Raw genomic sequence first — 55,844 nt, 5'->3', positions numbered from 1 at the left:
TTGGTCATCTGATAGGCCACTTCATCCGGGACATCCTCGCGCGTCACCAGGATATTGGTGATGGCCACGGTGGGCACGGCGTCTGTTTGTCCGTCGTAGGTGTTGGCCGGGATTTGTGCGCTCAAGTAGGCCGGGTTGCCGATTTTTGCCACGACATCGGTGGGAATCGACACGTAGTTCAATGCCATGGTCGACGCCAGGTCACGAATCGCGGCCATGCCCAGGCCGGAAGACTGCAACGTGGCATCCAACTGGCGGTTCTTGATCAGGTCCACCGACTCGGCGAATGGCAGGTATTGCACCTTCATATCGCTGTAGGTCAGGCCCGCCGCCTTGAATATTGCCCGGGCGTTGAGCTCGGTGCCGGATTTCGCCGCGCCGACCGAAACGGTCTTGCCCTTGAGGTCGGCCAGGGTCTTGATGCCCGATTCCTGGCTGGCGACGATTTGTATGTAGTTGGGGTAGGCGCCGGCGATGGCCCGCAACTTGGTCAACGGAGCCTTGAAGCCGGCGTCTTCCACCCCATTCTTGGCGTCCGCCACCGAGTCGCCCAAGGCAAACGCCAATTCCCCGCGTCCGGCTTGCAGCAGGTTCAGGTTTTCCACCGAAGCCTTGGTGGCCTGGACCGACGTCTTGGAATCCTTGATGCCGCTGCTGTAGATCTGCGAGAGCCCGACGCCAATCGGGTAATACACACCGCTGGTGCCCCCGGTCAGGATATTGATGTACACCGGGGCGGCATGAACGGTGGTAGTGATTATCAAGGCTGCGGTGGCGGCCAGGAGCGTGAAGCGCTTGTTGATTCGCATGGAGACTCTCCGTCTTGTTATGGCTTTTGCAGAGTATTTCCACTGTAGTCGAAACGGGCCTGATGGCGAGTCGGCAAGTCCGATGTGTCGATCAAGCCATGCTGGAGCCTGGCGCTGCGCTGCTGCCGCGCACGGTCAGCTCGAACGGCAACAGCACGTGCCGCTGTGGGATAGGGGTTTTCTCGATCAGGGCGATCAGCATCTCTACGGCTTTGTGACCAAAGGTTTCAGCCGGCTGGGAAATGGTGGTCAGCGGCGGATCGCAATACGCGGCGAAGGGGATGTCATCGAAGCCCACCAGGGAAATGTCCTCGGGCACCCGCAGGCCCATCTGTTTGATGCGCTTGAGCGCGCCGATGGCCATCTCGTCGTTTTCGCAGAACAGCGCGCTCGGGCGCTCGGCCAATGCGAGCATGGTTCCGGCACCGTCGTATCCGGCCTTGAGGGTGAAGTCGCCGTGGCAGATCAGCTCGGGGTCGATGGCGATGCCGGCGTTGCGCAGGGCATCCCGATAACCGGCCACGCGGTCGAGGGTCAACGGGCTGCTGCGGGGGCCTTTGATAATGCCGATGCGGCGGTGGCCGAGCCCGATCAAGTGATCGGTCATGGCCTGGGCGGCGCTGCGGTTGTCGAGGCTGATGGTCGGGTAGGGGGCGTCCTTGACCACTTCGCAGGCATTGACCAACGGCAACGCGTCGGTGCCCGGCGGCAGTGAAACGAAAGGGTCGCACGCCCGCAGTTGGATCACCCCGTCAGCCTGGTGGGCATAGACCAGCGCGGCGAATTCCTGCTCGATGGCTTCCCGGCCCTGGGTGTCGCACAGCAGCAGTCGATAGCCGGCCGCTTGCGCCGCCTGTTGGGCGCCGCTGATGACCCGGGCGAAAAAGGTGTTGGCGATTGCCGGGACCAGGATCACCAGATTGCCGGTGCGCCGGGAGCGAAATTGCACCGCCATCAGGTTCGGCCGATAACCGGCCTGCGCCACCGCCGCGTTGACCTTGTCCCGGGTCTCGGGCAGCACGCGCTCGGGGGATTTCAGTGTTCTGGACACCGTGGCCACCGAAACACCGGCCAGCCGGGCCACCTCACGGATATTCGACAAGATCACCTCGATTCGGCGCCTGCGGAGGCAGGCATGGCCGCGAGCTTACCGCAGGTTCGACGCCTGACAAATGTTCTCGGTGTCGCTTGGGGTTTGACACGCGGCAAAACCGAGCCTAGATTTCTCGCCATGATGTAACCGGTTACATATCCAGTCCGGACAGAAGAGAGTCACGATGAATCCTGTAGCACCGAAAATAAGAATGGGCTTCGTCGGCGGCGGAGCAGGGGCGTTCATCGGCCGGGCCCACCGTCAGGCCGCGGGCCTGGACGGTAGTTTCGAACTGGTGTGCGGCGCGTTCAGCCGCGACCCCGACAATAACCGTGAAACCGGCGGCGCCCTCGGGCTGGCCGCGTCCCGTTGCTACCACGACTGGCAACAGATGCTTGACGCCGAAGCGCTGCTGCCGCTGGACCAACGCATGGAGCTGCTGGTGATCGTCACACCCAATCACCTGCACGCGCCCATCGCCCGCCAGGCGTTGAAGGCCGGTTTCCACGTGTTCAGCGAAAAGCCCGCGGCGCTGAACCTCAAGCAATTGCTGACGCTCAAGGACGACCTGCAAGGCAGCCGCCGCCTCTATGGTCTGGCCCATACCTACTTGGGATATCCGATGGTCTGGCAGGCGCGGGAGATGGTGCGCTCGGGCGTGATCGGCCAGGTGCGCAAAGTGTTCGTCGAGTATCCCCAGGGCTGGCTCAGCCAGGATCTCGCTGCTCGAGGCAACAAACAGGCGGAGTGGCGCGACGATCCCGCACAATCCGGGCTGGGCGGTTGCATCGGCGACATTGGTACCCATGCGTTTTCCCTGGCGGAGTTCGTCGTGGACCAACCCGTCCAACAGCTCTGCGCCGCCCTGGGCACGCATGTACCGGGCCGGCAACTGGACGACGACGCCGCGATGCTGCTGAAGATGGGCGGGGACGTCAGCGGCGTGTTGATCGCCAGCCAAGTCTGCACCGGTGAAGAAAACCCCTTGAAGCTCCGCGTCTATGGCGACAAAGGCGCGCTGGAGTGGCGCCAGGAAGAACCGGCGAGCCTGATCCATCGCGCCTTCGATCAGCCTTTGCGCATCCTGCGTAGCGGCATCGGCCAACCTTGGCTGTGCGAGGCGGCGACTCGTCGCATGCGGCTGCCAGCGGGGCATCCCGAGGGTTACCTGGAAGCCATGGCCAACCTATATGGCGATTTCGCCCGGGCCATTCGTGGTCGAGTCGAAGGCCCTGACGTGCCTGGCGTACCCGGCATTGAAACCGGCTTGCGCGGCATGGCGTTCATCGAAGCCGCCATTCTCAATCACCGTGGCGATGCCAAGTGGACCGCAGTGCAAACTGGAGAGTCGCTGCTGTGAATACTCCCGACGAAACACTGAGCGGCCTGCGCGGCCCGGCTATTTTCCTGGCGCAGTTCATGGCCGATGAAGCGCCGTTCGACACCTTGGCCAACATCGCCCAATGGGCCGCGTCCCAAGGCTACAAAGCCATCCAACTGCCGACCCTGGGCAGCCGCTACATCGACTTGGCCCGGGCTGCCGAGAGCCAGGAGTATTGTGACGAACTCAAGGCCACCTGCGCCCAGGCCGGTGTGCAGATCAGTGAGCTCTCGACGCACTTGCAAGGGCAACTGGTGGCCGTGCACCCGGCGTTCGACGCGCTGTTCGACGACTTCGCCCCGGCCCACCTGCGCGGCCAACCCCAGGCACGCACCGAGTGGGCCATCGAGCAGCTGAAACTGGCCGCTCGTGCCAGCCAGCGCCTGGGCCTCACGGCGCACGCGACGTTTTCCGGGGCGCTGCTGTGGCCCTATATGTACCCGTGGCCGCAGCGACCGGCGGGCCTGGTGGAGCAAGGTTTTGCCGAGCTGGCCCGGCGCTGGCTGCCGATCCTCGACTGCTTCGACGCGGCCGGTGTGGATCTGTGCTATGAAATCCACCCCGGCGAGGACCTGCACGACGGCGCCTCGTTCGAGCGTTTCCTCGAAGCCGTCGATCAGCATCCGCGCGCAGCGATCCTCTACGACCCCAGCCATCTGTTGCTGCAACAGATGGACTACCTGGGCTTCATCGATCGCTATCACGAACGCATCCGCATGTTCCACGTCAAGGACGCCGAATTCCGTCCCGATGCCCGTTCCGGAGTCTACGGCGGTTATCAGGGCTGGGTGGATCGTCCCGGCCGGTTCCGCTCATTGGGCGATGGCCAGATCGATTTCAAATCAATCTTCAGCAAGTTGACCCAATACGATTTCAACGGTTGGGCGGTCCTGGAATGGGAGTGCTGCCTGAAGGATTCGCAACAGGGCGCGGCCGAAGGCGCGGCGTTCATCCAGCGGCACATGATCAGCAAGACCCGCAAGGCGTTCGATGATTTTGCCGGCGTCACGGCGGATGAAGATTCCAATCGGCGGCTGTTGGGGTTGCCCCCGAAGCCAATGACATAACCCCTGTGGCGAGGGAGCAAACTCCCTCTCCACAAAAGCAGGCCACAAAAGCGGCACAAGGCTTTGTTTCAACAAGAACAACAATAAAACGGTGACTGTCATGACCACGATGAATGCACGCCTGAGCGTGATGATGTTCCTGCAGTTCTTTATCTGGGGCGGCTGGTTCGTCACCCTGGGGACTTTCCTGTCCAATACCTTGGGCGCCAGCGGCGGGCAGATCGGCATGGCTTTCGCCACCCAATCCTGGGGCGCGATCATTGCGCCGTTCGTGATCGGCCTGATCGCCGACCGCTACTTCAATGCCGAGCGCATCCTGGCGGTGCTGCACCTGATCGGCGCGGTGTTGCTGTATCAGCTCTATTCGGCGGCGGATTTCAGCGCTTTCTACCCCTTTGTGCTGGCGTACATGGTGATCTACATGCCGACGCTGGCCCTGGTCAATTCCGTGGCGTTCCGGCAGATGCGCGACCCGACGCTGGAGTTCTCGCGCATCCGGGTCTGGGGCACGCTCGGTTGGATCGTCGCCGGCGTGGTGATCAGTTTCGTGTTCGCCTGGGACTCGCGCGAAGCGATTGTGGCGGGCGGCCTGCGCAATACATTCCTGATGGCGGCAATCGCTTCGCTGGTCCTCGGGCTCTACAGCTTCACGCTGCCCGGCACGGCGCCGCTCAAGGAGCAAGCGAGCGCCGGCAGCGTCAAGCAATCGCTGGGGCTCGATGCATTGGGGTTGCTCAAGGACCGCAGCTACCTGGTGTTCTTCATCGCGTCGATCCTGATCTGCATCCCCTTGGCGTTCTACTACCAGAACGCCAACCCGTTCCTCGCCGAAACCGGCATGACCAACCCGACGGCGAAGATGGCCATCGGGCAGGTGTCAGAGGTGCTGTTCATGTTGCTGCTGCCGCTGTTCATCCAGCGCTTCGGCATCAAGTTGGCGCTTTTGGTGGGCATGTTGGCCTGGGCGCTGCGCTACGTGCTGTTTGCCTATGGCAACAATGGCGACCTGGCCTTCATGCTGTTCACCGGCATCGCGCTGCACGGCATCTGCTATGACTTCTTTTTTGTCACGGGACAGATCTACACCGACGCCAAGGCGCCAAAACACCTGCGCAGCTCGGCCCAGGGGTTGATCACCCTGGCGACCTATGGCGTGGGAATGTTGATCGGTTTCTGGGTGGCGGGGCAGGTGACCGATCACTTTGTGGTAGAGGGCGGCCACGATTGGAACAGCATCTGGTTGTTCCCGGCCGGTTTTGCGCTGGTGGTGCTCGTGTGTTTCCTGTTGACCTTCAGCGGCCGGCAAGTGGCCGTGACGCCGTCCAAGGCTTGAATAGGAAGAACGTCAGTCACTTGTGACTGACGTTCAGCTTGGTGTAGGTCACTTTCCCGCCTTCATTGGTGTTGCCCTTGTTATCCAGGGTGTAGACGCCGGCCTTGAAGTAGAAATCGTAGCCTTGCCAGGACTTGTCCAGCTTCACCTGTTTGCCACTCTTGCCGATCAGCATCGTGAGCTGGCCTTGCTTGTCCATTTGCAGCGTGTACGAGAACGATTTGTTCAACGGCACCTTGGGCACGGTCAAGATCACCGGGCTTTTCTTGTCCTTGGGCTTGAAGCGGTATTCCACGTCGATGTTGCCGACGCCCTTTTCATAGCGATAAACCAGTTTCAACAACGGCGTCGGCGCCTCCTTGGCGTGAATCTGCGCCACCACCACACGGCCTTCCGAAGGCACCTGGTTTACCGACAGCTCCCCCTTGAGGGTGTTGGTGCCGCTGTTGTAGCGCCAATTGCGGTGTTTCCCGTCTTTGCTGGTTTCCCGCAGTTCGGAGCGCGGGTAGTTGCTGTTACCGGTATGGGAGCCGGTGACGGGCGCCCAGAAGACGATCCTCTGGCCGTTATTGTCGAAATACTTGTTTTTCAAAGTGGGCATGGCTTTTGTCGCCACGACCTGCGCGGGTGTTTGCACCGGCAGGGTAACGCTCCAGACAGTCACGTCAATCATGATGAAATCCTCCAACGGGACCGGCCGTATCTGGCGGTCGTCAAGACAGTAAATTGCCTTCCGTGGCGCAGTTTTCATGCTATCGACGGGAGTCTGCTTCGCTGGAGGCCCAACTGACGGATGGCTCTGCAATGAGCCTTTGAGCCCCTAAACAGGCGGAATGACGTTGTGTCTTTTTGTTGCTGATCGGTTAGAGTACGCGCCGCCCGAGAGATGGATCCCGGGCGTTTTCCTATGGAGCGTCAAATGAACCACTTCAGCAAAGTTGTCGCCTGTGCCCTGTTCGGCCTGGCCCTGGCGGGCTGCACCGGCACCCCGATGAAAACCAAGCAGTACGACAGCAGCCAATACACCGTGGTCGGCCACAGTGAAGCCAAGGCCACTGGCCTGTTGCTGTTCGGTGTGATCCCGATCCGCCAGAACAACCGCTTCGTGCGCGCCCAGGATGCGGCGATCAAGGCCAAGGGCGGCGACGCGATGATCAACACTCAGGTCCAGGAAAACTGGTTCTGGGCCTGGGTCCTGACCGGCTATACCACCTCGGTGTCGGGTGATGTGGTCAAGCTGAAGAACGTTCAGTAAGCCTGACCAGGTAAGTACGCTTACCCGTGGCGAGGGAGCAAGCTCCCTCGCCATAAAAGCTTGTTCAAGCCGTTACTTTCCTCCCACCACCATATGACTGAACGGCTCGACATACGCCTGCAACGTCACCAGCCCGCCCACCAGAATCGCCAGCACCACCGAGTGGAAAAACACGTAGCGCAGGATTTCCCCTTCGTGGCCGTACCAGCGCGTTGCGGTAGAGGCGACCACGATCGACTGGGCGTCGACCATCTTGCCCATGACCCCGCCTGAACTGTTCGCGGCGGCCATCAACACCGGGCTGATGCCCAACTGCTCCGCCGTCACCCGTTGCAAACCGCCGAACAGCACGTTGGACGCCGTGTCCGAACCGGTCAGCGCCACGCCGAGCCAGCCCAGCAGGGTGCCGAACATTGGGTAGAAAATCCCCGTCGCGGCGAAGGCCAGGCCCATGGTGGCGTCCAGGCCCGAATAGCGCGTGAGGAACCCCAGCGCCAGCATCGCCACGATGGTGATCAACGAATAACGCACCACCCACAGCGTTCGCAGGTACTGGCGCGCCAGTTGCGGGATGGAATAGCCCATCAGCAAACCGCCGAGAATCGCTGCCAGGAAGATGCCGCTGCCGGTGGCGGTGAACCAGTTGAACTTGTACACCGCTTCCTCGGTTTTAGGCTGGGGCACCACGGGCGGGACCTTTTCGATCTGCTGGTGGATGGTGCCGAACGTCACCAGCGGCGAGAAGATCGGATTCGCCTCGCGCATCGGCTTGCCCTGGGGATCGAGCCGGGCCGATTGGGTCTGGGAATCGATGGCCGGGCGCGTATCGAACAGATTCTTGAAGCCTTGGGTGCCCCAGGCAAATACGAACACCGTAAGGATGATCCATGGCATCCATGCGCGCAGCACGGCGGGACGGGCGTCGCTGTCGAAAGCGCCGGTGGCGACCGGTTGCTGTTGCTCGCTCGCGTCGATCTTCGAGTCATCGTGCCGACCGGTCAACGCCGCCGAGGTGTGGATCGTGGCCGGTTTCCAGACCTTGAGAAACCCGGTCAGGCACGCCATGGAAATCAACGCGGCGATCACATCCACCAGCATCGGCCCGTGGTAGTTCGACACCAGGAATTGCGGAATGGCGAAGCTGACGCCGGCCACCAGGATTGCCGGCCAGACCTCCAGCATCTTGCGCCAGCCGGCAAACGCCCAGATCAGCCAGAACGGCACGAGCACGGAGAAAAACGGCAGTTGCCGACCGACCATCATCGACAACTCCATCTCATCCAGCCCAGTGACCTTGGCCAGCGTGATGATCGGCGTGCCCAGTGCACCGAACGCCACCGGCGCGGTGTTGGCGATCAACGCCAGGCCCGACGCGGCAAGGGGCGAAAAACCCAGCCCGATCAGGATCGCCCCGGTCACCGCCACCGGCGTGCCAAAGCCCGCCGCGCCCTCGAAGAACGCACCGAAACAAAAGGCGATCAGCAGCAATTGCAGGCGCCGGTCATCGGTGATGCGCGCCAGGGAATCCTGCAAGACCTTGAACGAGCCGTTCTCGGTGGTCAGCCGGTGCAGGAAAATGATGTTGAGCACGATCCAACCGATGGGTAGCAGCCCATTGGCCGCGCCATACAACGCCGCCGAACCGGCCATGTCCGCCGGCATGCCGAAAGCGAAGATCGCAATGAGTAACGCCGAAGCCAGGGCATACAACGCCGCCAGGTGCGCCTTGATATGAAAGAACGCCAGGGACGCCAGCATCACCACCACCGGGACCGCCGCCAGTAGCGTCGACAGCACCGCATTACCGAAGGGATCGTAGACTTGTTGCCAGACCATGTTCCACCTCTGCTTTTTATTGTTGGAAGTGCAGGCCCCGGGGGGATTGGCAGAGAAGTATAGGCGGGGATTTACCAGGCGATTGCCTGCCAGCCCCCCGTGGCGAGGGAGCTTGCTCCCGCTGGGTGGCGAAGCCGCCTCAAAAAGTTTCTGCCTTGGCAAAAGCTTGGGCCCGCTGCGCAGGCCAGCGGGAGCAAGCTCCCTCGCCACGGAGGTGATGTGCCCGGCTAGCGAGCTTCGACGTTATCCAGGGCTCGATTGGCGAGCATGGCGCCCAGTTCGATCAGTTGCAGGATGCCCAGGGCAACGTGCCGTCGCGAGCCGTCCAGGTCGAACGCCAGGTCATTGATCATGGCGTTGGCCGAGGCGAGGGTTTCGCTGAGGTTGGCGAGCAGGGCTTCGGTGTCGATGCCGTCGATGAGGGTGAAGAGTTGGGTGGGTTCGGTGTTTGGCGGGTTTGGGGTTGCTTTGAACATGGATGAATCTCCAAATCTTAAATTAGGAGCCATCACTCTCTCGCTACCAAACGAAGGGTGGCGGCCATACGCGGGTTGGTAGACCGGTGACTTGGAAACCGGCGCGTCCAAAGACGCCCTGCGCATGACCGCCATAACAGATACCGAAAAGGCCTGTAAGACAGGGGCTATGCGTCAAGTCAAAGGTCGGGCTACCAAACCCGATCGCTGATTTTCAGCGACCGAGCAACAGTAAAGCCCGACCCCAAGGCGCACAAGCCGGCGGATTCTGGCGTAGTTGTAGGTAACGGCGCAAGACGACGTAGCCTGATGCAGAAGGATCCTACAACTGAATAAACACAGTCCCTGATGAGCAGGGAGTCTGGCTTGGCAATGCACCCGTGGCGAGGGAGCTTGCTCCCGCTGGGTGGCGAAGCCGCCCCAAAAATTTCTGCCTTGGCAAAAAGCTTGGGCCTGCTTCGCAGTCCAGCGGGAGCAAGCTCCCTCGCCACGAAAGCGTTTCGCAAGGCCACAAATACTGTGCACTCAGCGCTTCGCCGCCATCGCCGTCACTTCCACCCGCATCCCCTCGACCGCCAACGCCGCAACGCCCACGGCGGCGCGCACTGGCCAGGGTTTGGCGAAGAAGCGTTTGTACACCTCGTTGAACGCCGCGCGATCGGCCATGTCGGTGAGGTAGATGGTCAAGTGCAACACACGGTCCATGGAACTGCCGGCACGTTCCAAGGCGGACTTGAGCGCTTGCAACGTGCACTCGCTCTGCAGGGTGATGTCACCCAGCTCCAGGCTACCGTCGGCGCGGGTCGGGATCTGGGTAGAAACCAGCAGGCCGCCGAAACCGGCGACGTCGCAAGAGATGGAGTCTGTGTCCGGGTCTGGGGTGAACGTGATGTCGTGGTTCGCCATGGAAGTCTCTAGCTCGAAAAAGAAAAGGGGCCAGTCGCTGCAAAAGCGACTGGCCTGCCAGTTTAGCGTCGATCCTCGCGCCGCTAGCGATTTCCTTCACTTCATCGGGCGACCGTCAGCGCCGGCCCTGGACCATCCGCTTGGCGGTCAGCACGTGTTCCAGTTGCGGTTCAGTGACCGCTACATGCGCGGCCATGTGCCGGGCCTGTTCCCAATCCAGCTCAGGGCGCAACCATTCGAGTGCATTCTCGCCCGTGAAGGCCAGCAGCCGCTGTTGTTGATTGGCAATGTCACCGTAGGTCACCAAGGCCAGTCCGTCACAGCCGTTCGGCCTTTCGCTGGCCTGGGCCAGGGCCGCGAGAAAAATGGGTGACGATTGTCTTGAGGTCGTATAGCTCAGGCGCTTGGCCTGGTGTTGCGCGGCCGTGTCCGAAGCTTCGTACCAGCCGTCCACCGCCACCAGCACGCGACCGTCGCGCTTGATCCGGTCAAACACTTTGGAGCGCATCACCAGGTGCAGGGGCAGGTGGGTCAGCGGCGGCATCGTGCCCATCGACCAGACCGGCGACCACCCCCAGCGAACCTTGATGCACTCCAGCCGCCCGCCACGGTTGCGGATGGCGCTGACCTGCATGTTCGGCTTGATCACGGTTTGTCGGTCATGAAGCGTGGGCTCCGCCGCGGCGTGAAGACAATCAGCCGAAAGGCTTGGGGAGTGGCTGGCGCCGAACGTTTCCCGCTGGGCAAAAAACGCCAGGGAGTCCTTGGAAGAAACTGGTTGAACGAAACATTCACACATCACGAAAACTCCAGGCAGACATAGGCAACACCCCGCCGTGACAGCCGCTGGTCCGAGCCATGATCGGTTGGCTGCGGCGGTGTTATGTACCTCCGAGCCGGGGCTTCAAAGCTTGGTTCGAAAATCCTGATCCTGACCGGATGAGCGGAAAATCAAACGGCATTTCATCCCCTTATCCGACCGCTCATCGTCTCGGTGCAGAGCCGCGCATTTTCCAAGGGTCGTTCGTTTTGCTACCCGATGCCGCGTATCGACGTCGGGTGGGCCTTACTCACTTTTAAAGGACAACCGCCCGTGAGTGAAACTGATCTTGAGATGGAATTGAAAGCCTGGCGATTGTTGCTTGAGGACGATGCGTATCGCCTGGACTTTCCTGAGGATTATTACGACACGTTGATTCGGCGTGCTGATGAATTGGTGCTGCACGAATTTATCAGCCTGGAGGATTGGCAGTTGCTCAAGGACGCTGCGGACCAGGCTTATCGGCTGACGGTTGAGGTGCTTTCGCGCAATCAGCGCGATTGTTTGAATGTGGGGGGGATGCGGTTGCCTCGGGGGTGAATTTCTTTGCCGATTTTCGCTGCTGGTTTTGGTGTGTATATCCGGTTTTTTGGTAGCGGCTGCTGGCGGTTTCGCTCTGACAGCGACTCACTTTTGTGAAGCGCAAAAGTGAGTCGCCGTAAGGGCGGAACCATAATCAGCTACCAAAAAAACGGATATGCACACCACCCACGCGTCCCTGAGCTAAATCAACTCACCCCTGCTCAATACTCCGCAAAACCACCTCCCGCGGCTCGATCCGAGGGAAATTCAAGCACTGCCAACGCCACGCATCTTCTAGCATCCGCTCAAGCCCATGCCGCGCCGTCCAACCCAATTGACCGGCCGCTTTTCCCGGGTCCGCCCAGCAACGAGCAATATCACCAGGTCGCCGCGGTTCGAAAGCCAGCGGCACCGTCACCCCAGTGACCCGCTCGAAAGCACTGACCACCTCCAACACCGAATAACCGCGCCCGGTGCCCAGGTTCCAGATATGCACCCCAGTCTGCTCGCGCAAGAACTCCATGGCTCGCAAATGCCCCTCGGCCAAGTCCATCACATGGACATAGTCCCGGATCCCGGTGCCGTCTGGCGTCGGATAGTCGGAGCCGAAGATTCGCAGCACATCGCGCTCGCGATTGGCTACCTGCAGCAGGTAGGGCAAGAGGTTGTTGGGCGTCTGCGTTGGCGTCTCTCCCAACTGACCGGAAAAGTGCGAGCCGATGGGATTGAAGTAGCGCAGTAGCCCCACGGACCAGCGCCCATCGGACGCCGCCATGCTTCTCATGACGTGCTCGGCCATCAATTTCGACTGGCCGTACGGATTGGTTGGCTGACCCGTTGGGCACGTTTCGGCGATGGGCATCTGGGTGCAGTCGCCATAGACCGTCGCCGATGAGCTGAATACCAGCTTGAACACGCCCGCGTCGGCCATGGCCTGGCACAGCGTGACGCTGCCGCTGACGTTCGTTTCGAAATACCTCAACGGCTCGCGCACACTTTCACCCACGGCCTTGAGCCCGGCGCAATGGACGACGGCCTCGATGGGGTATTCCTTGAAGACGTTATCCAATGCCCGACGGTTGCGCACATCGGCGTGGATGAAGCCCGGCTCACGGCCCACTACCTTCGCAATGCGCTGCACTGTCGTTCGGGAGCTGTTGCAGAGGTTGTCGAGGATCAGCACCGCGTCGCCCCGGTTCATCAACTCGACCGCCACGTGAGCACCTATATAACCCGCACCACCTGTCACCAAAATCATCACTCGATCCCCCTCGGTTATCCCTGTCCTGGTGTCTGTTGGGCAAGACACTCGGCGTTGTCCGGCGGTCTCTCTCGGCAGTGGTGCGCGTTTGAGACATCAGCCTGTTCTGTTGAGGGTGGTGGCGAGTGCAAGGAGTTCAGAGCAGTTGACTGATCGGTGTGTGCACTTTGTCGGCTGGCTTCAACAAGATTTGGAACGGCATCGAAATCGCCTTTCTCCAACGTCCACAAGGCAGCGCGTGAGGGATGTGTTCAAGCCTTGTCTGGCAGGCAGAGCAGTGCCAGATCCCCGCCAGGAATTGTGCTCGGTCCAGCATCGGTCTCTAGAAAAGGAAACTCATATGAATCAACAAGAACAGCTTCTTCCCCAACACGGCGCCGCTGCCGCCACGGGCTTGCGACCTACGCTTCTGTGCCTGTCGCACTTGCGCTGGGGCTTTGTCTACCAGCGTCCCCAACACGTGATGTCGCGATTGGCCAAGGATTACGACGTGCTGTTTTTCGAGGAGCCGATATTCGAGGGCCGGCAGTTCGCGCACCTGGAAACCTACGCGGTGGCTGAGGGTGTGACGGTGTTGGTGCCCAGGCTTCCCGAAGGGCTGGATGAAACCCAGGTGATAGACGCGCAGCGTGAGTTGCTCGATGCCTGGCTGGCCGAGCACTGGCCGAATGAATTGATTCTCTGGTACCTCACGCCGATGAGCCAGGCCTTCACCGATCACCTGGAGCCCAATGTAGTGATCTTCGATTGCATGGACGAGCTCTCGGCCTTCAAGTTCGCGCCGCCCGCGTTGGTGGAAATGGAACGTCGGTTGATGGCCAAGGCCGATGTGGTGTTCACCGGCGGCTACAGCTTGTGGGAAGCCAAGCGGCAACATCACGACAACGTCCATGCCATGCCCAGCAGCGTCGACATCGCGCACTTCGGCGCAGCCCGGCAGCCGATTCCCGACCCGGCGGACCAGGCCGATATCGGCCATCCGCGGCTGGGTTTCTTCGGCGTCATCGATGAGCGTTTCGATATCGAGCTGGTCGGCGAGCTGGCGGCGCTGCGGCCTGACTGGAACATTGTATTGATCGGGCCGGTGGTGAAGATCGATCCGCAGACGTTGCCGCGCCTGTCGAATATCCATTACCTGGGCGCCAGGCAGTATGACGAGCTACCGGCTTATCTGGCGGGATGGGACGTGGCGTTGATGCCGTTCGCCCTGAACGAATCCACCCGCTTCATCAGCCCCACCAAGACGCCCGAATACCTGGCGGGTGGTTGTCCTGTGGTATCTACGCCAATTCGCGATGTCGTCAATGGCTACGGCGAGAGTGGGGTGGTGGCCATTGCCGATTCACCCCAGGGGTTCATCGACGCGATTCAGGCCGCGTTGGACTTGCGGACCCAGCCAGGGGTGATTGCGCAGTATGCCGACAAGGCGCTGGACGGCATGTCTTGGGACAAGACCTGCGCCCAGATGAAGGAGCAGATCGAATGCCAACGATAACCCTCGATACCCTCGGCTCCCTCGGTACATTCCAGGACAGCGCGCGGTATGACTATCTGATCGTGGGTGCCGGTTTCGCTGGCAGCGTGTTGGCCGAGCGGCTGGCCGAAGGGTTGGGCAAGCGCGTCCTGCTGGTGGATCGTCGCGATCACATCGGTGGCAATGCATACGACCACCTGGACGAGGCGGGCGTGTTAGTCCACCGCTACGGGCCGCACATCTTCCACACCAATGCCCAGCGCATTGTCGATTACCTGTCGCGGTTCACTGAATGGCGACCGTACGAGCATCGGGTCCTGGCCCAGGTCGATGAGCATCGCGTGCCGATTCCCATCAACCTGACGACGCTCAATACGCTGTTCGGGCTGTCCATGGATGAAGAGGAAGCCGAAGCGTTCCTGGCCCAGCGGGCAGAACCTGTGGACTCGATCCGCACCTCCGAAGACGTGGTCATCAACCAGATCGGCCGCGAACTCTACGAGAAATTCTTTCGCGGCTACACCCGCAAGCAATGGGGCCTTGACCCTTCGCAACTGGACAAATCGGTGACCTCGCGAGTGCCGACACGCACCAACACGGACGATCGGTATTTCACCGACCAGTTCCAGATGATGCCCTTGCACGGCTACACCCGGATGTTCGAGCGCATGCTCGACCATCCCAACATCGATGTGCTGTTGTCCACCGATTTCAGGACCGTGCGCGAACGCATCCCTCATCGTGAGCTGGTGTATTGCGGGCCTATCGATGAGTACTTCGATCATTGCTTTGGCCGACTGCCCTATCGCTCGTTGCGTTTCCAGCATGAAACCATCGATCAGGAGCAGTTCCAGCCGGTGGCGGTGGTCAATTACCCGGACGAGGTGGTGCCTTACACGCGCATCACCGAATACAAGCACCTCACCGGCCAGCAACACCCGCGCACCAGCGTGACCTACGAATTTCCCTGTGCCGAGGGTGACCCGTATTACCCAGTGCCACGCGCGGAGAACGCCGAGCTATACAAACGCTACAAGGCGTTGGCTGACGAAACACCGGGGGTGACTTTTCTCGGTCGGCTGGGCACCTACAAGTACTACAACATGGACCAGGTGGTCGGTCAGGCGCTGGCGCTGTATCAGCGCATCGCCGAGGGCGAAGGGGTCGTGACGAGGGCCCACGAGGTCGAGCCGGGTTGATCCGGCTTCATCCAGACACTGGGAGGCAGCAGCGTGCAGGAGAGGATCTTCAACAGTTTCGTGATGGCCGGCTACGAATGCTCCACCCATCGCCGGGCCGATGGTCGTCGGCTGGACATGCTCGCCGCGACCCGTCATGACCGCTGGGCCGAGCAGGATTATCGGCGACTCGCCGACCTGGGCATTCGCTGCGCCAGGGATGGCTTGCGTTGGCATTTGATCGAGCAGCAGCCGGGACGTTATGACTGGAGCAGTTTCCTGCCGATGCTGCGCGCTGCCCAGCGCTGTGATATGCAAGTGGTGTGGGATCTTTGTCACTACGGCTACCCCGACGACCTGGACATCTGGCGCCCGGCCTTCGTCGCGCGATTCGCCCGCTTCGCCGCCGCCGTCGCGCGGTTGATGCGCGAGGAGGGGATCGAGACGACGTTCTACTCGCCGATCAACGAAATCTCCTTCTGGAGCTGGGCTGGCGGCGACGTCGGCTACTTCAACCCCACCGCGCGGCAACGGGGCATGGAGCTCAAGCACCAGTTGGTGCGCGCGAGTATCGCGGCAATCGAGGCGATTCGCGAGGTGACTCCCGCCGCGAGATTCGTCCAGTGCGACCCGCTGATCAACGTGCGGTCCTCGTCGCGGCGAGCCGAGGATATCGAGGCCGCCGAGGCGTATCGGCAATCCCAGTTCGAGGCCTGGGACCTGCTCACCGGCAGGAGCTGGCCGGGGTTGGGAGGGCGTGAAGATTATCTGGATATTCTCGGCGTCAACTTCTATCCGCATAACCAATGGTTCCTGCACGGCAATCGGATCGAGCCGGGTAGCGCGGATTATCGCCCGTTGGCGGGCATGCTCAGCGAAGTCCACCAGCGTTATCGAAGGCCCCTGTTGCTCTCTGAAACGGGGGCCGAAGACACCGCTCGGGTGCCCTGGTTGCACTACATCGGTGAGCAGTTGGCGCTGGCGATGGAGCGCGGCATTCCGATGGCAGGCATGTGCTGGTACCCGTTTCTCGATTACCCGGGTTGGGATGATGATCGCTACTGTCCCACCGGCGTGTTTGGTTACGCCGACAACGAGGGCAGCCGCGCATCTTTCCATCCGCTGACGCTGGCAATGAAGGCCTTGCAGGCGCGTTTTGCCTCGCCCGTGGCCACGGCGCAAATGCCATGAACAGCCATCAGTCCCATGGCGTGCCGTTGCCGAATACCGCCATCGCTTTTCTGTGGCGATACGTCACCGTCAGGCCGTGGCATTTCGCGACGTTGTTTGTGCTGATCGTCGGCGCCGCGAGTTGCGCCGTGGCGGTGCAGTTCGGCATGAAGCTGCTGGTCGACGCGATGGCCCAGGGCCGGGAAGCCGCCGGCCACGTGTGGCGGCCGTTCACGGTGTTCATTGCCCTGATCGTAGTGGAAAACCTGTTCTGGCGGTCGGGTGGCTACTTGGGTTGCCGCACCGTGGTCGCCAGTTGCGCGGACCTGCGGATCGACCTGTTCAATCATTTGACGGGCCACCCGATGCGCTATTTTTCCGAGCATTTCGCCGGGGCCCTGGCGAACCGGATTTCCTCGGCGGGGGCGGCGGCCGGGTCGATCTACGGTGGCCTCGCCTGGAAAATCATTCCGCCTTGCGTTGATTTCATCGGCGCCGTGGTGGTGCTGTTTACCGTGCGATTTTCGATGGGCATCGCATTGATTGGCGCCGTGGTCGCCGTGGCCTCGCTGATCACCGTGATGGGCTTGCGTGGGCGCAGCCGGCATATCGATTTTGCTTCGCAGTCGGCGCGGGTCGGTGGTGAATTGGTCGATCAGGTCTCCAACGTCTGGACGATCAAGGCGTTCTCTGCCCGCCACCGTGAACGGCGCCGGCTGGAGCAGGCGATTGGCGTCGAGGCCAAGGCCCAGCGCCGTAGCTGGATCTACCTGGAAAAAGCCCGGGTCCTGCATGACATCTGCCTGTCGATCATGGCCGGCGGCATGCTCGGTTGGTCGATTCTGCTGTGGCAGGACGGGCAGATCACGCCGGGCGATGTGGTGATGGTCAGCGCGTTGTCGTTTCGCATCCTGCACGGCTCACGGGACTTGGCGCTGGCGCTGGTGGACACCTCGCAGCAGATGGGTGTCATCGCCGAAACCCTGCGCATCATCGTCCAGCCTCACGCCCTCAGCGACACCCCGGCGGAGTTGGCGCCTGGGCGCGGCAACATCCAGTTTATCGACGTCAGCTACAGCTACGCCGACGGCCGTGGGGCAATCAAGCATCTGTCCCTCGACATCCCGGCCGGCCAGAAAGTCGGGATCGTCGGGCCGTCGGGCGCGGGCAAGTCGACGCTGATCAACCTGGTCCAGCGCTTGGACGATGTGCGTAGCGGGATGATCCTTATCGATGGGCGGGACGTGCGCTCGGTCAGCCAGGACAGCCTGCGCAGCCAGATCGCCGTGGTGCCGCAGGAGCCGGCGTTGTTCAATCGGACCATTTACGAAAACATCGCCTATGGCCAGCCCGATGCCACCGAGGCACACGTCATCGACGCAGCCCGCCATGCCTATTGCGAGGAGTTCATCCGCAGCCTGCCGGAAGGGTTCAACACCTTGGTCGGCGAACGCGGCGTGATGCTCTCGGGCGGCCAGCGACAACGCCTCGGGTTGGCGCGGGCCTTCCTCAAGGACGCGCCGATCCTGATCCTCGACGAAGCCACCTCGGCGCTGGATTCGGAATCCGAAGCCAAGGTGCAGATGGCCCTGGACGACCTGATGCGCGGCCGCACCGTGCTCGCGGTGGCGCACCGGTTGTCGACGGTCGCGCGGTTCGACCGGATCCTGGTCCTTCAGGCCGGAAGAATTGTCGAAGACGGTTCGCCCGATGAACTGCGCCAGCGCGAAGGACCGTTCCAGACGCTGTGGCAGGCCCAGGGAATGGAGTTGAGCAAGCGCTAGTTGCTTGTGAGGGATCGCGCAGAAACGTGCCTGCGCCCCGACCCCCTCAGCTACCGCGGTTCTCATTGATGAAGTCTACAAACGCCCTCAGCGGCGAGGGCAGGTAACGGCGTCCGGGGTAGTAGAGAAACGGTCCGGTAAAACGCTGCCACCATGTTTCGAGCACCGGCTCGAGGACGCCGCTGTCCAGGTGCGGTCGAAGCCAGTCCTCGAACAGGTGGACGATCCCCAGCCCATCCACCGCAGCCTGCACCGCGAGGTCCATGGCACCGCCGATGCGCACGATCAGCGGGCCGTTCGGTTCGACGCTGATGGTCTCGCCGTCGCGCTCATATTCCCAGAGCGGCAACGCACCGCTGGGAAACTTGCCCGCCAGGCAAGCGTGTTGCAGCAAGTCTCGCGGATGCTCAGGCCGGCCCCTGGCGTCGAGATACGCCGGTGAGGCAGCGGTCGCGAAGCGTTGGAGGCGGGGGCCGATGGGGATCGCGATCATGTCCTGTTCAAGGCGCTCGTCGTAGCGAATGCCCGCGTCACAGCCAGCGGCGAGCATGTCGACGAAGCTCTCTTCGGTGACCACTTCCAGGCGGATGTCGGGATAGCTTTTCAGAAATGGCGCGATGATTGAAGGCAACACCAGCCGGGCGGCGCTGACGGGGACATTCAACCTGAGGGTGCCCGAGGGACGGTCGCGAAAATCGTTGACGACGTCCAGCGCGGATTCCACCTCGCCCAAAGCCGGCACGATGCGTTCCATTAGCCGTGCGCCGGCCTCGGTTGGCACCACGCTGCGGGTGGTGCGATTGAGCAGGCGCACGCCGAGTCGGCTTTCGATGCGGCGTACGGCGTCGCTGAGGCTGGAGGCGGATTTGCCGCTGAGCCGAGCGCCTTCACGAAACCCTCCCGCGTTGACCACCGCGACGAAGGCGAGCAAGTCTTGAATGTCTGCCGCCATTGTTCTCTCCACCGTACAACCCGTGCGGATTGCACCTGATTATCAGTGCAGAGGTCAACGCCTATAGTCGGCTCACGCACATTTATCCAAGGGGTACGCGATGAGCAATGCAGATAACGCAGGAACGTTTTTACTGGGTGATCGTACGGTCAATCGCATGGGTTACGGCGCGATGCAACTGGCGGGACCACAGGTGTTCGGGCCGCCCAAGGACCCGGCGGCGGCCATTGCGGTGCTGCGCGAAGCCTTGGCGGCCGGAGTCAATCACATCGATACCGCGGATTTCTATGGGCCTCATGTCACTAACCGGTTGATCCGTGAGGCGCTGCACCCTTACGCCGATGACCTGGTCATTGTGAGCAAGGTCGGCGCGGTTCGTGGCGCCGATGCGTCATGGAACCCAGCACAGAGCCCCGCCGAGCTGACCCGAGCGGTGCACGATAACTTGCGCAACCTCGGCGTCGAGGTGCTGGAAGTGGTCAATCTGCGAGTCATGGGCGATGTGCATGCGCCCGCTGAGGGATCGATTGAAGAGTCCTTCACGACATTGGCCGAGCTTCAGCGCCAAGGCTTGATACGCCATTTGGGCTTGAGCAATGTCACCGCCTCGCAGGTCAAGGAGGCCCAAGGCGTCGCCAAGGTGGTCTGCGTGCAGAATCACTACAACCTGACCCACCGCGACGATGAACAACTGATCGTTGACCTGGGCCGACAGGGCATCGCCTACGTGCCGTTCTTCCCGCTGGGTGGGTTCACGCCGCTGCAATCGCAAACACTGTCGGATGTCGCCGCACGCCTGGACGCATCACCGCTGTGTGTCGCGCTGGCATGGCTGCTGCAACGCGCGCCGAACATTCTGCTGATTCCTGGAACGTCGTCCGTGGCGCACCTGCGGGAAAACCTCACGGCGAGCGAACTGCGGATTCCAGGGCCGATGCTCGCCGAGTTGGACGCATTGGTCTAGGCGGCGGGAAAGAGCAACGTCTGGCCGTCGTCTGGCACGAGCAACCGTCCCTCGATTCCAGCCAACCCCGCGGCGTCGCGCAGCGCCGTTCGCGTCGTCGGACAATGGCTGATCGCTTCCAGGTGATTGGCCACCACGAACCCGTGAGACAAGCGCGCGAATTCAAGAGTCTCCTCGAGGCCCATGATGATGTCCCCACCGATGTCGAACCGCGCGCCGCCGGCCGGCACCACGCTGACCTGCGGTTGATGGCGCAGGACGAATTCGCGCACGGTGGCGGTGAGCAGGGTGTCGCCGGTGAGGTACACGCTCGGTTCGCCGGGCCACTCGATCAGGTAGCCGACGCCGTGTTCCATCAGCTTGCCCACCAGGCCACGTCCATGGGTGCATTTGACGGTGCGAAGGGTGCCGCCCAGGAATGCGCCGGGTTGCTCATGATCGTTGGCGAGCGGTTGGACGTTCAGGCCACGCTTGGCGAGATAACCGGCATCATTGGGCGTGCAAATGACCGGGATCTGCCTGTCCCTCAGCCAGCGTTTCGCCGCGCGGTCCAAATGGTCGAAATGGCCTTTCTGGCAGTGCGTGATCAGGCAGTGAGTGACGGTTTCCAGATCATCACCGGTAGACGCCGGCAGCGCCACCAGCGGGTTGCGCTGGGTGGCGCCGAACAGGCGAAGCGGCGGCAGCGCGCCCTGGTCGGCCAGCATCGGGTCGACGAGCACGCGATACGGGCCGGACTCAAGGATGATTGTGGCGTTGCGGATTTGCTGGATCTTCATGAGGCGTTCCTTTTTTGAGCGAGCGCTTCATGGTGCCGATTCGCGGCGATGGGCATAATGGCCGGATCTGACATCATTGATTCATTTCACGCCATGCCCAACAAACTCCGTATCGGTCTACTGCTGTTCCCCGGCTGCATGCCCGCCGGCCTGTTTGCGTTCGCCGATCTGCTGCACGCGGCCAATCGCAGGCGCGGGCGGGTGCTGTTCGAGGCGGCGTATGTCGCGCTACACGCCGGTCCGGTGAATTGTGCTCATGGCATCAGCCTGCATGCGGAGGCGGCGCTGGGTAGCGCTGATCTGGACGTGGTCCTGGTGCCTGGTTTCTGGGCCGAATCGGCCGAGCAGGTGAATGCGGTCGTTGCCGGGCAGAGCCAGCTGTTGAAAACACTGGCGAAACGTCTCCGAGACGTTCAGCTCTGGGCCTACTGCACGGGCGTTTGCCTGCTGGCCGCCTGCGGTCGATTGAACGGGCAGGGCGCGACGGTGACCTGGTGGCTCGCGCAGGCGATGCAGGCGCAGTACGCAGAAGTCCGCTGGCAGAGCGAACAGAACTGCGTGTTCAACGAGCGAACCGCCACCGCGTCGGGGGTGAACGGTTACTTGCCCATCGCCGAGCACCTGATCGAGCGAAGCGTGAGCCGTGACGTGCTGCGCGACATCACCCGGCTGATGGTGCTGCCGCGTCCGGCGGTGCCTCATGCGGCGTTCCAGGGCATCGCCCTGATCCAGCAGCCCGACGGCTTGCTGCGTCGGTTGCATGGGCTGATCGAGCAGATGCCGGCGGAGCAGATCACCGTCAAGGCGTTGGCGGAGCGGCTCGCCATGTCCGAGCGCACCCTGGCGCGCAAGGTCGGCAGCGAAACCGGCCAGACCGTCGCCGCGTATGCCCGGTGCATCAAGTTGAACCAGGTCGGCGAGCGCCTGACGCTCACGTCTCTGCCCCTTGCCAGCATCGGCGCCGAGCTGGGGTTCAGCAGCAGTTCCAATCTGCAAAGGATGTTCAAGGCGCTGACGGGGCTGACACCGGTGGCGTACCGGCGTCAGTTTGGGCGTGTGTGAGTGGGGCGGATCAGCTGCGCGCTTCTTCCGTCTCGTTCCGATGATGCTCCGGCCAGCTGTCGACGGGGCGCGCGCGGTCTTCGTTGAACATCTCGGTGAGCAACGCGTTGGCCCGCCGGTAGGCGTCGTGCCGGAACTTGAGGTCGTCTTCCGGCTGGGCGACGATTTCTTCGAGCATCTGCAGGTTGAGGCGACGGAACTGATCGGCGCGCTCACGCGCCTCGTATGCTCCGACACCCATTTGCACCAGCGCACTGCGGCCCAACGCCAACGCGCTCTCGAAGGTTTCCCGCTCGGCGATTTCCACGCCCATCTGACGCAGGTTGATCAGGTGGCCCATGTCCCGCGCGCGAACGACGAGTTTCAGCGTGGGGAAGTGTTCCTGGGCCAACCGGGTCAGTGTCAGGTTGTCTTGCTGATCGTCGATCGCATTGATCAGCACCGCCGCCTGGGCCGCCCCGGCCGCGTGTAGCAGATCGAGGCGCGTGGCGTCGCCGTAGAACACCTTCACGCCGAATTTGCGCAGCGTCTCGATGTTGTCGGGGTCGTGATCCAGGACCACCACCTCGACGCCGCAGGACATCAGCAAGCGTCCGGCGATCTGCCCGAAACGGCCGAAGCCGGCGATGATCACCCGCGGGTTTTGCTGGTCGACGAGGTCGGATTCCTGGCGGCCTTTTTTGCCGGCCGACTCGATCCGCTCCAACACCAAAATGAGCAAGGGCGTCACGCACATCGACAACGCCACCGCCAGCGTCAGGCTCTTGCCCCACTGGTCGGTCAGGATGCCGGCCAGCGTCGCGGCGCCGAACACCACGAAGGCGAACTCACTGCCCTGGCCGAGCAATACCGCCTGCCAGGAACGCTGGCCGGCGGGAACATTCAGGAAGCGACTGACGGTCTTGATCACCAGCAGTTTGATCAGGATGAACCCGAGGGTCAGGGTGATGACTTTCAGCGGTGAGTCGATCAGCGTGCCGAAATCGATCGACATGCCGACGCCGATGAAGAACAACCCCAGCAGCAGGCCCTTGAACGGTTCGATGTCGCTCTCCAGGGCATGGCGGTATTCGGAACTGGCCAACAGCACACCGGCGAGGAAGGCGCCCATGGCCATCGACAGGCCGGCTTCTTCCAGCAGAAAGCCGAAGCCGAACACCAGGAACAACGCCACGGCACTGAAGATTTCACGCAGGCCCGAGCGCGCGGCGAAGCGCAGCAGCGGTCGCGTCACGTAACGCCCGAGCAGCACGACGACGCTGATGGCGGCGACGATCTTGACGATCGACAACGCCAGGGCGGTGCCCGACGGTGTATTGCCGTGGGCCGAGAGCAACGGGATCATGGCGACCAGGGGAATGGCCGCGATGTCCTGAAACAGCAGCACGGCAAAGCTGCTGCGGCCCACGGCGGTCGCGGTCAGGTTGCGTTCGCTCATTGCCTGCATGGCGATGGCCGTGGAGGAAAGGCTCAGGGTCAGGCCTACCAGCAATGCCGCCGTCCAACCCAGCCCGAGTGCTGCGCAAAACGCCGCAATGGCGGCACCGCAAGCGAGCATCTGTAGCGCGCCGCCACCAAACACCATCCGACGCAGCGCCCACAGGCGTTTGGGATCGAGCTCAAGGCCGATGATGAACAGCATCAGGACCACGCCGATTTCGGCGAACTCCAGGATGGCCTTGACGTCGGTAATCAACTTCAGCCCCCACGGGCCGATCACGCAGCCGGCCAGCAGGTAACCCAACACCGGGCCCAGGCCGAAACGTACGGCAATCGGTACGATCAACGTCGCCGAGGCCAGGTAGATCAGCATTTCAATCAGGCTATGGGTCTCCATATCAATCTTCCTTCCAGGCGGCCAGGCGTTCGCCGTAGTGTTCGATTTGTGCGCGTTGGGCGTCGGATTCGGCGGCATACGCGCCATGCACGACCACCGGCTCCAACCAGCGCATGTGGCAGTAAAGCGCGGTCGCCTGGAGGGGCTGGGCCAGCACGCAAAAGCCTGGATAGGCGCCCATCTGGAAATGATCGTGTTCGCCGCCGGTGGTCACCGCCCAGAGCAGGCTTTTGTCCGTGAGGGCCGTTGCGCCTTTGCCGTACGCCCAGCCGTGGGTAAACACCTTATCGATCCACAATTTCAGCAGGGGCGGCATGCTGTACCAGTACATCGGATGCTGGAGCACGACCAGGCCTGCCTGTTCGACGGCGCGCTGTTCGGCCTCGACGTCGATGTCGAAGTTGGGATAGAGGTCGTAGAGAGACCGTATCACCACGTGCGGATGGGTGGACGCGCGCTTGAGCATTTGCTGGTTGACCCGCGACTGGTCGGGGTAGGGATGGGCGTAAACGATCAGGATCATCAGGCAATTCCAGGCGACTGGGTCCAAGGCAAAAGGCCGGACATCCTACCGGGGAAGGCGCGTGATGTTTAGGGCATTGTTCGCCCAGGAGTCAATTGAGCGGGAGCGTGACTTTGACCTCCAGGCCACCATCGCGCCGATTCCTGAGGGTCAGCGTGCCGCCATGCTCCAGCACCGTCGCCCGCGCCGCCGACAGGCCCAGGCCAACGCCGCCGGTGTGCTTGTTGCGCGAACCCTCGAGGCGAAAGAAGGGCGCGAAGACTTGCTCGTGAAATTGCGGCGCGATGCCCGGACCGCGGTCGAGGACGCGGATCTCGACGCAGTCCGTATAGGCCTTGAGCTGGACGCTGGGCGCGGTGCCGTATTTGATTGCGTTGTCGATCAGGTTGGTCAGCGCACGTTTTATCCCGATGGGCCGGCCTACATAGACAAACCGCTGGGCGCCCGCAAAGGAGACCTCGATACCTGCGTCCCTGAAGTCATCGACGACGGTATGCAGCAGTTCCGCCAGGTCGAATGCCGTGGCGTGCTCGAGCCGAGCTTCGTCGCGGAAGAATTCCAGCGCGGCGTTGACCATCGCCTGCATTTCGTCGACATCCCTGAACAACCTCGATTGCTGTTCGGCGTCCTCAATGAACTCGCCGCGCAGGCGCATGCGAGTCAGTGGCGCCCGCAAGTCGTGGGAGATGGCGGCGAGCATTTGCGTGCGGTCCTGGACGAAGTGCTTGAGCTGGGCCTGCATGGCGTTGAAGGCCAGGATCGCCTGGCGTATTTCGTGGGGGCCGACGACCGGGATGGGCGGCGCCCGGAAGTCCACGCCGAAGCGCCGGGCACCCTCGGCGAAGCGTTCCAGCGGTGTCGCCAGGTGCCGCGTGGCAATCAGGGCGACGACCAATGTCGAGAGCAGGATCAGCGCGATAATGATCAGGTTGCGCTGCCATTCCCCCAGTCCCCAACTGCGTGACGCCACGGAAAGGTCCACCCAGGTATGGTCCGCCAGCTCAATGATCAGCGCGTAGCGCCGGGCGGGGTTCTCGGCGGGCCAGTCCCCCGGCTCGTAGGCCTCGATGCGGGCGTCGGGCCTGCCCAGTTGACGACGCAAAAACGACGAGCCCTCGCTGAACTCCGGGTCGTCGACGATGGGCAACCGCGCCTCTTCACGGCGCTGCAACCACTGCACGCTGAGCCCTTGGTCGCTGGCGGCCTTGGCAATGTCGAGCCGTTGTCCGGGGGCGACCGAGTCGATGATGCGGGTGATGGCCGCAGCCTTTTCCATCAGGCCGGTTTCCATCAGGGGAGGGCGCGCCCAGGCACCGGCCACCAGGGAAAACAATTCGTTGAGGGCCAGCAGCGTCAGCATCGCGACCATGGTGGTCAGGGCGATCCAGCGCGCGACCGTGTCCCGTGGTCGAGGCACTTTGGTGCGCTGGCTGGTCATCGTTTCACCACGTGGGGACTGAACAGGTAGCCGCTGTTACGAACGGTGCGGATCATCGATGGGCCCGTAACGTCGGACTCCAGTTTGCGTCGCAGTCGGCTGACCTGGACATCGATGCTGCGGTCAAACGCATCGAAAGTTTCGCCACGAGCCATATCCAGCAACTGCTGGCGAGTCAGTACGCGGCGCGAGTGTTCGGCGAACACCAGCAGCAGCTCGAATTCACCGGCGGACAGCGGGATCATGACCTTATCGGGCGAGCGCAATTCGCGCCGGGTGACGTCCAGCTGCCAGCCTTCGAATTCCAGGACCGGCCGGCTCAAATCTCCCAAGGCGCCCCTGGCTTCGCCGGTGCGCCTGAGAACGGCGCGCACCCGGGCCAGCAGCTCCCGCGCGTCGAAAGGTTTGGTCAGGTAATCGTCGGCGCCCATTTCCAGGCCGACGACGCGATCGCTCAACTCGCCCATGGCGGTGAGCATGATGATGCCGACCCGGTGTTCAGTCCTTAACCGTTGGCAAAGCACCAACCCGTTATCGCCGGGGAGCATGACGTCAAGAATGATCAGGTCTGGCTGCCGACGCTCCACCGCTTGCCACAAGGCGTTGCCGTCGGCGGCGACCTCAACGCTGTAGCCATGTTGTTCAAGAAACTTGCGCAGGAGGGCGAGGACTTCGAGGTCATCGTCCACCAGGAGTAAATGGCTCACGGTGGTCACGTCGGGCAGTGAATACGGGTGGAATACTAGGGTGATTGCGGGGTGCGCGTCATATATTTCAATCCGGAAATAAAGCGACCGGCGCGCAACATTGCGGAAATCTTCGGGCAAGAAAACCGCGGCAGGATTGCGTCGATGTCAGCCAATGAAGCTGTGCACTGAACCCTGTGGCGAGGGAGCTTGCTCCCGCTTGAGTGCGAAGCGCTTACCGTTTTTTTGGGGCCGCTTTGCGACCCAGCGGGAGCAAGCTCCCTCGCCACGGGTTTGGTGTTCGGCTTTCAACGGGTAGGCACTTCTTATTCCTCGCCGAGATATTTCTGTATGCCGATTGCCAGACCCGCGCCGCTGCTTGCTCGATCCACCGTCGTCGTTGCGCTGGCGGCGTTCGCCAGCGGTTGCACCAGCACACCCGCCGCCACACCGGGCAGTTGCCAGCCTGCTCCCTACGCCGTTCACGACCCCGTCGAGCCGGTGAACCGCGGCATCTTCGCCTTCAACCGCACGCTCGACGATTACGCGCTGGCCCCCGTCGCCCGGGGTTATCGCAAACTGCCGGACATGTTCCAGACCGGCGTGCACAACTTCGTCGCCAACTTCGGCGAACCCAAGGTGTTTATCAACGATCTGTTGCAAGGCAACGGGCAGCGCTCGGTCACCACCCTGGGGCGGTTTGTCATCAACACCACCGTGGGCATCGTCGGGCTGATCGACGTCTCGGGCAAGATGGGCATCGAGCGGCACGAGGCCGATTTCGGCCAGACCTTCGGCGTCTGGAACATCGCCCCCGGGCCGATTGTCGAGCTGCCACTGTTTGGCACTGGCAACTTGCGTGATGCGACCGGCAAGGTGGTGAGCTTCGCCGTGGACCCGTTCGGCAGCAACAGCGATACCGTCGAGACGTTGGGCACGATCAAGACCGTCGGCGGTGTCGTCGATGGCCGAGCGGAGGCGCTGCCGCTCACCGACAAACTCCAGGCCCAACCCGATTATTACGTGGCGCTTCGTGACGTGACCGCGCAACGGCGCGCCAACTTCGTCGCCGAGGGCAAGCTGGGCTCCGTGCAAGACGAGCCGCAATGCCAGGAAGAAGGGGCCGCGGATGAATAGCGAAGCGCTGGTCCTGCATCGTCGGGTGAAAAACCTCGGCCAAGGTGCGCTGCACTGTCATGAAGTCGAACTGCGGCTTGCCGAGGATGGCCGTCACGTGTTGCTCAGCCGCTATGTCGAACGGTACCGGCATGACCAGCCGGGTTTGAACGCGGTTCAACACTATCGCATGCCGGTGGCGAGCATGATTCGCTGGATGATCAACCATGGCGAGCAGGGGAATGTCCCGTGAGGGCTTGCCGTAGTAGCGTTTTCCCATACCCCAGGCTTTGAAATATTTTTACACACTTCCAGTTTAATTATGGTTGTACGATGTCGTACGAAATATGATGGACTGTCGCCGTTCTCACAAAAAAAATAACGGAGATCCATCCATGTCGAGCATTCCTTCCGTAGAAGGCAAGGCCAGTGCCCCCGCGCAAGGTCGCGTCACCCGACTGTTGAAGCTACTTGGCCCCGGTATCATCGCGGTACTGTCCTGGCTGGGCGCCGGCGACCTCATCACATCTTCCGTCGCCGGCGCGAACTACGGCTACGCCATGATGTGGGTGTTGGCGGTGTCCCTGCTGCTTCGATACCTGATCGTCAACATCATCGCGCGCTTCCAGCTCTGCAATAACCAGGGCATGACCATCCTGCAAGGCTACGCACAACTCAATCCGTTCTTTGCCTGGTTCCTGCTGGTGTATGCGCTGCTCATGGGGCATTTGATGAATGCCTACATGATCAAGGGCGCCGGCGAGGCCTTGGCCATGCTGCTCAAGACAGACTACCCGCTGCTCTGTTCGGTGGCGGTGGTGCTGGCGGTGTGGATGCTCGTCGGTCGTAATATCTACACAATGATCGAAGGCGTGATGAAGGCGCTGCTGGCGATCATGACCCTGGCGTTCCTGGCGCTGGCGGTGATGTCCGGACCGGATGTCGCCGGTATCGTCAAAGGCACCATCGGCTTCAGCATCCCGCCCGATGAAGGCGTGCACGGTGCGCTGCTGGTGGCGGTGTCGGTGATCGGTGCGGTGGCGGGTTCCATCGCCAACTTTGTCCACCCCTACGTCATGCGCCAGAAAGGTTGGGTCGGGCCGGAGCACAAGCGCATCCAGCGTAACGACCTGCTGTTTGCGGTGTTCGTCGGCATCGTCATCAACCTGGCAATCTGGATTGTCGGCGCGGAAATCCTGCGGCCCAACGGCATTGAGGTCAACACCCTGGGCGACCTGGGCAAGGCCCTGGAAATCTTCTTCGGCCCGATCGGTTGGTACGTCTTCTTCATCGGTGTCTTCGCCACCTTGTTTGCCAGTATTTCCGGCAAGACCACGGCGTTCCCGATGCTCATCACCGACGCCTTCCAGCACGTCAAGCCCGAGCGTCGCGAGCGTTATGGCAAGGAGTTCCATCGCGACCCGATGCACAAATGGTTCATGCTGTTCATCCTCGTGACACCGCTGATCTGGTCGTTGCCGGGCATGCCGGACTTCGTGACCCTGACCATCGGTGTCAATGCGCTGAACATCGTTGGCTTGCCGGTGATTTCCCTGGGCCTGTTGATCATGTCCAACCAGAAGTCGTTGCTGAGCAAGGAATACCGCAACAACCTGTTCGAAAACATCGCCCTGGTCTTTGCCACTGGCCTGGCGCTGTGGGTCGCGTTCCAACTGGGCGTCGATCTGTTCACCTGAGGCCTGGTCATTCACCTTCGCGGGGGCTGCTAGACTTTACCGTCCAGTCCCTTTCGGAGAAGCGCAATGAACAATAAAAACAGGATCTGTCTCTGGTACGACGGCACTGCGCAGGAAGCGGCGGAGTTCTACGCAAGGACGTTTCCCGACAGCGCAGTGAACACCATCCATCATGCGCCGGGCGATTACCCTGCCGGTCAGCAGGGCGATGTGATCACCGTGGATTTCACGGTGATCGGCATCCCTTGTATCGGGCTCAACGGCGGGGCGATGTTCAAGCACAACGAGGCTTTTTCGTTCCAGGTCGCCACCGATGACCAGGCCGAAACGGACCGCTTGTGGAATGCGATCATCGACAACGGCGGCCAGGCCAGCGCCTGCGGCTGGTGCAAGGACAAATGGGGCGTGTCGTGGCAGATCAGCCCTCGGGTGCTGGTGGATGCGGTCACCAGCGCCGACAAGGCCGCCGCCAAGCGTGCCTTCGAAGCCATGATGACGATGACCAAGATCGACATCGCGGCGATCGAGGCAGCGGTGAAAGGTTGACGCTTCGCCATCGCGGACCTGCTCGCGATGGCATTGCTTTGTCGCCCTCAGGTCAACGCGTTACCTGTCGACTTCAGGCAATTTGGCGATCACCTTGATCTCGAACTGAAAACCGTACAGCCACGTCACGCCCACCGCCGTCAGCGTCGGGTGCGGCGCGTTGCCCCAGAATTCGGGCACGACACTCCAGACTCGCTCGAAAATCGACTGCGGGTCGACCATGAAGACCGTGACATCGACCACATCGTCAAAGCTGCAGTCAGCGGCGGCGAGTATCGCCTTGAGATTGTTGAAGGCGCGGCGGACCTGGTCTTCCAGCACGGGCTCGGGTGAGCCATCCTCAGTGCTGCCGACTTGCCCGGAGACGAACAGGAAACCATTGGAACGAATCGCCGGCGAATAGCGGTTGCGTTCGTATAGCGCCTGGCGTCCGGGTGGGAAAACTACGTCACGCGGTGTCATGGGAACCTCCGGAAATCATGTGGAACGACGCGAATTCATCGTTGCAGTCACTCTAGGGGCTTGTACCGGGGCGATAAACGAGCAACCTTGGCGCTCACTGTTCGTGAATCCCAAACAATCTGACGGAGGCGGCGGGAAAGATGGATCGTTTCGATGCGATGCAAGCGTTTGTTCGAGTGGTGGAGGCGGGCAGTTTTACCAAGGCGGCGCAAACCCTGCACATGAGCAAGACCACTGTGACCCAGTTGGTGCAGCAGCTCGAGGCACGCTTGCGGGTCAAGCTGCTCAACCGCACGACGCGCAAGGTCAATGTCACCGCTGACGGTGCAGTCTTCTACGAGCGGGCGATTCGCCTGCTGGCGGACATGGACGATGCCGAGACCAGCCTGTCGGGCGCCCAGGCGCTGCCTCGAGGGCGTTTGCGGGTTGATGTGCCGAGCCCGCTGGCCGCGATGATCCTGGTGCCGGCGCTGCCAGCTTTTCATGCCCGCTACCCGGACATCCAGATCGACATGGGCGTGAGCGATCGCATCGTCGACATCATTGACGAAAACGTCGATTGCGTGGTGCGTGGCGGCGAACTGAAGGACCAGTCGCTGATTGGCCGGCGCGTCGGCGACCTGGCCCTCGGCGTCTTCGCCGCGCCGAGTTACCTGGCGCGCGTGGGCACGCCCGTTCATCCCCGGGAACTGGAGGAATCCGAGCACCGCATCGTCGGTTTCCTCTGGGCACGCACCGGTAAAGCGCTGCCTTACGCCATGCACAACCACGACGAGCGCCTGCACATCAAAGGGCGCTACGTCGTGGCGGTCGACGATGGCAACGCTTACCTCGCCGCAGGCCTGGCGGGGTTGGGAATACTCTGGCTGCCCAGCTACATGTCACGACTCCACGAGGCGCAGGGCACGCTGGTGCCGCTGTTCACAGGCTGGCGCCTGGACCCGATGCCGCTCTACGTGGCTTACCCGCCGAACCGGCATATCAGCGCCAAGCTGCGGGTGTTCATTGACTGGGTGGTGGAGCTGATGGCGCAACACGCGCCTATCCTTGATCGGCACACGTCATGAAATCTTTCTTGAATGCAGAGGAGAGCAGCGATGGACCGATTCACCGGCGGTTGTCTGTGCGGCAACGTTCGTCTTGAAGCCTCCGGCCGCCCTCACCGGGTTGGCCTTTGCCACTGCCTGGATTGCCGCAAGCACCATGGCGCAGTGTTTTTCGCGGCGGCCGTGTTCCCCCAGGACGCGGTGACCATCACGGGCGAAACCCGGGACTACGCCGGGCGTTTTTTCTGCCCCCACTGCGGCTCGTCACTCTTCGCTCGCAGCGGCGACGAAATCGAAGTGCACCTCGGCGCGCTCGACGCCCCTGATCAACTGACGCCCACCTACGAATGCTGGACCGTGCGCCGTGAGTCCTGGTTGCCGGCATTTGCGTTGGCGCGGCGGTATCAGGGCGATCGCGAGGGTAGCGGGCGGTCGGAGGAGTAGGGCCTGCGAGGCGCTCAGGCCGGTTCGCCTATGCACCACCATTGGACTGTAACGTTGTTTTCAGGGTGGACTACGTTTCGCCCGTGCTCAGTGAAATGCGGTGGAACGTGCAGCGCCAACTTATCGCTGATCCTTTGGGGCGCTAGCGCGTTCGCGTCGCTGAGGAAACCCAGGTAGTAGTCTTTGTCATAAAAAATGGTGACTTCGCTTTCATAGAGCCATGGCCATGTCAGAAGGCAGGCGACGCGGTAATAACCTTCGGAGCGGTCCGCCGCCCGGGATAGGTGGGTCGCTGCCTCAAGCAACTGCTGGACGCAGAACGCCTGGACTTCGATCCGGGCTTGATCGCCTTCGACCAGCAGCTCGTGGACCGGGATTTTCCAGTTCGAGTATCGGTAACCGTCCTGCCGTGGATAGAAATTGCCTTCGAAACCCGACGCCCAGCGCTCGATTGAGCGAAGGCGGCGATGCAGGCCCCTAAGTGGCTTTCCGTTGACGCTGATTTGCCGCATTGATGTGTCCTGCCAAACGAGGCCGGCCATTCTCCGGGCTCCACTGCGGCAATCCAAGGATAGCGCTGGCCAATTCGGTGTCATTTGGTGTCAGCGATATCCGAGTAATCAGCCAAACCCGACAATCGCCTTGATCTCCAGATACTCCTCGAACCCATGGACCCCATATTCGCGCCCATTGCCAGAGCGCTTGTATCCGCCGAACGGGGCCATGGGGTTCCAGGCCGGGTAGTTCAGCAGCACTTGTCCGGCGCGGATGCGCGCGGCCACGGCGCGTGCTTGATCCAGGTCCTGGCCCTGGATGTGCGCACCGAGCCCGTAAACGGTGTCGTTGGCGATGGCGACGGCTTGGTCCAGGGTGTCATACGGGATAATGCACAGCACCGGGCCGAAGATTTCTTCCTGGGCGATGCGCATGCCGTTGTCGACTTGCGAGAACACCGTTGGCCGGGTGTAGAAGCCTTTGGCAAAACCGTCCACACGGCCTGGTCCGCCGCAAATCAACTTGGCGCCTTCCGCGATGCCCGCTTCGATCATCGCCTGCACGCGCTTGTACTGGGCCTCGTTGGCGATCGGGCCCAGCACGGTGTCTTCCGACTGTGGGTCGCCGACAACAATCGCATTGGCCGTGGCGGCCGCCAGTGCCTCGACTTCCGCCAGGCGGTTCCTCGGCACGATCATCCGCGTCGGTGCGCTGCAAGACTGGCCGACATTGCGCAACGCCGACATCACGCCTGGCGGCACGGCCTTGGCGAAATCGGCGTCGGGCAAGAATACGTTCGGCGACTTGCCGCCCAGCTCTTGGGTGACGCGTTTCACCGTTGGGGCCGCGGCTTGCGCGACCAAGGCGCCCGCGCGGTTGGAGCCGGTGATGGAGATCATGTCGATCTCGGGGTGCGCCGCCATGGCCGCGCCGACTTCGGCACCGCCGCCGTTGACGAGATTGAACACGCCCGCCGGCAGACCGGCGTCATGCACCAATTGGGCGAACAACAGGGCGCTCAAGGGGGACAGTTCGCTGGGCTTGAGCACCACGGTGCAACCGGCGGCAATCGCCGGGGCAACCTTGGCGGTGATCTGGTAGAGCGGCCAGTTCCAAGGCGTGATCAGACCGCACACCCCGATGGGTTCACGCACGATGGCGGTGCCGTTCTCGATCTTTTGGAATTCATAGGTGGACAGCACATCGTGCGCCACCCGGACGTGTTCGGCCGCCAGCGGCACTTGCATGGATCGGGCAAAACCGATCGCCGCGCCCATTTCCAGGGACAATACCTGGGCCAGGGATTCCTGATGTTCGAGGATCAGCTCATGGAGCTTGCCGAGGATTTTCGCGCGATCGGCCACTGGCGTCGCGGCCCAGCCCGGCATCGCCGCCCGGGCTGCCGCGACGGCACGGTCAACGTCGTCGGACGATCCTTGGGCAACCTCGGCGACTACCTCCCCGGTAGCCGGATTGATCACAGCCAGCGTCGTCGCTTGGGCCGGCAACTGCCAACGACCATTGATGTAGAACTGTCCGGTGTTGTGCGGAATATAAGAGGGTTTGGTCATCCTTCGGGCTCCCGTAGAGCGTTGATGACACTGCCGGCAGCAGGTCGTGATTGCATGCCCATAAACTAACAAAGCGGTCCTGGCGGGTTGTGCCGTTGTTGGGCTCGGCAAAGAAGAATCTGCTGTATCTGTCGGGCTAACTTTGCAAAAACGTAGCGAAGGGGCTTCGCAGGCCCGGCGTTACCGAGGCGTCGCCCGCCACCGCAAAAGCGCCGGCGCCCGACGGGCGGTGCACAAGGTTCGGATCTGCTGGCGCAACCAGCGCACATCGTGACGGCGCGGCGTCGGCAAGCGCCTGGGTTTGGTCCGGCCGACCAGCTCGGTAAAGGTCTGGATGAACGAGGCCGGGTCGCCGATGCCCTTGAGCTTGCGCTGTAGTTTTCCGTCTTTATAGAACAAGACAGTGGGCGTGCCGGTGACTTCCGGGTGCCGGGGCGATTGATCGGTGCTCAGTTTGTAGATCACGGCCCGACTCTCGAACGTCTCGGCGACCTTGCAGAACAGCGGGTCGGCCATCCCACAGGCGTAGCACTGCGGATGGCCGAAATAGAAGACCACCGGGCGCCAGGTCTTGAGCGCCTTGCGGTAGTCCTTCTGAGTGCTGACGTGGGTAATGAGCGAGCTCATGGCGGCTTTCCCTGTTTCGAGACGTGCCCAAAACCATAATCAACATGACCGGGTGTCGCTACTGTCAAAGTTGACAGGTTGGCGGAGCCATTTCGGTGCGGTGGGGTGTTTTGCGCACTTGATGTGCTTCGCGCTGGGGCCTTGCTACTCGGCAGCCGTAGCCAACGGTAGCAACCGTAGACGCGCGATGATTTCGCACGGCATCGGCTGTTTTTCTATCTGCCTGATTTCCTTGAGGTTCCATTTTTCTCTCCACCGCGCCGAAAGGCTGTGGCACACTTTCTGCTGTCTATTCCGTTGTTACATACCACATTCCGGTATAGCGGAATAAACTCACCTTGGAGTGCTTGCCATGCAACGCCGACCTTCCTTGTTCAAAGCGTGTGTTTTTTTCTTCGCAGCCACGACGGCTGCCATGGGTGTCGCCCAGGCGGCCGACAGCAAGCTCGACAGCGTGCTGCAACGCGGGAAATTGATCGTGGGCACCGGCAGCACCAACGCGCCGTGGCACTTCCAGGGAGCGGATGGCAAGTTGCAGGGGTTCGATATCGACATTGCGCGGATGGTCGCCAAGGGCCTGTTCAATGATCCGGAGAAAGTCGAGTTCGTGGTGCAGTCGTCCGACGCGCGGATTCCCAACTTGCTGACCGACAAGGTCGACATGAGTTGCCAGTTCATCACCGTCACCGCCAGTCGCGCCCAGCAAGTGGCGTTCACCCTCCCTTACTACCGCGAAGGGGTGGGCCTGCTATTGTCGGCAAACAGCAAGTACAAGGAGATCGAAGACCTCAAGGCGGCGGGCGATGACGTCACCGTGGCGGTGTTGCAGAACGTCTATGCCGAAGAACTGGTGCACCAGGCGCTGCCCAAGGCCAAGGTCGATCAATACGACAGTGTCGACTTGATGTATCAGGCGGTGAACTCCGACCGCGCCGATGCCGCCGCCACCGACCAGTCTTCGGTCAAATACCTGATGGTGCAGAACCCTGGACGCTACCGCAGCCCGGCCTATGCCTGGAGCCCGCAAACCTATGCCTGTGCAGTCAAGCGCGGCGACCAGGACTGGTTGAACTTCGTCAACACCGCCCTGCACGAGGCCATGACTGGCGTGGAGTTCCCCACCTATGCGGCGTCGTTCAAGCAGTGGTTCGGCGTCGAGCTGCCGTCGCCTGCCATTGGTTTTCCGGTTGAATACAAATGACCCTGTGAGCCCGGAGCGCCACATCAAGGCGCTCCGACTAAGGTATTGCCGACCATGAATTATCAGTTGAACTTTGCCGCCGTCTGGCGCGATTTCGATACCTTGCTGGCGGGGCTGGGCCTGGGCCTTTCCCTGGCGCTGGTGTCGATTGCCATCGGTTGCGTGATCGGCCTGCTGCTGGCGTTCGCGCTGCTGAGCAAGCACCGCCTGCTGCGAGTGCTGGCCTCGGTGTACGTCACGGTGATCCGCAATACGCCGATCCTGGTGTTGATCCTGCTGATCTATTTCGCCTTGCCGAGCCTGGGCATTCGCTTGGACAAGCTGCCGTCGTTTGTCATCACGCTTTCGTTATACGCCGGGGCCTACCTGACCGAAGTGTTCCGCGGTGGGCTGGTGAGCATTCACAAGGGACAGCGTGAGGCGGGATTGGCGATCGGCCTGGGTGAGTGGCAGGTGAAGGCCTACGTCACCGTGCCGGTGATGTTGCGCAATGTGCTGCCGGCTTTGTCCAACAATTTCATCTCACTGTTCAAGGACACGTCCCTGGCGGCGGCGATTGCCGTGCCGGAGCTGACCTATTACGCCCGCAAAATCAACGTGGAGAGCTACCGGGTGATCGAAACCTGGCTCGTGACCACGGCCCTGTATGTCGCGGCCTGTTACCTCATTGCCATGCTGCTGCGGTATTTCGAGCAGCGCCTGGCGATCCGCCGTTAGGAGTGTTCCATGTACGAATCCCCCAGTTGGTTGCATGAGTTGTGGGTCGCCCGGGACACCTTGCTGGCCGGTTTCCTCACCAGCGTGCAGTGTTCGCTGCTGGCGATTGTGTTGGGCACCTTGATCGGTGTCGCCGCCGGGCTGGCGCTGACCTACGGGCGGGCCTGGACGCGCGCGCCGTTTCGTTTCTACGTCGACCTGATTCGCGGCACGCCAGTGTTTGTGCTGGTGCTGGCCTGCTTCTACATGGCGCCGGCGCTGGGCTGGCAGATCGGCGCGTTCCAGGCCGGCGTGCTGGGCCTGACGCTGTTCTGCGGCTCCCACGTGGCCGAGATCGTGCGCGGTGCCTTGCAGGCCTTGCCCCGTGGGCAGATGGAAGCGAGCCAGGCCATCGGCCTGACGTTCTACCAGGCGCTAGGCTATGTGCTGTTGCCCCAGGCGTTGCGGCAGATCCTGCCGACCTGGGTCAACTCCTCCACCGAGATCGTCAAGGCCTCGACCTTGCTGTCGGTGATCGGCGTTGCGGAATTGCTGCTCAGCACCCAGCAGATCATCGCCCGGACCTTCATGACCCTGGAGTTCTACCTGTTCGCCGGGTTTCTCTTTTTCATCATCAACTACGCCATCGAATTGCTCGGGCGGCACATTGAAAAACGGGTGGCCTTGCCATGACTGACGTATCCCTCTCCAACGCCCAACCGCTGCTGGACATTCGCGGCCTGCGCAAACAATACGGCCCGCTGGAAGTGCTCAAGGGCGTGGACCTGAGCATGCAGCGCGGCAACGTGGTCACGCTCATCGGTTCCAGCGGCTCGGGCAAGACCACGCTGTTGCGCTGCGTGAACATGCTGGAAGAATTCCAGGGCGGCCAGATCGTGCTCGACGGCGAGTCCATCGGTTATGACGAGGTGGACGGCAAGCGTGTCCGCCATCCCGAAAAAGTCATCGCCCGACACCGGGCGATGACCGGCATGGCCTTCCAGCAATTCAACCTGTTTCCCCATTTGACCGCGCTGCAGAACGTCACGCTGGGACTGCTCAAGGTGAAAAAACTGCCCAAGGACGAAGCGGTGGCCCTGGCTGAAAAATGGCTCCAGCGGGTCGGCTTGCTGGAACGGCGCGATCATTTTCCCGGTCAGTTGTCCGGCGGCCAGCAGCAGCGCGTGGCGATTGCCCGGGCCATTGCGATGAACCCGAGCCTGATGCTGTTCGACGAAGTGACTTCGGCCCTTGACCCGGAGCTGGTCGGCGAAGTGCTGAACGTGATCAAGGGGCTGGCCGAAGACGGCATGACCATGCTGCTGGTGACTCACGAAATGCGCTTTGCCTTCGAGGTGTCCGACAAGATCGTCTTCATGAACCAGGGCCGCATCGAAGAACAGGGACCGCCGAAGGACTTGTTCGAACGCCCGCAATCGCCACGCTTGGCGGAATTCCTCAAGAACACCCGTTTTTAAATTCAATTCAACAAGGAGATAACCATGAGCATTACGCGCTACGGCACCGGCAGCACCGCGGGCGGCGGCCAGCCACGGCCCTTCGCCCGCGCCGTGGAGGCCGATGGTTGGCTGCATGTGTCCGGCCAGGTGCCGGCGGTCAATGGCGAGATCGTTGCCGGGGGGATCGTCGAGCAGACGCACCAGACCATGAAGAACCTGGTGGCCATTCTCGAAGAGGCCGGCTACGGCCTGGAGGATGTGGTGCGCTGTGGCGTCTGGCTGGATGACCCGCGGGACTTCTGGAGTTTCAACAAGGTCTTCGGCGAGTACTTCAGCCCGGAACACGCCCCGGCCCGGGCTTGTGTGCAGGCGAGCATGATGGTCGATTGCAAGGTCGAGATCGATTGTGTGGCGTACAAGAAAAAAGGATGAACCCGATATTCTGGCGAATTCGCTTTTGTGGCGAGGGAGCTTGCTCCCGCTGGCCTGCGCAGCAGGCCCATCTTTTTGCGACTGCTGCGCAGCCGAGCGGGAGCAAGCTCCCTCGCCACAATAAAGATACATGCGACTATGAGTGAAACTTCAGGAACCAAAGACATGACCGAAGACACCATCAAACGCCGGGCCCGAGGATTGGATCGGGCGTTCGATATTCTCGATTTCCTCAAGGAAATCGGCCAGCCGCTGCGCCCGAACGATATTGCCAGCGGCATCGGCAGCCCCAAGTCCACGGTCTATGAGCTGGTGGCGTCGCTGCTGGAGCGGCGCATCCTCGAGCCGGTGGGCAAGGACGGTCACGTCTATCTGGGCCGCCAGTTGTATTTTCTCGGGCAGGCGCACCTGCGGCATTTCGATTTGAGCCGCGAGGCCGATCACGCCTTGCAGGAAATCGTCCGCCAGACCCGGGAAACGGCGCAGATGTGCCTGCTCAACGGGCGCAAATACACCGTCGCGCTGATGAAGGAGGGCGAGCGGCATTTTCGCATTTCGTCGGACATCGGCGAGAACGCGCCGATCCCCTGGACCGCGTCCGGGCGCCTGCTGCTGGCGCATTTGAGCGACCAGCAGATCGTCGACCTGATCGACCCGGACGACTTCATCCTGCCGGACGGCGAGCGCCTGCCCCTTGAGCAGTTCCTCAAGGAAATCCGCCAGGCCGGCATGGATGGATTTTTCTCCTTCGACAGCGTTGCCGACACCTTCACCCATTGCTTCGCCGCCCCGGTCAAAGACCCCAATGGCGTGGCGATTGCGACCCTGTGCATCGTCGCCCCGAGGGCCGACGCCAAGGACAATTACGCCGACTACCGCCGGGTGCTGATCGAAAGCGCCAACAACCTGGCCCGTCGCATCAACGAATAGACAGCCGAGGCTGTGTGAGGAGTTCAACCATGTCTTCTGCGATTCATAACGCTGGCGTCGAGAAGGGCGCTGCCGCGCCGGGTACCCATTTGCTGCGGGACGTCAGCCTGCCGGCACTGGTGCTGCACCGCGACGCGTTGGAACACAACATTCGCTGGATGCAGACATTCGTCAGTGACAGCGGTGCCGAGCTGGCCCCCCATGGCAAGACCAGCATGACCCCGGCACTGTTTCGCCGCCAGATCGAGGCCGGCGCCTGGGGCCTGACCCTCGCCACGGCGGTGCAGACCCGCGCCGCCTACACCCATGGCGTGCGCCGTGTGCTGATGGCCAACCAGTTGGTGGGCAGGCCGAACATGGCGCTGATCGCCGATCTGCTGGGCGACCCGACGTTCGAATTCCATTGCCTGGTTGATCATCCAGACAACGTCGCCGAGCTCGGGGCTTATTTCGCCTCTCGCGGTGCGCGCTTGAATGTGATGATCGAATACGGCGTGGTCGGTGGTCGTTGTGGGTGCCGGACCGAGGCCGAGGTGCTGGCCCTGGCAAAGGCCATCGGCGCGCAACCGGCGCTGGCATTGACCGGTATCGAAGGCTACGAAGGGGTGATCCACGGCGACCACGCCGTCAGCGGCATCCGTGCGTTCGCCGCGTCCCTGGTGGGACTGGCGATGCAGTTGCAGGACAGCGGCGCGTTTGCCATCGACAAACCCATCGTTACCGCCTCGGGTTCGGCCTGGTATGACCTGATCGCCGAGTCGTTCGAAGCGCGCAATGCCCACGGACGTTTCCTCAGCGTGCTGCGTCCCGGCAGTTACGTGGCCCATGATCATGGCATCTACAAAGAGGCGCAGTGCTGCGTACTGGAGCGGCGCAACGACTTGCACGAAGGCCTGCGCCCGGCCCTGGAAGTCTGGGCCCACGTGCAATCGTTGCCGGAGCCGGGCTTCGCGGTGATTGCCCTGGGCAAGCGCGACGTCGCCTACGACGCCGGGTTGCCGGTGCCGCTCAAGCGCTACGCGCCCGGTTCGGATTCGGTGGCTGGGGACGACATCAGCGGCTGCAAGGTGACGGCGGTGATGGACCAGCATGCGTTCATGACGGTGGCGTCGGGCATCGAGTTGCGGGTAGGCGACGTCATTGCGTTCGGCACCTCCCATCCGTGCCTGACGTTCGACAAATGGCGGGTGGCGTGCCTGGTGGATGAGGGATTGCGGGTAGTCGAAAGCATGGAAACCTGTTTCTAACGTTCAGACCGAGTCGTGCCCAGACCTCCTCGAAATGCCAGGACTTATCCATGACAGCTTCAAAACCTCGCATCGCGCTGATCGGCGAATGCATGATCGAACTGCAAGAACGCGCCGACGGCAGCCTGCAGCAGAGCTTCGGCGGTGACACGCTGAACGCCGCGGTGTACCTGGCCCGGGCCTTGGGCGACAAAGGTTCGGTGGATTACGTCACCGCCCTGGGCGATGACAGTTTCAGCGACGCCATGTGTCAAGGCTGGGCGGTTGAAGGTATTGGCCTGGGCATGGTCCAGCGCTTGCAGGGGCGTCTGCCGGGCCTGTATTGCATCCAGACCGATGCGGCCGGTGAGCGGCGTTTCCTGTACTGGCGCAACGAGGCGGCGGTGCGCGAGTGCTTCACCACGCCGGCCGCCGCGCCGATCCTGGCGGCGTTGCCTGGCTATGACGTGCTTTATTTCAGTGGCATTACCCTGGCGGTCATCGGCGAGCAGGGGCGGCGCAAACTCATCGAGACCCTGATCGAGGCGCGCCGGCGCGGCGCCCAAGTGGTGTTCGACAATAATTACCGGGCCAGGCTTTGGCCCTCGGTCGAGGCCGCCCGCGTGGCTTATCGCAGCGTGTTGCCCTACGTCGAGCTGGCGCTGTTGACGGTGGATGACGAACAGGCGTTGTACGGTCACGCCGACAGCGAGGCGGTGTTTGCCGCGTATGCGCAACTGGGCACGCCGGAAGTAGTGCTCAAGCGCGGCGCCGAGGCCTGTCTGATCCGTTGTGACGGTCGGTCTTACGAAGTGCCTGCCCAGCGGGTCGAACGGGTGGTGGACACGACGGCGGCGGGTGACTCGTTCAGCGCCGCCTACCTGGCCAGCCGCTTGCTGGGTGGCAACCCGGCGGAGGCGGCCGAGGCCGGGCACCTGTTGGCGAGCCGGGTGATCCAGGCGCCGGGGGCGTTGATTGCCAGGTAGCGACATCCCTAGAGATCATGCATTTGTGGCGAGGGGTCGGCTCGCAGCCCGGGATCGCTTCAATCCCGGTAAAAAACCTGCACCAGGTGATAGCCGAACTTGCTCTTGATCGGCCCGTGCACCACTCGCAGCGGCTTCTTGAAAATCACCGCGTCGATGGCGCCGACCATCTGCCCCGGCCGTACTTCACCCAGGTCACCGCCGCGCTTGCCGGAGGGGCAGGTGGAGTATTTCTTGGCCAGGACGTCGAACGCCTCGCCCTTGGCGATGCGTTGCTTGAGCTGTTCGGCTTCTTCGGCGGTTTTCACCAGGATATGGCGGGCTTGGGCTTTCATTGCAGCGGTGACCTGAGCGGTGCAAAAGGGCGGCGATTATGCCTCAAGTCACTTGCCATGGTTGATCATCGCCCGAATTTTGGTGGCCAGCAGATCCAGGGTGAACGGCTTCGCGACCATGTCCATGCCTTGATCCAGGAACCCTTGGCGCTCGGTGGCTTTCTGTGCGTAACCGGTCATGAACAATACTTTCAAGTCGGGCCTGTGCTGGCGGGCGATTTCCGCCAACTGCCGGCCATTCATGCCCGGCAGGCCGACGTCGGTCACCAGCAGATCGATGCGCTGCCTGGACTCCAGCAACGCAATGGCCTGTTTCGCCTCTTCGGCTTCGAGGGCGGTATAGCCCAAGGCGTGCAGCAGATCGAGCACCAACATGCGCACCGCCGGTTCGTCTTCCACCAGCAGCACGGTTTCGCCGGCGTTGGCTGGCGGTGCGTCGGTGGTCGCCGGTTCGGCAGCCTGCTCGGCCGGCGCAACGTGCAGCCGCGGCAGGTACAGCTGCACGCGCGTGCCTTGGCCTGGCACGCTGTCCAGGCTCAGGTGGCCACCGGATTGCTGGGCAAATCCGTAGATCATCGACAATCCCAGGCCGGTGCCCTGGCCGATGGGCTTGGTGGTAAAGAACGGATCGAAGGCCTTTGCCAGCACCGCGGGCGTCATGCCGGTGCCGTTATCGCGCACGGCGATCATCACGTAATCGCCAGCTTTTACCGGCTCCAGTGTGTTGATGTCGTGGCCGTCGAGGTAGACGTTGGCGGTTTCGATGGTCAATTCGCCGCCGTCAGGCATCGCGTCCCGGGCGTTGATCACCAGGTTGAGCAGGGCATTTTCCAGTTGGCTGGCATCGGTGCTGACCGGCCACAGCTCACCGGCCATTTGCAGCCGCAAGACGATGTGATCGCCTGTGGTCCGGCTCAACAAGTCTTCGAGTGAATGCACCAGGGCGTTGGCATCCAATGGCTTGCGGTCCAGCGACTGGCGCCGGGAGAAGGCCAGCAGGCGATGGGTCAGGGCGGCGGCGCGGTTGGCCGAGGAAATGGCCGCTTCGGTAAAGCGGCCTATCTCGGCAGCACGGCCGGAGGCGATGTAGCGCTGCATCAGGTCCAGGCTGCCGAGAATCCCCGTGAGCATGTTGTTGAAGTCATGGGCGATGCCGCCCGTGAGCTGGCCCACCGCTTCCATTTTCTGCGCATGGCGCAGCGCTTCCTCGGCGCGCTCGCGTTCGAACATTTCGCTTTGCAGGCGATGGTTGGCTTCGGCCAATTGCTGGGTGCGGGCAATCACCCGTTCTTCCAGCGTTTCGTTGAGGTTGCGCAGGGCTTCCTCGGTTTTCTTGCGGTCGGTCTCGTCGATTACAAAGATGTAGAAGCCGTTCACCGCTCCGTCGCCGCCACGGCGGGGCAGGTAATTGATCAAGGCGTGGCGCGGCCGGCCGTCACGGTGGGCCGATTCAACGGTGAAGCTGCACGGCTTGCCAGCCAGGGCGCCGGCGATCTGTTCAGCGCGGGCCGCGTAGGCTTCTTCGCCGATGACTTCGCGAATGGTCTTGCCGTACAGCTCCTGCGGGGTCAGTCCATACCAGTTCAGGTAGGCGCTGTTATTGAGCCGGAAGCGTTCTTCGCGATCGACGTAGCTGATCAGCACCGGCATGGCGTTGATGATCAATTGCAGCTCGGTCTGGCTCTGGCGCAAGGCGTGTTCGGTGCGTTTGCGTTCGGTCAAGTCCAGCGCCGCGCCGAGAAAACGCTTGGGTCGACCATGACGATCCTTGTAGCAACGCCCGCGCACGAACACCCAGCGCAGCTCCCCGTCAGGCTGCAGCAGGCGGTATTCCTCGGCGTATTCGGTGCCATGGGTGATGCAATGCTTGATGCTGCGCGCGACCATCGCCCGGTCTTCGGGATGCACGCCTTCGAGGTAGGCGTTGATGGGTAATTGGCGCGACAGATGCGGATCGACGCCATGGAGCAGGGCGAAATGCGCATCGGCGATGAAGCGGTCTTCGCGGATGTCCCAATCCCAGGTGCCCAGCGCATCGGTGGCCGCCAGCGCCAGTTGCAGGCGTTCTTCGCTTTCCTGCTGGGCCTTGAGGCTGGCCTCGGAGCGCCGCTCGAATTCCTGGGCCAGGCGCCGCCGTTCGCTGGTCTCGATGGCGGTGATCAGGATTCCCGCTACGCTGCCGCTCTCGTCATGCACCGGGCTGTAGGTCAAGTCCAGCCAGACATCACAGAGTCGCCCGCTGAAAGGCATGCGCCACTGCTGGTCGCGGCAGGTGCGCATGCGGCCTTGTAACACGCTGTGATAAATCCCTTCGGCCATTTCCCGAAGTTCGGGCCAGGCCGTATGGGTGGGCTGGCCAAATGCCCGGGGATGTTTGTCGCCGACCAGCCGGGCGTAGGCGTCGTTGTACAGATGGGTCAGCTGCGGGCCCCACAGCACGGCCATCGGCATGGGCGAGTGGAGCATGATGTCCACGGCGGTGCGCAGGCTCTGCGGCCAGGTTTCGATGGCGCCCAGCGGGCTGGAAGTCCAGTCCAGGCGGGCGATCACCTGCTGTATGTCGCTGCTGGCGGGTATTGCGTTCATCACGGGAATTCCTGGATGTCATGTCGATGCTGCGGCTTCTACTATCCTCTGGAGAAGGTAAGCGCGGGTTGATCTGAGGTTTTTCCGGCTCGGGTCAGCGTGTCCATTGATGTTAGTGGAAGTATTTTTGACCATGGAAATTGATCCTTTATTACGAATCCTGGCCAGCCAGGACGGCTCCGACCTCTACATGTCCACCGGTGCACCGCCCTGTGCGCGTTTTGAAGGCGTGCTCAAGCCGCTGAGCAACCAGGCGTTCAAGGTCGGCGACATCGCCGGGCTTGCCGAGTCATTGATGGACGCCGAACAACGCCTTGAGTTCGATCGGGAACTGGAAATGAACTTGGCGATTTCCCTGGCCGGTGTCGGGCGGTTCCGGGTCAACATCTTCAAGCAACGCAATGACGTGTCCATGGTGATACGCAACGTCAAGTTGGATATCCCACGTTTCGAAGACTTGAAACTGCCGAAAGTGCTGCTGGAAACGATCATGCAGAAGCAGGGGTTGATGCTGTTCGTCGGCGCGACCGGGTCAGGCAAGTCGACGTCCCTGGCGGCGTTGATCGATTACCGCAACCGCAACAGCAGCGGCCACATCATCACCATCGAGGACCCGGTGGAATATATCCATCGGCATAAAAAATCGATCATCAACCAGCGGGAGGTCGGGGTCGACACCCGCAGCTTCCATGCCGCGCTCAAGAACACCCTGCGCCAGGCGCCGGATGTTGTCCTGATCGGCGAAATTCGCGACCGGGAAACCATGGAGCATGCCTTGGCCTTTGCCGACACCGGCCATCTGGTGATTTCCACCCTGCATGCCCACAACGCCAACCAGGCCCTGGACCGCGTGATCAATTTTTTCCCGGAAGAACGCCGGCCGCAGCTATTGAACGACCTGGGCAACAACCTCAAGGCGTTCGTCTCCCAGCGCCTGGTCCGCACACGCACTGGTCAGCGCCGGGCGGCGGTGGAGGTCATGCTGGGTTCGCCGACGGTGGCCGACCTGATTCGCCGCAACGAGTTTGGCGAACTCAAGGGCATCATGGAGAAGTCAGAGGAGCTGGGGATGCAGAGCTTTGATCAAGCGCTGTTCAACTTGGTGGTCGAGGGCGCGATTGATGAGGAGCAAGCGCTGAAAAATGCCGACTCGGCGAACAACTTGCGTTTGCGCCTGAAGCTGCATGCCGAGTCGGGCGCGACGCCACCGGCCGATCCACCAGCGGGGGAGTGGGGATTGATGGATTGATTGGCCGGACGCTGCGCTCCTGGCCTCAGGTCGCAAGCTCCGGTCGCTCGCGAAACTGCTCCAACGCCTCGGGATTGGCCAGTGCGTCGGTATTCTTCACCGCCTCGCCATGCACCACGTTGCGCACAGCCAGCTCCACCACCTTGCCGCTGATGGTTCGCGGAATGTCGCTGACCGCGAGGATTCTCGCCGGCACATGCCGTGGCGTGGTGTTGGCTCGGATGACCTGGCGAATCTTCTGCTCCAAGGCCTCATCCAGCGTCACGCCATCGCGCAGGCGCACGAACAGCACCACTCGCACATCGCCTTGCCATTGCTGGCCGATGGCGACGCTGTCCAGCACCGCGTCGACTTTTTCCACTTGCCGATAGATCTCCGCCGTGCCAATGCGCACGCCGCCGGGGTTGAGCACCGCGTCGGAACGCCCGTGGATCAGGAAACCGCCGTGAGGCAGTTCTTCGGCGTAATCGCCCTGGGACCACACGCCCGGAAACTGGCTGAAATAGGAGGCGCGAAGCTTTTCCTGGTGGGGATCATTCCAGAGCCCGATGGGCATGGCCGGAAAATGCCGGGTGCAGACCAGTTCGCCTTTTTCGCCGATCACCGCTTCGCCGGCCTCGTTCCAGACCTGCACCGCCATGCCCAGGCTCTTGCCCTGCATCTCGCCCCGGCGCACGGCTGACAGCGGATTGCCATTGACGAAACACGACACGATGTCGGTGCCGCCCGACATCGACGCCAGGCAGACATCGGCCTTGAAGTCGCGGTACACGTAATCGTAACTGTGGGGCGCCAGGGCCGAGCCGGTGGACAGGATCGTCCTGAGACTGCTCAGGTCATGAGCCTGGCGTGGCTTGATACCTTGGCTTTCCAAGGCCGCCAGGTATTTGGGGCTGGTGCCGAACACGCTGATGCGTTGTTGGTCGATCAGCGCCAGCAGGCGTTCGGGGCCGGGGTGGAACGGCGAACCGTCATAGAGCACCACCGCGCTGCCCACGGACAGGGCCGACACCAGCCAGTTCCACATCATCCAGCCGCACGTGGTGTAGTAGAACAACCGATCCTCGGGGCCGAGATCCACGTGCAAGCCGTGTTCCTTGACGTGTTGCAGCAGCACGCCACCGGTGCTGTGAACGATGCACTTCGGCACGCCTGTGGTGCCGCTGGAATAAAGGATGTACAGCGGATGATCGAACGGCACGCTGGCGAATTCCGGCTCGCCGCCGGGTTGATAGAAACCGTCCCATAGCGCCACGTTAGCCTGGGTCTTGAAACCCTCGGCGCATGCATCGGGCTGGGCATAAGGCAGTACGATCAATTGCTGCAAGGACGGCAATCGCTCAAGGATTTCGTTGACCTTCGGTCGTTGGTCGATGAGCTTGCCGGCATAGCGATAACCGGCGCAGGTGATCAGCACCTTTGGCTCGATCTGGCCGAACCGGTCGATGACGCCCTGGGTGCCGAAATCCGGCGATGAGCACGACCAGATCGCCCCCAGGCTCGTGGTGGCAAGCATGCCCACCAGCGTCTGCCAGGTGTTGGGCATGCAAGCGGCGACCCGGTCGCCTTGGACCACGCCAGCGGCCTGCAAGCTTTTTTGCAGGCCGGCGACGTGCGCGGCGAGTTCGGCCCAGGTCAAACGTTCTTCGCCGCCGTTCTCATCCAGGGCAACCACCGCCACGGCGTTATCGCGACGGCGTAGCAAGTGTTCGGCGAAATTCAGCGTCGCCCCCGGAAACCAACGGGCGTTGGGCATTTGCGGGCCTTCCACCAGCACCTCGGTGGGTGGCTGGTGAAAGCGAATGTCGAAGCAGTCGACGACGGCCTGCCAGAAGGCTTCGCGCTGGTCGATGCTCCAGGCGTGCAAGGCCGGGTAGTCGCTCAGTTGCAGGCCGTGCCGTTGCTTGATGAACTGGCAAAAGGCGTTCATGCGCGACTGGACGATGCGTTCGGGGCCGGGTTGCCAAAGGATGTCGGACATGGCGTGCCTCTTGTTTTTGGGGCTTACAAATAGTTCAGCACAAGGCGCTGGATGTGGCGAGGGAGCTTGCTCCCGCTCGGCTGCGCAGCAGACGTGTCTTGGGCCCGCTTCGCCCGAAGCGTCGGACCGGGCCAGCGGGACCAAGCTCCCTCGCCACAAAAGCTCGGTGCAGCAGGGTTACTGCGCCAACCACCCGCCATCGATATTCCACGCCGCGCCCCGCACCTGGCTGCCGGCTTCGCTGCACAGGAACAGCACCAGCTCGCCCAGTTGCGGCGGGGTGACGAATTCCAGCGACGGTTGCTTCTCGGCGAGCAGGTCATGCTGGGCCTGTTGTGGGTCGACGCCGGTGGCGATGCGATCGTCGATCTGCTTTTGCACCAGCGGCGTCAGCACCCAGCCCGGGCAGATCGCGTTGCATGTAACGTTGCTGGAGGCGGTTTCCAGGCCAACCACTTTGGTCAGGCCGATCACCCCATGCTTGGCGGCGACGTAGGCAGCCTTGCCCACCGAGCCCACCTGGCCGTGCACCGAGGCGATGTTGACGATCCGTCCCCAGCCCTTGGCTCGCATGCCCGGCAGGCTCAGGCGGGTGGCGTGGAACACTGAGGACAGGTTGATGGCGATGATCGAATCCCAGCGTTCCACCGGGAAATTTTCCACGGCGGCTACGTGCTGGATCCCGGCGTTGTTCACCAGGATGTCCACGCCGCCGAACTCACGCTCGGCGTAGGCAAGCATGTCGGCAATCTGCGCCGGGTCGCTGACGTCGGCCGGATGATGACCGACCTGGCCGCCGAACTGTTTCACCTCGGCGATCACTGCCGAGGCGTCGCCAAAGCCGTTGAGGATCAGGTTGGCGCCGGCCTTGGCCAAACTCAGGGCGATACCCAGGCCGATGCCGCTGGTAGAACCGGTGACCAGGGCAGTCTTGCCCGAAAGAGCGGTTGTCATGGGAACCTCACACAATGCCAGTGGCGTAGAACACACCGATCACGAAGAACACCGCGAGGGTCTTGATCAGCGTAATACAGAAAATATCTTTGTAAGCCTCACGGTGGGTCAGGCCGGTCACCGCCAGCAAGGTGATCACCGCGCCGTTGTGCGGCAGAGTGTCCATGCCGCCGCTGGCCATGGCGGCCACCCGGTGCAGCACTTCAAGCGGAATGTTGGCGGCATTGGCGGCACTGATGAAGGTTTCCGACATGGCCGCCAAGGCGATGCTCATGCCGCCCGACGCGGAGCCGGTGATCCCCGCCAGCAGCGTCACGGTCACGGCTTCGTTGACCAGTGGGTTGGGGATGTTCTTCAGCCAGTCAGCCAACACCAGGAAGCCCGGCAAGGATGCGATCACCGCGCCGAAACCGTATTCCGACGCGGTATTCATGGCCGCGAGCAATGCACCGCCCACCGCGCTCTTGCTGCCTTCAGCCAGCTTGCTGCGAATAGCCCGAAAGCCGAACAGCAACACCAGGACGATGCCCACCAGCAGCGCCGCCTGGACCGCCCAGATAGCGGTGAGTTTGGCGATGTCGCTGGTCACCGGCGTCGCCATGCCCGGCAGTGCCAGGCTATGGGATTTGCCGTACCACTGCGGGATCCACTGGGTGAACAGCAGGTTCATGATCCCCACCGCCAGCAGCGGCGAAACGGCGAGCCACGGGTTGGGCAGCTTGATGTCTTCGGCGGTCTCCGGCTCATTGCGCAGCTCGGTGCCGTAGCCTTCGCCCACGCGCTGGGCCTTGTTGCGCTGGCGCTGCAAAAACAGCATGCCGAAGCTGAAGACAAAGATCGTGCCGATCACACCCAGCCAAGGCGCGGCCCACGCGGTGGTGTTGAAGAACGTGCTGGGGATGATGTTCTGGATCTGCGGCGTGCCGGGCAGGGCGTCCATGGTGAACGAAAACGCACCGAGGGCGATGGTGGCCGGGATCAACCGCTTGGGAATATTACTCTGGCGGAACATCTCGGCGGCGAACGGGTAGACCGCGAACACCACGACGAACAGCGACACACCGCCGTAGGTCAGCAGCGCGCAGACCAGCACGATCACCAGCATGGCCTGGCGCGTGCCCAGCAGGCGAATCGCCGCCGCGACGATGGAACGGGAGAAACCCGACAGCTCGATCAGCTTGCCAAACACGGCGCCAAGCAGGAACACAGGGAAATACAACTTGATGAAACCGACCATTTTTTCCATGAACACCCCGGTGAACGCAGGGGCAACGGCGGATGGGTCGGTGAGCAGGACGGCGCCGAGGGCGGCGATCGGGGCGAAGAGAATGACGCTGTAGCCACGGTAGGCGGCAACCATCAGCAGCGTGAGGGCTGCCAAGGCAATGATCACACTCATGGTGTGTCTCCTGGATTGTTATTTTTGTGGGTGATGCTGTGGAGAGGGCTATAGCGATATCTGTGCCATATCGCTAAGTTTTTGAAATATATAGAAATTATTTTTTCGAGGCGGAAGAGTCCAAATACTTTGTCTCTATTTGGAGATTTACAGGGAGAGCTTGGCTACTTCGAGAGCAGGCTTGCTTTCAGGTGAGACGGTATTCGGCTTGTACGTCCGGATAAATACGGGTGTCAGTCCACCAGCGAAGCGCTTCGCCAAGCTGTCCTGTTTTAGAGATATATAGTCTCTCTATTGAGACTCTGCAATCCCCAGCGCCAGCATTTTCTTGTACAAGGTCGACCTTCCCAGCCCCAGGCGCTCGGCCGCCTCGACAACCCTGCCACCGCATTGCGCGAGCGTGGTTTCGATCAGGTGCCGGTCGAATCGCGCCCGGGCCTGGCTGAAGGTCTCCTGCGGCATTGGTTCCAGGCTCGGGTTGGCGGTGCGCACCACCGGCGTGAAGGTGCCGATGGCGGCGCGGATATCGTCGGCAGTAAGCATCAGGTCATCGCTGAGCAGCGCGGCCCGCTCCAGCACGTTACGCAATTCTCGAATGTTGCCCGGCCAGGCGTGCTGGCCCAGGAGGTCGAGGGCGTCGTGGTTCAGTTCGTGCTGGCTGCGCAGTTCTTCGAGGATCGCTTCGCTCAGGGCCGGCAGGTCATCCAGGCGTGCGCGCAGCGGCGGCACTTGGATAGGCAACACATTGAGGCGGTAATACAAGTCCGCGCGGAACTCGCCGCGCTTGATTGCCGCCTCAAGATCAGTGGACGTCGCGGCGATGATCCGGACATCGCTTTGCAGCACCTCGTTGGAGCCCACCGGTTCGTATTCTTTTTCCTGTAGTACGCGCAGCAGTTTGCTTTGCAGCGGCAACGGCATATCGCCGATTTCGTCGAGAAACAGCGTGCCGCCCTGGGCAATTTGCAGTTTACCGGCGCGGCCCTTGCGGTCGGCGCCGGTGAACGCCCCTGGGGCGGTGCCGAAGAATTCGGCTTCGAGCAGCGCCTCCGGGATAGCCGCGCTGTTGATGCTGACGAACGCCTTGTGTGCCCGCGGCGAAGCGCCGTGGATCGCCTGGGCCAGCAGCTCTTTACCCGTGCCGGTTTCACCCAGCAGCAGCACCGGCGAGTCAGTGCTGGCGCTGCGTCGGGCGCGACGCTTGACCTCGAGGCTGGCCGCGCTGGTGCCGATGAAATGAGCGAAGTTGTACTTGGTCTGGCGCGCCCGCAATAGCGAGCGCGTGGAGGCCAGTTCTTCCTGCATGCTCAGGTAGCGCTTGAGCATCGGCGACAGGCTGTGCAGCTCGTCGAACAGGGCAAAACCGATGGCACCGATCACCGCACCGGCGCTGTCGTGAATCGGCAGGCGCATCACCACCAGCGGCTCCTTGGGCGTGTCCTGCATGTCCAGCAGGATCGGCCGTCCGGTGCGCACCACCTCACGCAACAGGCTTGAAGGAATCACGCTCTCACAGGCACGACCGATCGCCTCGGCCGCCGAATTCAAGCCGAAGCGACGGGCGTAGCGTTCGTTCATCCAGACGATATTCGCGTCGCGGTCGACAATCACCGTGCCTTCGCTGGACTGCTCGATGATCTCGAACAACGAGCGGATCGCCAGCGTGCGCACGCGCTTGTAATCCTTGAGGCTTTCGGTGGGGTTCATCGGCCATTTCCCAGGAAGGAGGAGCTTGCGGTACGGAATCGGTCTTCCGGCGGCATTATGCCGGGGCGCGAAGGCGGATCAACTCTCTTCTGATACGTCGTGGTTGAACGCTCAATAAAATTGTACAGTTAGCAAATTTTGTACATGAATTGGTTTGGAACGGCCCATGAATAAATTCAACCCCCGAAAGCTCAAGCTTTCCAAGTGGACGGCTTGCGCGCCGGTCAATCGCGAGAAGCATTTTCTCGTCATCCAGCTGCTTTGCGATGAGCAGGGCGCGCCGATTCAGGTTGAACTGCAGGCCGTTCACAGCACGCGCGTCGAACTGCTGGATTGGCGCGAACTGTGTGACAGCAAGCGTTGGAAAATGGGCTGGAGCTGATTACCGCTTTAGGGTGTGCTGATTACTTGTACATAAATAAAAAGCTGTACAAGTTTTGTTGAGTGATGGCTTAATAATATTCAGCCACGGGCAAGGCTTTTAGACGGCCATTGCCACGCATTCAACGCCTCTGGGAGCCGTACCCATGTTCATTCGTTCACGCAAGCATAAGGACGCCTTGCACGAAATCCAGGCCAGGCAGGCAACTCTTGAAGCGGAGCGGGCGGCGCTGCATGGCTCAATGGCAATCGTCGAGTTCACGGCAACGGGGGAAGTGCTCGGCGCCAGCCCGCTTTTCCTGAAAATGACCGGCTATTCCCTCGACGAGGTCCTGGGCAAGCATCACTCGATGCTCTGCGAACCCGCTTATGGACGCAGTCGAGAAAGCGCGGCGTTGTGGCAACGTTTAGGGCAGGGCGAGTCCGCCGAAGCTCGGTTTTTACATCTGCGTCGCGATGGCGGCGGGATGTGGGTTGAAGCCAGCTATGCCCCCGTGCGCGATGACGGCGCAGGCGTGCAGCGCGTTATTCAGGTTGTGCGCGACGTGAATGAACGTGCACTCCGTGCGCAAACCGAATCCAGTTTCATGCAGGCGATAGACCGCTCCATGGCGGTCATCGAGTTCGATCTGAGCGGCACCGTGGTGCGGGCCAACGAAAACTTCCTCAAGGTCATGGGGTTTCGCCAGGAAGAAGTGCTCGGCCAGCATCACCGGCTGTTTTGCAAACCCAGCGAAGTGCAGGACGAAGCCTATCGTAGCTTTTGGGCCGAGCTGAACCGTGGCCAGTACATGAGCGGGCTTTTCCAGCGCGTCGACAAACGAGGCGCAACGGTCTGGCTGCAAGCGACCTACAACCCGCTCTACGATGCCAATGGCCGGTTATATGGGGTGGTCAAGTTCGCCACCGACAACACCCGCGAGGTCGAGCAGCGCCAGACCGAATCAAAAGCGGCGCGACTGGCCTTCGAAACGTCCCGCAAGACCGATGAGCACACGCAGTTGGGCACCTCGGTGGTCCAGCAAACGGTAACGGTGGTGCAGAGCATTGCCGATGAGTTGCAGCAAGTCGCCTTGGGCATCGGTGCGCTGAGCGCCCAGTCCGAAGAAATCGGCAGCATCGTCGATGCCATCCGAGGGATCGCCGAGCAGACCAACCTGCTAGCGCTCAATGCGGCGATCGAAGCGGCCCGCGCCGGCGAACAGGGGCGCGGTTTCGCGGTGGTCGCCGATGAAGTGCGCAACCTTGCCCGCCGCACCAGCCAGGCCACCGTGGCGATCTCTGATGTTGTCGGCAAGAACCGCGAACTGGCCAAGCAGGCGGTGACCAGCATGCAGTCCAGTACGCTCAAGGCAGAGCAGGGCGTGAAGCTGGCGAATCAGGCCGGCACGGTCATCCTCGATATCCATCGCGGTGCGCAGCAGGTGGTCGAGGTGATCGGTGAGTTTGCCCACGCCATGGACCAGCGCGGCGAGGCCTGATCGAGTCAGGCCTGCCCCGGATGCGCCGCCGCCAATAGCTCCTTGGTGTAAGGATGCTGTGGCGAGTCGAACACGTCGTGGCTGGCGCCTTGCTCGACCACCTTGCCCTCCTTGATCACGATCATGTCGTGGGCCAGGGCGCGCACCACCGCCAGGTCATGGCTGATGAACAGGTAGGTCAGGCCGTGTTTTTCCTGAAGTTGGCGGAGCAGGGCGACCACTTGTTTCTGCACGGTACGGTCCAGGGCCGAGGTCGGTTCATCCAGCAGGATCAGCGCCGGCTTGAGCACCAATGCGCGGGCAATGGCGATGCGCTGGCGCTGGCCGCCGGAAAACTCATGGGGATAGCGATGGCGGCTCTGCGGGTCGAGGCCGACTTCCCTGAGCGCCTGGATCACACTGGCTTCGCACTGCTCGGCGCTGGACCGACTGTGTACTTCAAGCCCTTCGCTGATGATCTGTTGCACCGACATGCGCGGGCTGAGACTGCCGAACGGGTCCTGGAACACTACCTGCATCTGCTTGCGCCACGGCCGCAGTTCTTTTTGCGACAGATGCTCCAAGGCCTGGCCCTGGAAGCGAATGCTGCCTTCGGATTCGATCAGCCGCAGGATCGCCTGGCCAAGGGTGGACTTGCCGGAACCGGATTCGCCGACGATGCCCAGGGTCTTGCCACGCTGGATGCTCAGGCTGATGCCGTCCACCGCGCGCAAGTATTCCTTGCGCCGCAGCAGCCCGCCGCCGAGCGGGAAGCTGACCCGCAGATTCTCCACCTGCAGGACATCTTCGCGTTCGTCCCGGGGCAGGGCTTCGCCTTCCGGTTCAGCGTTCAGTAGTTCGCAGCTGTAAGGATGCCTGGGTGCGCAAAAAAGGCTTTCGCAAGGCGCTTGTTCGACGATTTCCCCGGCCTTCATCACACATACGCGCTGGGCGATGCTGCGCACCAGGTTGAGGTCGTGGCTGATCAGTAACAAGGACATGCCGAGCCGTTGCTGCAACGATTTGAGCAGCAGCAGAATCTTGCGTTGTACCGTCACGTCCAGCGCAGTGGTCGGTTCGTCGGCAATCAACAGTTCCGGCTCGCAAGCCAGGGCCATGGCGATCATCACGCGTTGGCGCTGGCCTCCGGATAACTGATGAGGGTAGGCCGTTAGCCGTTCGGCGGGTTTCTGGATACCGACGAGGGCGAGCAATTCGAGGATGCGCTGGCGTGCTGCCTTGCCACCCAGGCCCCGGTGCAGCATCAGGGTTTCGCCGATCTGTTTTTCAACGCTGTGGAGTGGATTGAGCGAGGTCATCGGCTCCTGGAAAATCATCGCGATCCGGTTGCCGCGCAGCTCCCGCAGCGTCTTGGCCTCGGCGCCGACCAGCTCCTGGCCTCGATAGCGAATGCTGCCGGTGGTGCGCGTGCCGGTGTCGGGTAGCAATTGCAGGATCGAATGCGCCGTGACCGATTTGCCCGAGCCTGACTCGCCCACCAGGGCCAGGCATTCGCCGGGGCGGATGTCCAGGCACAGGTTTTGTACTACCGTCTGGTCGTTGAAGGCCACGTTCAGGTCGCGGATTTCGATCAGGTTGTCGCTCATATCAAGATTCCGCTTCATGGCTGTTTTCAAGAGCGTGGATCAAAGGCATCGCGCAACGCCTCGCCAATGAACACCAACAGGGACAGGATCAGCGCCAGGGTGAAAAACGCCGTCAATCCCAGCCACGGCGCTTGCAGGTTCTGCTTGCCCTGGGCGATCAACTCACCCAATGACGCGCTGCCGGCCGGCATGCCGAAACCGAGGAAGTCCAACGCTGTCAGCGTGGAAATCGCCCCGGTGAGAATGAACGGCAGGTAACTCAACGTGGCGTTCATGGCGTTGGGAAGGATATGCCGCACGATCACCTTGCGGTCGGTCAGGCCCAAGGCCCTCGCGGCTTTCACGTATTCAAGGTTGCGCCCGCGCAGGAATTCGGCGCGCACCACGTCCACCAGGGCCAGCCAGGAAAACAGCGCCATGATCCCCAGCAGCCACCAAAAGTTCGGCTCGACGAAGCCGGACAGGATGATCAGCAGGTAAAGCACCGGCAGTCCGGACCAGACTTCCAGCAGGCGTTGCCCGAGCAGATCCACCCAGCCGCCGTAGTAACCCTGCAAGGCACCGGCGGCGATGCCGATCAGGGCGCTGATGGTGGTGAGGGCCAGGGCGAACAGGATCGATACCCGTGCGCCGAAGATCACTCG

The 55,844-nt window shown here is 62.0% G+C and carries 54 protein-coding genes and 1 pseudogene (2 of these 55 running past the window's edge); 29 read left to right on the top strand and 26 right to left on the bottom strand.

What is annotated here, in order from left to right; genetic code table 11:
- Both HU806_RS00955 and HU806_RS00950 read right to left on the bottom strand, forming a co-directional pair.
- On the bottom strand, positions 1-809 hold the 5' portion of the coding sequence (locus tag HU806_RS00955) for a TAXI family TRAP transporter solute-binding subunit (RefSeq protein WP_186609229.1). The gene continues 142 nt to the left of window position 1, outside the view; 809 of the gene's 951 nt are visible here — the first part of the coding sequence; it begins with the start codon at positions 807-809; the stop codon falls past the left edge of the window.
- Positions 810-900: 91 nt separating this feature from the next.
- Positions 901-1,911, bottom strand: a complete 1,011-nt coding sequence (locus tag HU806_RS00950; protein WP_186609227.1) for a LacI family DNA-binding transcriptional regulator — start codon at positions 1,909-1,911, stop codon at positions 901-903.
- A 175-nt stretch (positions 1,912-2,086) separates the two neighbouring features.
- On the opposite strand from HU806_RS00950, the gene HU806_RS00945 reads away from it, so the two are divergent.
- From HU806_RS00945 to HU806_RS00935, 3 genes are all read left to right on the top strand, one after another.
- Positions 2,087-3,262, top strand: a complete 1,176-nt coding sequence (locus tag HU806_RS00945; protein ID WP_186609225.1) for a Gfo/Idh/MocA family protein — start codon at positions 2,087-2,089, stop codon at positions 3,260-3,262.
- Positions 3,259-4,350 (top strand): TIM barrel protein, encoded by a 1,092-nt coding sequence (locus HU806_RS00940; protein WP_186609223.1) that lies wholly within the window; start codon positions 3,259-3,261, stop codon positions 4,348-4,350. Before HU806_RS00945 ends, HU806_RS00940 begins: the two co-directional genes overlap by 4 nt.
- A gap of 100 nt (positions 4,351-4,450) precedes the next feature.
- Positions 4,451-5,683, top strand: coding sequence for a nucleoside permease (locus tag HU806_RS00935; protein WP_186609221.1), 1,233 nt, complete (start codon positions 4,451-4,453; stop codon positions 5,681-5,683).
- Positions 5,684-5,699: 16 nt separating this feature from the next.
- On the opposite strand, the gene HU806_RS00930 is transcribed toward HU806_RS00935, so the two are convergent.
- Positions 5,700-6,356 carry a polysaccharide lyase family 7 protein gene (locus HU806_RS00930; RefSeq protein ID WP_186609219.1) on the bottom strand — a complete coding sequence of 219 codons (657 nt, stop codon included), beginning with the start codon at positions 6,354-6,356 and terminating at the stop codon, positions 5,700-5,702.
- A gap of 246 nt (positions 6,357-6,602) precedes the next feature.
- Between HU806_RS00930 and HU806_RS00925 the strand changes: the two genes are divergently transcribed.
- Entirely contained in the window at positions 6,603-6,938 is a 336-nt protein-coding gene (locus HU806_RS00925) for a hypothetical protein (protein ID WP_186609217.1), read from the top strand.
- A 72-nt stretch (positions 6,939-7,010) separates the two neighbouring features.
- Here the strand turns inward: HU806_RS00925 and HU806_RS00920 are convergent, their stop codons facing one another.
- From HU806_RS00920 to HU806_RS00905, 4 genes are all read right to left on the bottom strand, one after another.
- Positions 7,011-8,774, bottom strand: a complete 1,764-nt coding sequence (locus HU806_RS00920; RefSeq protein WP_186609215.1) for an L-lactate permease — start codon at positions 8,772-8,774, stop codon at positions 7,011-7,013.
- Positions 8,775-9,001: 227 nt separating this feature from the next.
- Entirely contained in the window at positions 9,002-9,250 is a 249-nt protein-coding gene (locus HU806_RS00915; protein WP_186609213.1) for a DUF6124 family protein, read from the bottom strand.
- A 525-nt stretch (positions 9,251-9,775) separates the two neighbouring features.
- Entirely contained in the window at positions 9,776-10,156 is a 381-nt protein-coding gene (locus HU806_RS00910; RefSeq protein WP_186609211.1) for a RidA family protein, read from the bottom strand.
- A 115-nt stretch (positions 10,157-10,271) separates the two neighbouring features.
- Positions 10,272-10,955, bottom strand: coding sequence for an SOS response-associated peptidase family protein (locus tag HU806_RS00905; RefSeq protein ID WP_186609209.1), 684 nt, complete (start codon positions 10,953-10,955; stop codon positions 10,272-10,274).
- Between the two features lie 294 nt (positions 10,956-11,249).
- Between HU806_RS00905 and HU806_RS00900 the strand changes: the two genes are divergently transcribed.
- Positions 11,250-11,516 (top strand): hypothetical protein, encoded by a 267-nt coding sequence (locus HU806_RS00900; RefSeq protein ID WP_186609207.1) that lies wholly within the window; start codon positions 11,250-11,252, stop codon positions 11,514-11,516.
- Between the two features lie 193 nt (positions 11,517-11,709).
- On the opposite strand, the gene galE is transcribed toward HU806_RS00900, so the two are convergent.
- Positions 11,710-12,756: a UDP-glucose 4-epimerase GalE gene (gene galE / locus HU806_RS00895; RefSeq protein WP_186609205.1), complete on the bottom strand. Its 1,047-nt coding sequence runs from the start codon at positions 12,754-12,756 to the stop codon at positions 11,710-11,712.
- Positions 12,757-13,099: 343 nt separating this feature from the next.
- On the opposite strand from galE, the gene HU806_RS00890 reads away from it, so the two are divergent.
- The 4 genes from HU806_RS00890 to HU806_RS00875 all read left to right on the top strand — a co-directional run bounded on the left by HU806_RS00890 (position 13,100) and on the right by HU806_RS00875 (position 18,365).
- Positions 13,100-14,254, top strand: coding sequence for a glycosyltransferase family 1 protein (locus HU806_RS00890; protein ID WP_186609203.1), 1,155 nt, complete (start codon positions 13,100-13,102; stop codon positions 14,252-14,254).
- Positions 14,242-15,432 carry a UDP-galactopyranose mutase gene (gene glf / locus HU806_RS00885; protein ID WP_186609200.1) on the top strand — a complete coding sequence of 397 codons (1,191 nt, stop codon included), beginning with the start codon at positions 14,242-14,244 and terminating at the stop codon, positions 15,430-15,432. Before HU806_RS00890 ends, glf begins: the two co-directional genes overlap by 13 nt.
- Before the next feature lie 63 nt (positions 15,433-15,495).
- The gene (locus HU806_RS00880; RefSeq protein ID WP_186609621.1) at positions 15,496-16,602 is read left to right on the top strand and encodes a glycoside hydrolase family 113 protein; all 1,107 of its coding nucleotides are present in this window, start codon (positions 15,496-15,498) and stop codon (positions 16,600-16,602) included.
- Complete coding sequence (locus HU806_RS00875; protein ID WP_186609191.1) at positions 16,599-18,365, top strand: ABC transporter ATP-binding protein; 1,767 nt, start codon at positions 16,599-16,601, stop codon at positions 18,363-18,365. Before HU806_RS00880 ends, HU806_RS00875 begins: the two co-directional genes overlap by 4 nt.
- A gap of 46 nt (positions 18,366-18,411) precedes the next feature.
- Here HU806_RS00875 and HU806_RS00870 read toward each other — a convergent pair whose 3' ends face one another.
- Positions 18,412-19,317 (bottom strand): LysR family transcriptional regulator, encoded by a 906-nt coding sequence (locus HU806_RS00870; RefSeq protein WP_186609189.1) that lies wholly within the window; start codon positions 19,315-19,317, stop codon positions 18,412-18,414.
- A gap of 100 nt (positions 19,318-19,417) precedes the next feature.
- On the opposite strand from HU806_RS00870, the gene HU806_RS00865 reads away from it, so the two are divergent.
- Complete coding sequence (locus HU806_RS00865) at positions 19,418-20,281, top strand: aldo/keto reductase family oxidoreductase (protein WP_186609187.1); 864 nt, start codon at positions 19,418-19,420, stop codon at positions 20,279-20,281.
- Here the strand turns inward: HU806_RS00865 and HU806_RS00860 are convergent.
- A complete protein-coding gene (locus tag HU806_RS00860) occupies positions 20,278-21,060 on the bottom strand; it encodes an MBL fold metallo-hydrolase (protein WP_186609186.1) in 783 nt (260 codons plus the stop codon). The two genes, HU806_RS00865 and HU806_RS00860, sit on opposite strands and share 4 nt — an antisense overlap.
- A 93-nt stretch (positions 21,061-21,153) precedes the next feature.
- Here HU806_RS00860 and HU806_RS00855 point away from each other — a divergent pair, with 93 nt between their 5' ends.
- On the top strand, positions 21,154-22,122 hold the full coding sequence (locus tag HU806_RS00855; RefSeq protein WP_186609185.1) for a GlxA family transcriptional regulator: 969 nt from the start codon (positions 21,154-21,156) through the stop codon (positions 22,120-22,122).
- Positions 22,123-22,132: 10 nt separating this feature from the next.
- Here HU806_RS00855 and kefC read toward each other — a convergent pair whose 3' ends face one another.
- From kefC to HU806_RS00835, 4 genes are all read right to left on the bottom strand, one after another.
- A complete protein-coding gene (gene kefC, locus HU806_RS00850) occupies positions 22,133-23,959 on the bottom strand; it encodes a glutathione-regulated potassium-efflux system protein KefC (protein WP_186609184.1) in 1,827 nt (608 codons plus the stop codon).
- A 1-nt stretch (position 23,960) separates the two neighbouring features.
- Positions 23,961-24,482: a glutathione-regulated potassium-efflux system oxidoreductase KefF gene (gene kefF, locus HU806_RS00845; protein WP_186609183.1), complete on the bottom strand. Its 522-nt coding sequence runs from the start codon at positions 24,480-24,482 to the stop codon at positions 23,961-23,963.
- Between the two features lie 91 nt (positions 24,483-24,573).
- Positions 24,574-25,920 (bottom strand): sensor histidine kinase, encoded by a 1,347-nt coding sequence (locus HU806_RS00840; protein ID WP_186609182.1) that lies wholly within the window; start codon positions 25,918-25,920, stop codon positions 24,574-24,576.
- Positions 25,917-26,627, bottom strand: a complete 711-nt coding sequence (locus HU806_RS00835; protein WP_186609181.1) for a response regulator — start codon at positions 26,625-26,627, stop codon at positions 25,917-25,919. Before HU806_RS00835 ends, HU806_RS00840 begins: the two co-directional genes overlap by 4 nt.
- A 330-nt stretch (positions 26,628-26,957) precedes the next feature.
- Here HU806_RS00835 and HU806_RS00830 point away from each other — a divergent pair, with 330 nt between their 5' ends.
- The 4 genes from HU806_RS00830 (at position 26,958) to HU806_RS00815 (ending at position 29,965) form a co-directional block, all read left to right on the top strand.
- On the top strand, positions 26,958-27,743 hold the full coding sequence (locus tag HU806_RS00830) for an MlaA family lipoprotein (RefSeq protein ID WP_186609179.1): 786 nt from the start codon (positions 26,958-26,960) through the stop codon (positions 27,741-27,743).
- Complete coding sequence (locus tag HU806_RS00825) at positions 27,736-27,975, top strand: hypothetical protein (RefSeq protein ID WP_186609177.1); 240 nt, start codon at positions 27,736-27,738, stop codon at positions 27,973-27,975. Before HU806_RS00830 ends, HU806_RS00825 begins: the two co-directional genes overlap by 8 nt.
- A gap of 142 nt (positions 27,976-28,117) precedes the next feature.
- Positions 28,118-29,419 carry an Nramp family divalent metal transporter gene (locus HU806_RS00820; RefSeq protein ID WP_186609175.1) on the top strand — a complete coding sequence of 434 codons (1,302 nt, stop codon included), beginning with the start codon at positions 28,118-28,120 and terminating at the stop codon, positions 29,417-29,419.
- A 66-nt stretch (positions 29,420-29,485) separates the two neighbouring features.
- Entirely contained in the window at positions 29,486-29,965 is a 480-nt protein-coding gene (locus HU806_RS00815; RefSeq protein WP_186609165.1) for a VOC family protein, read from the top strand.
- Positions 29,966-30,025: 60 nt separating this feature from the next.
- Here HU806_RS00815 and HU806_RS00810 read toward each other — a convergent pair whose 3' ends face one another.
- Positions 30,026-30,427 carry a RidA family protein gene (locus tag HU806_RS00810; RefSeq protein WP_186609163.1) on the bottom strand — a complete coding sequence of 134 codons (402 nt, stop codon included), beginning with the start codon at positions 30,425-30,427 and terminating at the stop codon, positions 30,026-30,028.
- A 140-nt stretch (positions 30,428-30,567) separates the two neighbouring features.
- Here HU806_RS00810 and HU806_RS00805 point away from each other — a divergent pair, with 140 nt between their 5' ends.
- Both HU806_RS00805 and HU806_RS00800 read left to right on the top strand, forming a co-directional pair.
- On the top strand, positions 30,568-31,494 hold the full coding sequence (locus HU806_RS00805) for a LysR family transcriptional regulator (RefSeq protein ID WP_186609161.1): 927 nt from the start codon (positions 30,568-30,570) through the stop codon (positions 31,492-31,494).
- A gap of 30 nt (positions 31,495-31,524) precedes the next feature.
- A complete protein-coding gene (locus HU806_RS00800) occupies positions 31,525-31,917 on the top strand; it encodes a GFA family protein (RefSeq protein ID WP_186609157.1) in 393 nt (130 codons plus the stop codon).
- Positions 31,918-31,931: 14 nt separating this feature from the next.
- On the opposite strand, the gene HU806_RS00795 is transcribed toward HU806_RS00800, so the two are convergent.
- The 3 genes from HU806_RS00795 to HU806_RS00785 all read right to left on the bottom strand — a co-directional run bounded on the left by HU806_RS00795 (position 31,932) and on the right by HU806_RS00785 (position 34,610).
- On the bottom strand, positions 31,932-32,429 hold the full coding sequence (locus HU806_RS00795) for a DUF3916 domain-containing protein (protein ID WP_186609156.1): 498 nt from the start codon (positions 32,427-32,429) through the stop codon (positions 31,932-31,934).
- 108 nt (positions 32,430-32,537) lie between these two features.
- Entirely contained in the window at positions 32,538-33,983 is a 1,446-nt protein-coding gene (locus tag HU806_RS00790; RefSeq protein WP_186609155.1) for an aldehyde dehydrogenase family protein, read from the bottom strand.
- A 180-nt stretch (positions 33,984-34,163) separates the two neighbouring features.
- The gene (locus tag HU806_RS00785; RefSeq protein ID WP_186609153.1) at positions 34,164-34,610 is read right to left on the bottom strand and encodes a thioredoxin family protein; all 447 of its coding nucleotides are present in this window, start codon (positions 34,608-34,610) and stop codon (positions 34,164-34,166) included.
- Positions 34,611-34,962: 352 nt separating this feature from the next.
- Between HU806_RS00785 and HU806_RS00780 the strand changes: the two genes are divergently transcribed.
- The 8 genes from HU806_RS00780 (at position 34,963) to HU806_RS00745 (ending at position 41,541) form a co-directional block, all read left to right on the top strand.
- Positions 34,963-35,811: a transporter substrate-binding protein gene (locus tag HU806_RS00780; RefSeq protein ID WP_186609151.1), complete on the top strand. Its 849-nt coding sequence runs from the start codon at positions 34,963-34,965 to the stop codon at positions 35,809-35,811.
- Positions 35,812-35,865: 54 nt separating this feature from the next.
- The gene (locus tag HU806_RS00775; RefSeq protein WP_186609149.1) at positions 35,866-36,528 is read left to right on the top strand and encodes an amino acid ABC transporter permease; all 663 of its coding nucleotides are present in this window, start codon (positions 35,866-35,868) and stop codon (positions 36,526-36,528) included.
- Between the two features lie 9 nt (positions 36,529-36,537).
- Positions 36,538-37,200, top strand: coding sequence for an amino acid ABC transporter permease (locus tag HU806_RS00770; protein ID WP_186609147.1), 663 nt, complete (start codon positions 36,538-36,540; stop codon positions 37,198-37,200).
- Positions 37,197-37,985 (top strand): amino acid ABC transporter ATP-binding protein, encoded by a 789-nt coding sequence (locus HU806_RS00765; protein WP_186609145.1) that lies wholly within the window; start codon positions 37,197-37,199, stop codon positions 37,983-37,985. The genes HU806_RS00770 and HU806_RS00765 overlap by 4 nt, the downstream gene beginning before the upstream one ends.
- 24 nt (positions 37,986-38,009) lie before the next feature.
- Positions 38,010-38,399 (top strand): RidA family protein, encoded by a 390-nt coding sequence (locus HU806_RS00760; protein WP_186609143.1) that lies wholly within the window; start codon positions 38,010-38,012, stop codon positions 38,397-38,399.
- Positions 38,400-38,564: 165 nt separating this feature from the next.
- Complete coding sequence (locus tag HU806_RS00755; protein ID WP_186609141.1) at positions 38,565-39,329, top strand: IclR family transcriptional regulator; 765 nt, start codon at positions 38,565-38,567, stop codon at positions 39,327-39,329.
- Between the two features lie 29 nt (positions 39,330-39,358).
- Positions 39,359-40,576, top strand: coding sequence for an amino acid deaminase (locus HU806_RS00750; protein ID WP_186609139.1), 1,218 nt, complete (start codon positions 39,359-39,361; stop codon positions 40,574-40,576).
- Between the two features lie 50 nt (positions 40,577-40,626).
- Complete coding sequence (locus HU806_RS00745; RefSeq protein WP_186609137.1) at positions 40,627-41,541, top strand: sugar kinase; 915 nt, start codon at positions 40,627-40,629, stop codon at positions 41,539-41,541.
- 59 nt (positions 41,542-41,600) lie between these two features.
- Here HU806_RS00745 and HU806_RS00740 read toward each other — a convergent pair whose 3' ends face one another.
- Both HU806_RS00740 and HU806_RS00735 read right to left on the bottom strand, forming a co-directional pair.
- Entirely contained in the window at positions 41,601-41,876 is a 276-nt protein-coding gene (locus HU806_RS00740; RefSeq protein WP_019690952.1) for a peptidylprolyl isomerase, read from the bottom strand.
- Positions 41,877-41,924: 48 nt separating this feature from the next.
- A complete protein-coding gene (locus HU806_RS00735) occupies positions 41,925-44,462 on the bottom strand; it encodes a PAS domain-containing protein (protein ID WP_186609135.1) in 2,538 nt (845 codons plus the stop codon).
- Between the two features lie 133 nt (positions 44,463-44,595).
- Here HU806_RS00735 and HU806_RS00730 point away from each other — a divergent pair, with 133 nt between their 5' ends.
- Positions 44,596-45,711, top strand: coding sequence for a PilT/PilU family type 4a pilus ATPase (locus tag HU806_RS00730; RefSeq protein ID WP_186609127.1), 1,116 nt, complete (start codon positions 44,596-44,598; stop codon positions 45,709-45,711).
- A gap of 25 nt (positions 45,712-45,736) precedes the next feature.
- On the opposite strand, the gene HU806_RS00725 is transcribed toward HU806_RS00730, so the two are convergent.
- The 4 genes from HU806_RS00725 to HU806_RS00710 all read right to left on the bottom strand — a co-directional run bounded on the left by HU806_RS00725 (position 45,737) and on the right by HU806_RS00710 (position 51,752).
- Complete coding sequence (locus tag HU806_RS00725; RefSeq protein WP_186609120.1) at positions 45,737-47,692, bottom strand: acetoacetate--CoA ligase; 1,956 nt, start codon at positions 47,690-47,692, stop codon at positions 45,737-45,739.
- Positions 47,693-47,869: 177 nt separating this feature from the next.
- Positions 47,870-48,646, bottom strand: a complete 777-nt coding sequence (locus tag HU806_RS00720) for a 3-hydroxybutyrate dehydrogenase (RefSeq protein WP_186609118.1) — start codon at positions 48,644-48,646, stop codon at positions 47,870-47,872.
- Positions 48,647-48,653: 7 nt separating this feature from the next.
- Positions 48,654-50,045 (bottom strand): GntP family permease, encoded by a 1,392-nt coding sequence (locus HU806_RS00715; protein ID WP_186609110.1) that lies wholly within the window; start codon positions 50,043-50,045, stop codon positions 48,654-48,656.
- A gap of 291 nt (positions 50,046-50,336) precedes the next feature.
- Positions 50,337-51,752: a sigma-54 interaction domain-containing protein gene (locus HU806_RS00710; RefSeq protein ID WP_186609108.1), complete on the bottom strand. Its 1,416-nt coding sequence runs from the start codon at positions 51,750-51,752 to the stop codon at positions 50,337-50,339.
- A 166-nt stretch (positions 51,753-51,918) separates the two neighbouring features.
- Here HU806_RS00710 and HU806_RS00705 point away from each other — a divergent pair, with 166 nt between their 5' ends.
- The 3 genes and pseudogenes from HU806_RS00705 (at position 51,919) to HU806_RS26760 (ending at position 53,614) form a co-directional block, all read left to right on the top strand.
- Positions 51,919-52,134 (top strand): TIGR02450 family Trp-rich protein, encoded by a 216-nt coding sequence (locus tag HU806_RS00705; protein ID WP_186609093.1) that lies wholly within the window; start codon positions 51,919-51,921, stop codon positions 52,132-52,134.
- Positions 52,135-52,279: 145 nt separating this feature from the next.
- A pseudogene (locus HU806_RS26765) lies at positions 52,280-53,059 on the top strand (PAS domain-containing protein); the annotation flags it as partial.
- 87 nt (positions 53,060-53,146) lie between these two features.
- Positions 53,147-53,614, top strand: coding sequence for a methyl-accepting chemotaxis protein (locus HU806_RS26760; RefSeq protein ID WP_527251130.1), 468 nt, complete (start codon positions 53,147-53,149; stop codon positions 53,612-53,614).
- A gap of 5 nt (positions 53,615-53,619) precedes the next feature.
- Here the strand turns inward: HU806_RS26760 and HU806_RS00695 are convergent, their stop codons facing one another.
- Both HU806_RS00695 and HU806_RS00690 read right to left on the bottom strand, forming a co-directional pair.
- Positions 53,620-55,200, bottom strand: coding sequence for an ABC transporter ATP-binding protein (locus tag HU806_RS00695; RefSeq protein ID WP_186609089.1), 1,581 nt, complete (start codon positions 55,198-55,200; stop codon positions 53,620-53,622).
- Between the two features lie 26 nt (positions 55,201-55,226).
- Positions 55,227-55,844 carry the 3' portion of an ABC transporter permease gene (locus HU806_RS00690; RefSeq protein ID WP_186609087.1) on the bottom strand. Its footprint extends 405 nt past the window's final position, so 618 of the gene's 1,023 nt are visible here — the last part of the coding sequence; the start codon falls outside the window, past its right edge; the stop codon is at positions 55,227-55,229.

The organism is Pseudomonas sp. SWRI154 (assembly GCF_014268645.1).
GTDB classification, from domain to species: domain Bacteria; phylum Pseudomonadota; class Gammaproteobacteria; order Pseudomonadales; family Pseudomonadaceae; genus Aquipseudomonas; species Aquipseudomonas marvdashtae.
The sequence above is the reverse complement of the archived record's forward strand: the minus strand, read 5'-3'. Positions and strand labels throughout refer to the sequence as shown.

What these genes read in the sequence shown, in the direction of transcription:
- HU806_RS00820 (WP_186609175.1), top strand. Translation starts at nt 28,118, where the DNA reads ATGTCGAGCATTCCTTCCGTAGAAGGCAAGGCCAGTGCCCCCGCGCAA.
- kefF (WP_186609183.1), bottom strand. Translation starts at nt 24,482, where the DNA reads ATGATCCTGATCGTTTACGCCCATCCCTACCCCGACCAGTCGCGGGTC.
- HU806_RS00930 (WP_186609219.1), bottom strand. Translation starts at nt 6,356, where the DNA reads ATGATTGACGTGACTGTCTGGAGCGTTACCCTGCCGGTGCAAACACCC.
- kefC (WP_186609184.1), bottom strand. Translation starts at nt 23,959, where the DNA reads ATGGAGACCCATAGCCTGATTGAAATGCTGATCTACCTGGCCTCGGCG.
- HU806_RS00785 (WP_186609153.1), bottom strand. Translation starts at nt 34,610, where the DNA reads ATGAGCTCGCTCATTACCCACGTCAGCACTCAGAAGGACTACCGCAAG.
- HU806_RS00705 (WP_186609093.1), top strand. Translation starts at nt 51,919, where the DNA reads ATGAATAAATTCAACCCCCGAAAGCTCAAGCTTTCCAAGTGGACGGCT.
- HU806_RS00905 (WP_186609209.1), bottom strand. Translation starts at nt 10,955, where the DNA reads ATGTGTGAATGTTTCGTTCAACCAGTTTCTTCCAAGGACTCCCTGGCG.
- HU806_RS00865 (WP_186609187.1), top strand. Translation starts at nt 19,418, where the DNA reads ATGAGCAATGCAGATAACGCAGGAACGTTTTTACTGGGTGATCGTACG.
- HU806_RS00750 (WP_186609139.1), top strand. Translation starts at nt 39,359, where the DNA reads ATGTCTTCTGCGATTCATAACGCTGGCGTCGAGAAGGGCGCTGCCGCG.
- HU806_RS00745 (WP_186609137.1), top strand. Translation starts at nt 40,627, where the DNA reads ATGACAGCTTCAAAACCTCGCATCGCGCTGATCGGCGAATGCATGATC.
- HU806_RS00720 (WP_186609118.1), bottom strand. Translation starts at nt 48,646, where the DNA reads ATGACAACCGCTCTTTCGGGCAAGACTGCCCTGGTCACCGGTTCTACC.
- HU806_RS00810 (WP_186609163.1), bottom strand. Translation starts at nt 30,427, where the DNA reads ATGACACCGCGTGACGTAGTTTTCCCACCCGGACGCCAGGCGCTATAC.
- HU806_RS00755 (WP_186609141.1), top strand. Translation starts at nt 38,565, where the DNA reads ATGACCGAAGACACCATCAAACGCCGGGCCCGAGGATTGGATCGGGCG.
- HU806_RS00840 (WP_186609182.1), bottom strand. Translation starts at nt 25,920, where the DNA reads ATGACCAGCCAGCGCACCAAAGTGCCTCGACCACGGGACACGGTCGCG.
- HU806_RS00710 (WP_186609108.1), bottom strand. Translation starts at nt 51,752, where the DNA reads ATGAACCCCACCGAAAGCCTCAAGGATTACAAGCGCGTGCGCACGCTG.
- HU806_RS00880 (WP_186609621.1), top strand. Translation starts at nt 15,496, where the DNA reads ATGGCCGGCTACGAATGCTCCACCCATCGCCGGGCCGATGGTCGTCGG.
- HU806_RS00795 (WP_186609156.1), bottom strand. Translation starts at nt 32,429, where the DNA reads ATGCGGCAAATCAGCGTCAACGGAAAGCCACTTAGGGGCCTGCATCGC.
- HU806_RS00830 (WP_186609179.1), top strand. Translation starts at nt 26,958, where the DNA reads ATGCCGATTGCCAGACCCGCGCCGCTGCTTGCTCGATCCACCGTCGTC.
- HU806_RS00695 (WP_186609089.1), bottom strand. Translation starts at nt 55,200, where the DNA reads ATGAGCGACAACCTGATCGAAATCCGCGACCTGAACGTGGCCTTCAAC.
- HU806_RS00860 (WP_186609186.1), bottom strand. Translation starts at nt 21,060, where the DNA reads ATGAAGATCCAGCAAATCCGCAACGCCACAATCATCCTTGAGTCCGGC.
- HU806_RS00770 (WP_186609147.1), top strand. Translation starts at nt 36,538, where the DNA reads ATGTACGAATCCCCCAGTTGGTTGCATGAGTTGTGGGTCGCCCGGGAC.
- HU806_RS00760 (WP_186609143.1), top strand. Translation starts at nt 38,010, where the DNA reads ATGAGCATTACGCGCTACGGCACCGGCAGCACCGCGGGCGGCGGCCAG.
- HU806_RS00730 (WP_186609127.1), top strand. Translation starts at nt 44,596, where the DNA reads ATGGAAATTGATCCTTTATTACGAATCCTGGCCAGCCAGGACGGCTCC.
- HU806_RS00815 (WP_186609165.1), top strand. Translation starts at nt 29,486, where the DNA reads ATGAACAATAAAAACAGGATCTGTCTCTGGTACGACGGCACTGCGCAG.
- HU806_RS00910 (WP_186609211.1), bottom strand. Translation starts at nt 10,156, where the DNA reads ATGGCGAACCACGACATCACGTTCACCCCAGACCCGGACACAGACTCC.
- HU806_RS00925 (WP_186609217.1), top strand. Translation starts at nt 6,603, where the DNA reads ATGAACCACTTCAGCAAAGTTGTCGCCTGTGCCCTGTTCGGCCTGGCC.
- galE (WP_186609205.1), bottom strand. Translation starts at nt 12,756, where the DNA reads ATGATTTTGGTGACAGGTGGTGCGGGTTATATAGGTGCTCACGTGGCG.
- HU806_RS00800 (WP_186609157.1), top strand. Translation starts at nt 31,525, where the DNA reads ATGGACCGATTCACCGGCGGTTGTCTGTGCGGCAACGTTCGTCTTGAA.
- HU806_RS00765 (WP_186609145.1), top strand. Translation starts at nt 37,197, where the DNA reads ATGACTGACGTATCCCTCTCCAACGCCCAACCGCTGCTGGACATTCGC.
- HU806_RS00725 (WP_186609120.1), bottom strand. Translation starts at nt 47,692, where the DNA reads ATGTCCGACATCCTTTGGCAACCCGGCCCCGAACGCATCGTCCAGTCG.
- HU806_RS00890 (WP_186609203.1), top strand. Translation starts at nt 13,100, where the DNA reads ATGAATCAACAAGAACAGCTTCTTCCCCAACACGGCGCCGCTGCCGCC.
- HU806_RS00945 (WP_186609225.1), top strand. Translation starts at nt 2,087, where the DNA reads ATGAATCCTGTAGCACCGAAAATAAGAATGGGCTTCGTCGGCGGCGGA.
- HU806_RS00775 (WP_186609149.1), top strand. Translation starts at nt 35,866, where the DNA reads ATGAATTATCAGTTGAACTTTGCCGCCGTCTGGCGCGATTTCGATACC.
- HU806_RS00825 (WP_186609177.1), top strand. Translation starts at nt 27,736, where the DNA reads ATGAATAGCGAAGCGCTGGTCCTGCATCGTCGGGTGAAAAACCTCGGC.
- HU806_RS00915 (WP_186609213.1), bottom strand. Translation starts at nt 9,250, where the DNA reads ATGTTCAAAGCAACCCCAAACCCGCCAAACACCGAACCCACCCAACTC.
- HU806_RS00805 (WP_186609161.1), top strand. Translation starts at nt 30,568, where the DNA reads ATGGATCGTTTCGATGCGATGCAAGCGTTTGTTCGAGTGGTGGAGGCG.
- HU806_RS00855 (WP_186609185.1), top strand. Translation starts at nt 21,154, where the DNA reads ATGCCCAACAAACTCCGTATCGGTCTACTGCTGTTCCCCGGCTGCATG.
- HU806_RS00790 (WP_186609155.1), bottom strand. Translation starts at nt 33,983, where the DNA reads ATGACCAAACCCTCTTATATTCCGCACAACACCGGACAGTTCTACATC.
- HU806_RS00875 (WP_186609191.1), top strand. Translation starts at nt 16,599, where the DNA reads ATGAACAGCCATCAGTCCCATGGCGTGCCGTTGCCGAATACCGCCATC.
- HU806_RS00735 (WP_186609135.1), bottom strand. Translation starts at nt 44,462, where the DNA reads ATGAACGCAATACCCGCCAGCAGCGACATACAGCAGGTGATCGCCCGC.
- HU806_RS00920 (WP_186609215.1), bottom strand. Translation starts at nt 8,774, where the DNA reads ATGGTCTGGCAACAAGTCTACGATCCCTTCGGTAATGCGGTGCTGTCG.
- HU806_RS00780 (WP_186609151.1), top strand. Translation starts at nt 34,963, where the DNA reads ATGCAACGCCGACCTTCCTTGTTCAAAGCGTGTGTTTTTTTCTTCGCA.
- HU806_RS00715 (WP_186609110.1), bottom strand. Translation starts at nt 50,045, where the DNA reads ATGAGTGTGATCATTGCCTTGGCAGCCCTCACGCTGCTGATGGTTGCC.
- glf (WP_186609200.1), top strand. Translation starts at nt 14,242, where the DNA reads ATGCCAACGATAACCCTCGATACCCTCGGCTCCCTCGGTACATTCCAG.
- HU806_RS00870 (WP_186609189.1), bottom strand. Translation starts at nt 19,317, where the DNA reads ATGGCGGCAGACATTCAAGACTTGCTCGCCTTCGTCGCGGTGGTCAAC.
- HU806_RS00935 (WP_186609221.1), top strand. Translation starts at nt 4,451, where the DNA reads ATGACCACGATGAATGCACGCCTGAGCGTGATGATGTTCCTGCAGTTC.
- HU806_RS00740 (WP_019690952.1), bottom strand. Translation starts at nt 41,876, where the DNA reads ATGAAAGCCCAAGCCCGCCATATCCTGGTGAAAACCGCCGAAGAAGCC.